The sequence below is a fragment of the Amycolatopsis orientalis DSM 40040 = KCTC 9412 genome (assembly GCF_000478275.1).
Classification (GTDB): domain Bacteria; phylum Actinomycetota; class Actinomycetes; order Mycobacteriales; family Pseudonocardiaceae; genus Amycolatopsis; species Amycolatopsis orientalis.
In genome coordinates, this window is sequence record NZ_ASJB01000031.1 from 173014 (window position 1) to 228497 (window position 55484).

Sequence of the window (55484 nt, forward strand, 5' to 3'; positions counted from 1 at the left end):
AATGGCGCAGGAAAAGCTCTTCGAGCGTCGGAGCCTGACTCGTCAGGCCGAGCACGCCGATCCGGCCGAGCGCGGCGAGGACGGCGCTCAGCTCGGAATTGTCGACGGTCATCCGGACGGTCTCCCGGTCCTGGCTCAAGTCGTGTACCCCGGGCAGGGTGGCCAGGCCGTCCGGTGGTCCGGTCAGCCGCGCGGTGAGCGAGGTCCTGGTCAGGTGCCGGAGTTCGGCGAGGCTCCCGGTGTCGACCACACGACCGCCCCGGATGATGCTGACCCGGTCGGACAGGGCCTCCGCTTCGGCGAGGATGTGGCTCGACAGCAGCACGGTCCGGCCACGGTCGCGTTCCTCCCGGATACAGCCGCGGAAGGCGTCCTCCATCAACGGATCGAGCCCGGCCGTCGGCTCGTCGAGCAGGAGCAGTTCGACGTCGGAGGCGAGCGCCGCCACGACGGCCACCTTCTGGCGGTTGCCCTTGGAGTACGCGCGCCCCTTGCGGGTCGGGTCCAGGTCGAACAGCTCCAGGTAGCGGTCCCGACGGCGCGGGTCGATGCCACCGCGGAGCCTGCCGAGCAGGTCGATCACCTCACCGCCGGTGAGCGTGGGCCACAGCGACACCTCACCGGGCACGTAGGCGAGCCGCCGGTGGAGCGACACCGCGTCACGCCACGGATCTCCACCCAGGAGCCGCATCTCCCCCGCGTCGGCCCGCAGCAGTCCGAGCAGGAGCCGCAAGGTCGTCGTCTTGCCCGCGCCGTTCGGGCCGAGGAATCCATGGACCTCCCCCGTCCGGACGGTCAGGTCGAGGCCGTCCAACGCCACCGTCCGGCCGAAACTCTTGCGCACGCCGCGGAGTTCGATCGCGTTCACCGGGCACCGTCCAGCAGGATCCGGCGCTCGGCGGCCGCGATGGCGCGCCGGGAGACGTCGATCACGTCGGGGTTGACGGAGATCGACGTGATCCCGAACCGCACGAGGTGTTCCGCGAAACCCGGCTTCGCCGAGGGCGCCTGCCCGCACAGCGAGGACGTGATCCCGAGACGGCGTGCGGTACCGACGATGCGCTCGATGGTGTCGAGCACGGCGGGATCGGCTTCGTCGAACAGCTCCGCGCAGACCGCCGAATCCCGGTCCACCCCGAGCACCAGCTGGGTGAGGTCGTTGCTGCCGATGGACACGCCGTCGATGCCCATCCCGGCGTACTCCGGGAGCCAGTGCACCACGGACGGGACTTCGGCCATGATCCAGCGATGCAGGCCGCGCTGCCGTCCGAGCGGGCTCGCGTCGATCAGCTCGAGGCAGGCCTCCAGTTCCCACTTCGTGCGGACGAACGGGATCATCAGATGCAGGTTCGGTGTCTGCTCGCGGACCCGCGCGAGGGTCCGGAGTTCGAGATCGAACAGGTCCTTCTCCCGCACGTAGCGGAAACAGCCCCGGTACCCGATCATCGGATTGCTCTCGACGGCTTCGTAGGCTTCGCCCCCGGCGAGCCCGCGGAACTCGTTGCTGCGCAGATCGGTCGCCCGGTAGATCACCGGACGGGACCCGAACGGACGCGTGATCCGCAGCAGCGACTCGGCCATCGAGTCCACAAAGGATTCTTCTTCGCCCTTCGCGATGAGGTCGCGGGGATGGCGACCGCCGAGCGCTTCGGTGAGCAGGAATTCCGCCCGCAGCAACCCGACCCCGTCGACTTGGCGCGCGGCGACCTCCTCGGCGTGTTCGGGCATCGCGAGGTTGACGTACAGCCTGGTGCCGATCGCCTCCGGCACGGCGGCCGCCACGACCGGTTCGGTCCGGGCGGGAGGCTGGACGAACCCGGAACGCACCTCGCCCACGGTGCCGTCCACGGTGACGGGCCCCCGCCCCGCGAGTACCCGCGTCGCGTCACCGGTGCCGACGACACAGGGGACGCCCAGCTCCCGTGCGACGACCGCGGCGTGGCAGGTCATCCCGCCGCCGTCGGTCACCAGCGCCGAGGCCCGCCGGATGGCGGGGACCCAGTCGGGGTTGGTCATCGGCGCGACCAGTACCTCGCCGTTCCGCAGCTGTCCGCCTTCGGCCGGGTCGCGCAGGACCCGCACCGTTCCGCCGCCGATCCCCGGCGACGCGGCCAGCCCGGTGACGAGAACGTCCGGAGCCTGCTCTCGATCGGGCGGGAGGGTGGTGACCGGCCGGGACTGCACCACCCAGATGTCCTTGCCCGTCAAGGCGAACTCGATGTCCTGCGGCGTCCCGTAATGGTCTTCGATCCTGGTACCCAGCCGCGCGAGTTCGAGGACGATCGCGTCGTCGAGGACACGGCGGCCCGCCGCCTGGGTGGAGAGGGCGACCTTGACGTCTCCCCCGCCCACTTCGGCGATGATCTTGTGCGACTTGCTGCCGACCCGCGCGGAGATGACTCGCAGATCCTCCTTCGCCACCAGGTAGGTGTCCGGTTCGACGGCCCCGGAGACGATCGCCTCGCCCTGGCCGAACACCGCCTCGATCACCAGCCGGTCGCGATCGCCGGAACGCGGGTCCGCGGTGAAGAGCACCCCGGACCGCTCGGCGGGGATCATCTTCTGTACCACCACGGCGATCGCGGGCTCGCCGGTGAAACCTCGGCTCGCCCGGTACCCGATCACCCGGGGCGAGAACAGGGACGCCCAGCAGTCGATGATCCGCTCGCGGACGGCGTTGTCCCCCCACACGTTCGTGTAGCTGGCGTTCATCCCGGCGAACGAGGCCTCCGCGCCGTCCTCCCCGGTCGCGGACGAGCGGACCGCGATGGGTGTCGACTGCCCGATCCCGTGATAGGCGGCGGTCGCTTCCGCCAGGATTTCGCCGGTCATCCCGGCCCGGTGGACGAGAGCGGCCAGCTCGTCGCACAGGGCGGAAAGCTGCTCCGGCGCGTCAGCGGACGCGATCGCCTTTTCGTGCAGTGCCGCGATTTCGGCCCGCACGCCGGCTTCGTCCAGTGACGCCAGGTATGCCTCGCGGAGCACGACGAACCCCGGCGGTACGGAGAAGCCCGCGCCGATCAGCTCACCGAGGTTGGCGCCCTTGCCTCCCGCCGATTCGGCGTCGGCGAGGCTGACCGTCGACAAATCGCGTACGTAGCTCATCGCTTTCCTTCCGGACGTTGGCTTCCACGGGACAATGCTCACCGGAGACCCGGGTGTCGCTCTGCTGCCCAAGGTCCCGGCGCCGCGGGACTTCGTCCCCACGCCGGTCGAACCGGGGTCGTCCCGGCTCGGCGGACGTCCCTCCGATCGGGGCTCTTCGGCCCTAGGCGCCCGTCCGCGCCCCGAGAATCGTTGAACGGATCCGTTCCGTGAAACGCCGGTCGACGACGCCCGGAGAAGGGGAAGCCGATGTTCCGCACCGCTGTCCCGCTCGGCCGGTGGGCCGGAGTCCTCGTGCGAGCCCACTGGTCGGTGCTCGTCGTGCTCTTCCTGATCACCGATCTCCTGGCATCGGGTGTGCTGCCACAGGCGGCTCCCGGCGCGAGTCCGGGGTGGTACTGGGTCACCGGTGTTCTCACCGCTCTGGGATTCCTCGCTTCGCTGCTCCTTCACGAGCTTTCCCACGCCGCCGTCGCCCGGCGGCACGGTGTGGGAGTCAGGCGGATCACGCTGTGGATGCTCGGCGGCGCCGCGGAACTCGAAGGCGAACCGCCGACCCCGAAAGCCGATCTGCGGATCGCCGCGGCGGGCCCGGTCACCAGCCTGCTCATCGGTGGTATCGGGCTCGGGACGGCCGTCCTGGCGGCCGGTGCGCTGCCGCCGCTGCCGGTCTGCGCGCTGGCCTGGCTGGGGGGCGGCAACCTTCTGCTCGCGGTGTTCAATCTGCTGCCGGGCGCGCCGCTGGACGGGGGCCGGATCCTGCGGGCGGTCATCTGGTGGCGACGGGGCGACCGTGCCCTGGCGGGAAAGATCGCCGACAGATCCGGTCAGGTGCTGGGAGCCGCCTTGTGCGTGGCGGGGTTCGCGGAGTTGCTCTTCCTGGGCCGGTTCACCGGTCTGTGGCTCGTCCTGCTCGGCTGGTTCCTGATCTTCGCGGCGCAGGCCGAGTTCACCACGGGCTCGTTGCGCGAACGGCTCGAAGGGATCCGGGTGGGCGACATCATGAACGCCTCCCCGGTGATCGCGCCGGGCTGGTGGACGGTGGAGGCGTTCGCCGGCTACGCCGCCGACGCGGGTCATGAGCGTGTCTTCCCGGTGCTGTCGTTCGAGGGCGTACCCGTCGGGGTCGTCAGCTTGGCCGATCTGATCCGGGTCCCCGCCGACGCCCGGCCCTCGACGAGGGTCGCCGACGTCGCGCGGAAGGATCGCGCGGTCACGGTCGTCGGCGTCAACGCCCAGGTGGCCGATTTGATGGAGCAAGGGTTTCCCCGGGCAGGGCGTGACCTGATCCTGGTCACCCGATCCGGCGCGCTGGCCGGGGTGGTCGGCGCCGGCGATCTGGCACGGGCCCTCGAACTGGCCGCGCTGGACCAGCGTCCGCGGACCGCGGACGACCCGAGCGGAAGTCCTTCCCTCAAAGCGTGAAGTAGGCCTCTTCCTCCTGCGCGAAATGGAGGGTGAGAATCGCGTCGAGGCCGTAGAGAGTCGCTCTGAGATCGTCGACCTGGTCCGTTTCGATGCCATCCGGCGCCTCGTCCAGGTGACGGCGCAGACGGCGGACCAACCGCTCGATCTCGGTGTGCTCCCGGCTCATCGTGACCGTGCCCTCCGGTCCTCCCAGTACCTCCGCGAGCGCTGGGTACAGCTGCTTCTCCTCGGCCTGTTCGTGGGGCAGCAGCCGCTCGGTGAGCAGCCGGCAAGCGTGCCGGACCGCGTCGTCGGCCCGCTGTCCCGCGCCCTCCGCCAGTGCGTCGGCGGCCAGGCGGACCGCGGACCGGACCGAAAGCAGGGTTTCGTGTTCTCCGGCGAATCGCCGGACCAACTCGTCCGGTGCGCGTCGGCGGGACGATCGTGGCGAGAACACTGCCCGGAGCGAGTTCCCGATGACGGCGACATCGATTCCCTCTTGCACCAGCGCCCCCAGCACCGGTGCCAGCCAGCCGCCCGCCGCCGCGAGCATGGCGAGCACGGACAAACCGGTGCCGATCCCGGCGCTCTGCAGCGCGAGCCGGTGGGCTCGGCGGGCGATCTCCACGGCGTCGGCCAGCCGGTCGATGCGGTCGTCGAGGATGACCGCGTCAGCGGCTTGGGCGGCGGCCGTCGAACCACGGGAACCCAGCGCGACGCCGACCGCGGCGGCCGCGAGGGCCGGAGCGTCGTTGACGCCGTCCCCGACCATGGCGGTGACCGTCTTCTCGTTCTCCCCGCGCACGAAGGCGATCTTGTCGGCCGGGGTGCATTCGGCGTGCAGGCCGTCGAGACCGAGCATCGTCGCCACCTCCTCGGCGTTTCCGACTCGATCGCCGGTGAGCAGGACGATCCGCGTCAATCCCGCCGCACGCAGACGGCGGAGGGTCCGCGCCGCGTCCGGCCTGAGCCGGTCACGCACCAGCAATGCGCCGACCGGCCTTCCGTCCTCCTCCACCCAGATCACGGAGGCCAGATCGAGCCTTCCCCGTCGTTCCACGCCACGCGCCCAGCCGGGAAGCTCCCCTTCCGATCGCCTGCCCACGCGGATCTTCCTGCCGTTCACCAGCCCCTCGGGTCCACGACCCGGTGTCTCGGACACGGCCTCGGCCCGCGGCCGCTCGGCTCCCACGGACTTCGCCGCGCGCAGAACGCATTCGGCGAGTACATGCGGGGAGAATTCCTCGACCGCCGCGGCGAGCCCGAGCACGCGGTCGGCCGAGTCCTCCGGGGCGCACACCACGGCGATGACCTCCGGGCGGCCGGCCGTCACCGTCCCGGTCTTGTCCATCGCGAGGGTGCGTACCCTGCCGAGCAGTTCCAGCGCGGCGCCGTCCTTGACGACCACCCCTGACCGGGCCATCCGCGACATCCCTCCGGTCACGGCGACCGGTACGGCGAGCAGCAGCGGACAAGGCGTCGCGGTGACGAGTACCGCGACCGCGCGTTCCGGGTCGGCGGTGAACACCCACGCCAGTGCGGCGATGGCGAGTGCGACCGGAATGAACCAGACCGCGACACGGTCCGCCAGCCGCGCGATCGGGGCGGTGGCCGACGCGGCCTGTTCGGCCAGCCGCACGACCCCCGCGTAGGTACTCGCTTCGGCGGTCACGGTGGCCAGCACTTCGACGACCGCACCCGCGTTGACGACACCGCTGCGAACCGCGTCATCCGTGTGGTCGACGGGCTCCGCCTCCCCCGTCAAGGCGGACTCGTCGAACGTCCCTTCACCACGGACCGTCCCGTCCACCGGAACGACTTCACCGGGCAGTACCACCACCACATCGCCCGGGAGCACGGAAGCGGCCGGAACCTTCTCGACAAGGTCACCCCGGCGTACACGGGCCGAGGTCGGCGCCCTCGCCAGCAGCGCGGAGAGGTCACGTCCGGCGCGGCGCCGTGCGGCCGCTTCGAGCACACGGCCGGTGGCGACCATCGCCGCGATGATCGCCCCGGCGAGGTATTCGCCGACCGCGACGGTGCCGCCGAGCGCGAGCACCGCGAGCACGTCCGCTCCCCACCGGCCCGCCCGCAGGTCGGCGAGCACCCAGAGCGTCGCCGGTACGAACACCACCGCGGTGGCTCCGGCCCAGAGCGACGACGCCACCGCCGGGCTCACGAAGTGGGCGAACCCGCCCGCGGTGACCATCGTCAGCACTCCGGCCAGCAGAAGGATCTCCAGGGAAGGAATCCATCGGGGTCTCGTCATCCAGCCGTCCCGTTCGTCTCGTCGTCCCACGAGAACCCGACCTGGTCGACGACGGCGACCACGCCGGTGATCCGGCGCACCAGCGCCTGTAGGAGTTCCGCCTGGCTACGGCGTTCGACTTCACCTCGCAAGGTCACGACCCCGTCTTCGACGTCCGCCTCGACGCCGCCCCGCGAGGGACGCCGGACCAGCCGTGAGATGTCCCGGGCGACCTCTTCCCGGATTTCCGTGTCCGTACGGACGAAGGCGCGGACGAGATCCGCCCGGCTGACGATCCCGGTCAGTTTGCCCTGGCTGTCGACCACCGGAAGTCGCTTGATCCGGTGGCCCACCATCAACCGGGCCGCCTCCACCACCGGAAGCCCGGCTTCGACGGTGACCGCCGGGGCGCTCATCACGGTCTCCGCCGTGCGTCCGTCCGATGTGGACCGGATGCCCGGCACCCTCGCCCTCGGCGCCGTGGCCGCCTCGACCTGTTTGAGCAGCAGGTCGGCTTCGGAGACGACACCCACGACATCGCGATCGCCGTCCACGACGGGAACGGCGCTGATCCCCCGGCCGGCGAGGATCCGCACGATGTCCGCGATCGGTGTGCTCTTCCGCACCGAACAGACCTCCCGGGTCATGACGTCGCGGACGGCCGCCCCGGTCATGACGGACGCTCTTCGTCCTCTTCGGACGGTTCGTCACGCTTCTTCGCGCGATAGGACTCCGCGGCGAAGTACCTCCTCATGGCGGTCTCCGCCAACTCGGCCGACGAACGGGACGAGCCCGATCCGGCCGCGACCGCCTCCCGGGCTTCCTTCGCCGCACGTGCCTTTTCGACGTCATTCATGTTCTTTCTCCTTCCGGGGATCAGGGATTCACTTCCTGGTGTCCGAGTGGACGACGGCGACCGGACACGGAGCCCGGCGGGTCAGACCTTGGCTCACCGAGCCGAGCAGCATCCCGGCGAGAGCACTCCGGCCGTGGGTCCCGACCACGATCAGCCCCGCCCGTTCGCCGTATTCCCGCAGCGCCCTGCCCGCTCGTCCGCGAACGACAAGACAACCGAAGGGGACGTCCGGATACTCGCTCGCCACCGAAGACACCTCGGCGGCCAGAGCACGCCGCTCGGAGTCGTGGACGACCTTCGATCCGCCGAGACGCCGCGCTTCCCGCCGGCCGGGGCCCAGTTCGCTCCACGTCCTGAGCGCGGTCACCGAGGTTTTCAGCTCCGACGCCTCCTGGAAGGCGAACCGCACCGCGGCCGCGGACGACGGCCAGCCGTCGACTCCGACGAGTACCGGACCCGGACGCGCGTCGCCCTCCCGGACGATCACGAACGGGCACTGTCCGTGGGCCGCCAGCGCGAGTCCCGAAGAACCGAGCAGGACCTGGCCCACCTTTCCGAGCCCACGGGAACCGAGGACCACGAGGGCGGCCCGGCGCGATTCCTCGACGAGCACCGCCCTCGGGTCTCCCTCCACCATCTCCGTCGTGACGTCCAGCCCCGGAACAGCCCGCGCCGCGGCCCGCCCGGCGGCGTCCAGCCGCCGGATCCCGGTCTCCCGCATGGCTTCACGGACCTCCGCCGCCGTGACCTCCAGACTGGGGTAGTCACGTCCGGCCGGCGCGTACGCGTGCACCAGCCGCAACGGAAGACCGCGACGACGGGCTTCGGTCGCGGCCCACCGAGCCGCCTCCACCGCCGACCGCGAGCCGTCGATCCCGGCCACCACCGGGTCCGGCCGTCCGTCATCGAACCTTTCCGCCATCTCGACCGCCTTCCACCGATCACTACGGCCAAGCCTGCCCCGGCCGCGACGGGCGGGTCAGAGCCTCGCGCCCCGGAGTGCCGGGTCGTTGGCCCGCCCGGCGCGGGACGTTCTGCCCTGTCGAGGGGTAAGGCGAATGTGGTGTGATCGACTCGCTGCTGTGAAAGGCCCCTTACCCACCCTCCGGGTAGCGAAGGAGGCCCATCGGTGCGGCTGACGTCGTGTGTGGAGGATTGGGGACGGTGAACGTCCTGAATCCTCCACGCTCGGTCTCGTTGACGAGGAATGCGGGCACGATCCGCGCGACGATGCGGGAATCTGGACACTCAACGTCCCGATTCCCGCATCGTCAAGCCCCGCGGCCCCGAAACCACCACCTCGCGAAACCACGCGAAGGACCTCAAGTCGGAGACCTCTCTTCGGGTTGGGGAGAACCTTGTCTTCTCCGGAGAGGAGAACTCGCCATGCCCATCACCGGAGCGCGATCGCCGTCCGCGGACCTGCCCGCCGAGCGGTTCGGAGGCACAGCGGGCACGGGCCACGGCTCCGCCGCGGAGCCCTCTCTGCTCGACGTCTTCGCGCCGCGTCCGGCCTTCGTACTCGCCGAGACCTCGCCGGTCGACGCGCCGGCCGCCGCGGTGTACCGGGCCATCGGCGAGCTCCGATCCGCAGACGTGCCTTCGCGGGTGGTTCGCACGCTCGTCCGCGTACGAGGACTTCCCGAGACTCTCCGCAGGCATGGGCACGCCCCGGATCTCGGTGAGATCGTGCTCGGCGAACGAGGCACCTTCCTCGGCGAGCGGCCAGGGCATGAGATGGTCCTGGGCGCGGCGGGCCGGTTCTGGACCCCCGTACCCGAATGGTACGAGGTCACACCGGAATCGTTCCGCGAGTTCGACCATGCCCGCAGCGGCACGATCGCCATGGCATTCTCCGTCGAGCCGGGTACGGGGACCGGCAGCCGGTTGACCGTCGAGACCAGGATCACCGTCACCGACCCGTCCGCGCGGCACGCGATATCGCTTTACTGGCACGCGATCCGGCCCGCCGCCAGGTTCACCACCCGGGCGCTGCTCGACACCATCGCCGCGCACGCCGCCACGCTCACCGATTCGTGAGCGCGGCGGCGTCGGTCACCGCCTCCGCCAGCGCGGCGACCAGACGTCCGGGGTCGGGGACGAGCGACCGATCGGTCCCGAAACCGAACCGGACGAAGCCCGCGTAGCTGAACACGCAGACCGTGACGGCCTGCTTTCCGCTGCACGGCGCCCACCCCACGATCCCTTCGACCCGGGCGCCGGCGAGTTCACTCGGCCGGCGCGGGCCCGGGACGTTGGTCAGCACTCCCACGGTCTTGGCCGCGAAGAACCGGGTCAGCGGTTCCGAGATCACCGCGGGCGCCCGGCCCGCCAGCCACTGGACGCCGAAGGTGAACATCGGCTCCAACGACTCGCGGATACCCGAGACACGACGATGGACGGCATCCAGTCGTTCACGGAAGTTCCTGTGGTTCAGCGGAAAACCAGCCAGGATCAGGGCGAAGTCGTTGCCCAGCTCAGGCGGCAGTGTGTCGTCGAAGCTCGTACGGCTCACCGGGATGAGCCAATTCATCTCCTGGCGCTCTTCTCCTTGGGCTTCTTCACGGGCGTACCGCTCGAAGGCGGCCATGACCAGGGCGACACAGACGTCGTTCACACTCGTTCCGGTGGCATGGCCCACGGCGGCGAGAAGAGCCAAGGGCACGGCCTCTCCCCAGGCCGCCGTCTTCTCCGGACCGGGATCACCCGACCAGAGCGCGCCGGAGGCGGCGGGCGCCAGCAGTCTGAGCACTCCGTCGGCGGTGTTGCGGACGGTGAATCCCTGCGACATCAGCCATCTGAGCACGGTGCCGGGCCGTGACGGCAGGGCGGAGGACACGACCTCGGCGACGGCACCGGTGACCCCGGCCGCCGCGGTCAGGCCGAGCAGCGGCCAGCCGAGCGTCAGGCGCGCGACAGGACCGTCCAGCCGTTCGCCGAAACCGTTGAGCGCCTTCACCATTTTCGCCGCGACCCTCGTTGGCGCGCGGGAGGAATCGGGTCCCCGTGGCCCCACCCCACCGACCCGCGCCGGTCCGCCGTCGTCCCCGTCCGCCGGGTCGAACAAGCCGAACAGCACCTGGACCAGGCGGATGCCATCCGCCATGGCATGGTGCGAGCACAGGACGACGGCGCTGCCGGAGCCATACCCGTGGAGAAGCTCCATGGTCCACAAAGGATGGTCCGGGTCGAGGAGCCGCCCTCGGCGCGCGGCGACGAGGTCCTGCAGCACCTCCGTGGTACCCGGCGCGGGCAGCTCGCCCACCGTCAGGTGCCTGTCCAGGCTGAACTCGAGGTCGTCCTCCCAGTACCAGGCATCACCCTCGCGGACCGGCCGCCGGGTGAACACCGGATACCGGCCGATCAACCGGTCGGCGACCACACGTCTCAGCCGGTCCTCGTCCACTTCGCTCGCCGTCCACAGCACGGCGGTGATGAGCATCGGATTGTCGGGCGCGTCCAGCTTCAACCACAAGCGGTCCTGGGCGTTGATCGGACGGCGCGACCGGCCCGCCCCGGTCACGACCGGTGCCGCGTGGCGATGGCCTCCTGCACGGCCGCGAGCCGGGCGCGTTCCGCCTCGTCCGCGGCGTTGTGCTCGGCCTCGGAGACGATCACGGCGTCGGAGCCGGGAAACACCGTGGACACATGGTCGTCCTGCGGCCAGCGCACGACATAGGGTGGCGCTCCGTCCGGGGAGCGGACTTCGATGATCAGCCCGCACTGGTCCGGTTTCCCGACGGCCGGGCCCTTGATGACGAGCCAGTCACCGCGCTGCGCACGCATGGTGCCGCCTTTCCGCCCCGCCACCTGGCGTGACAGGTCATTTGACTGTTGCCAGTGAGGATTCCTGGTGCTTCTCGGAGTTTCGCTGCCGACAAAGGAGTTCAACGCACGGAAGCTGTCCATCAGCTGCGCGGGGAACACGATCGTCGAATTGCGTTCGATCGCGATCTCCGAGAGGACCCGCGGATTCCGCGACTGCAACGCGACCGGGTGGGCGGCGATGACGTCCGCCGCTTCGGCGAGTTCGTCCGCGGACAACGCCTCTCCCGCCGCGGCGATGATCTTGCCGCGCTTTCCCGTTCCGCCTCGGCCTCGCGTACCATCCCCCGCTGCATCGACTCGTTCAGCGCCTCGGTCGTGATCACCCGCTGGGACCGAAAGGGCATGGTGACCGCGCAGGCTGACCTTTCGCATCCTGTCCGCCAGCGGGATCAGGAAACGGATCCCCGGCTCACGGACCGGACGGAGCCTGCCGAACCGGAACACCACTCCCCGCCCGTACTGGCGCACGATGGCGAGGCCGAGGTTGCTCATTCTCCATCCCTTCCCCGCGGTTCACCGATCCCGTCGTTCACGGTCCCCTTCCCGCCGGCCGCGGTGGAGGGCCGAAGGTCCCGTCGTCGCCCGGCGCGAGTCCGTCTTGCCCCGAAGAGCAACAGGAACGGGAGAGTGCACAGCAGCGGTCCGAGCACCGCGATCGGCCGTTCCAGCCACCAGATGACGTCCGGGGGCCGGTCATCGGAGACGCCGCTGCCGAACACGAAGTAGACACACGCCTTCGCCAGTGCCATCCCGGTGGTGTGGAAGAGGAACAACGGCAGGGCATAGGTGCTCAGCATGCCGATGAACCGCTGCCAGCGCCGTTTCCCCAGTCGCCGCTCGAAGAACGGCCGGGTCACCTCGGCGAAGCCTGCCTGGAACGTCAGCAGCGCGACGATCACGAACGTCGGGGGTGCCATATTCGACAACCGGTCCCCCGGGACGCCGACCATCGAACCGGGATACAACCCGGAGAACACCAAGCCGGCGAGGCCGAACAGACCGGCCCAGAGCAGCGCGTGACCCCACCGCCGCGGCGCGTCCACGACCCGGTGATAGAAGAACCCGGCCTGGTGGGCGAGCCCCCATACCGCGATCATGTTCACCCAGCCCGCCCGGTCGAGGCCGTAGCGGAATCGCAGGACGTCGGCGCCCAGCGCGACGCCGCCAAGCCAGACCAGGACCACGACGTCGAACTTCCGGTGCAGCCACAGGCTCACGGGCAGAAGCGCCAGCAGACCGACGTACACCGTGAGGAACCACAACGGGCTGATGATCAACAGCACCGCACCGCGAATCCAGCGTAGATTGAACAGCGAAGCCGCCGTCGCGCCGAGCACGGCCCAGGTCAGCACCAGCACTCCGGCGGGCACGACGAGATGCGTGATCTGGTGCCGGACATACGACGCGAGTGAATCGCCCCGCTCCCTCGCCCGCCGCCAGGACACCAGATGCACGTATCCACCGACGTAGAAGAACATCGGCATCACCTGCAGCAGCCAGGTGAAGATCCACAAGCCGGAGAAGAAGCCGAGGGGACTCGTGGGCATCGGCCCGTCCGGCGTCCACCTCAGGATGGTGAACGCCCAATGCCAGACCACCACCACGATCAAGCTGACCGAGCGCAGCCAGTCGACATACGGCTCCCTCGCCGGGTGCTCGCCGTCACCGTCTCGGTGCTGCTGCTCGCCGCCGCCACGGTGCTCGCGAACCGGGTGCTGCCCGGATGGGCGTATCCCGTGTGCGGGGTCGTGACGGCGGCCGCGCTGATCGCCGTCGCCAGATTCTCCGGCCTCCGGCTCGCGTCGATAGGGCTCGGCAGGCACACCCTCGTCCGCGCCGCCGTCATCGGCCTCGCGGGCGCCGGGCTGGTCGGCCTCGTGTTCGCGGTGGCACTGGCCGTGCCCGGGCTCCGGACCTTCTTCGAGGACGGCAGAGTCGGGACGCCGGGGGCCGGGCAGCTGCTGTGGCTCGCCCTGCTCCGCATCCCGCTCGGCACCGTCCTCCTCGAGGAAGTGGCCTTCCGAGGCGTTCTCCCGGCGCTGCTCGGGGCCGGTGAGCGCTGGCGCTGGGCACCGGTTCTCGGCGCCGCCGCCCTGTTCGGTCTGTGGCATCTGCTGCCCTCGCTCGCCTTGCTCCGCAACGCCGCGGTCGGCGCCACCCTCGGCGGTCTCCCGCTCCCGGTGGTATCCGGGCTGGCGATGGTCGCCGCGGCGGGCGCCGGGATCTTCCTGTACTGGTGGCGGCACTGGGGAAAAGGCGTCCTGGCACCCGCGCTCCTGCACTGCGCGACCAATTCGGGCGGCCTCGTCATCGCCTGGTGGGTGCTTTCGCATCCCTGAGGATCATCCGGCCGCGGTCTCCAGAAGGCGGGCGGCGAGCAGGGCTCCCCATGCCTCGGCGCGTTCTTGTTCCCCCTCGCACAGGATCGTGGCGTTCTTGCCGACGTCCACGAAGAAGCTCTCCGGCGGTGCCAGCGGAATACCACGGCGCTTCAGCAACAGCTTCCGTGCGCCGACAGCGGCGGAACCGGTGAGCCACCGGGCCTTCCGGATCCTCGTGTCGAACGTCGCGACCAGGACACGCCGCTCCGCCTTCGGCAAGGCGCTCAACCATTCCCGTATGCCGGTCGCGGAGCGGACCCCGCCCTCGACCTGCTGCCACGCGCCCTTCCTGGTGCCGGAACGGGACATCCCGTGCGCATGGGTGGGGCCGCCGGCGACGAGCAGGCCGAGGCCGTCCCAGTGGGCCGGGGCGTCGTCCACGTTCACGACGTCGACCTCGCAGGAGGCGGCCAGGCCCTTGCCGATCGCCCGCGCCACGATTTCGGTGTTGCCGAACATCGACTCGAACACCACGAGTACCTGCATCACGATTCTCCTTGAGGGATCGGCGAAAGGTCTTTCGAGGCACGGTTGACGGCAGTAGCGGCCAGTGCCACACCCGCGGCGAGCAGCAGCGCGCCCGAGCCCAGCAGGCTCCAGGACAGCCACCCGAGTACCGGAACGGTCGCGCCCGCCTCCGCACGCACGTCCACCCCGGCCGAGCCATCCGTGTTCATCACCACGAGGGTCCAGTCACCGGCCTGATCGGGCCAGGTGATCGTCTGCGTTCCCCTGCCCGCCGCCGAAACCGTCCAGATGTCCGTCTCTCGCGGGAGCATCGGCAACCTCGACGAGCGGTGCACGGTGAGCTCACCGGAGGCGAGATCGGTCACCGTCGCGTACTCGGTCCCACCGAGGAATCGCTCCACCGCCGAAGCCGGTGCGACACCGACGAAAACGTCACCCCCGCCGAGGTCCGTCACGCGTACGCGGACATCACCCAGCGCACGCGTGGCGGGCACGTCGGCGGCGGCCGTGGCGACGAAGCGAACACGCTCGCTCGCCAAGGCGTAGGTATCGGTGTCGTAGGTCCCCGACACCGTCAGGTACCCGGCGTCGTCACGCCCGGCCCGATCCAGCCAGAGCGAGGCGGCACCTCCGGTGATCAAGCCGGTGGACAGGACGACGAGCACCACCCCGGCCACGACCGAGACGATCCGGCCGGGGGTCCACCCCGCGCCTCCCGGGCGGCGCCGCGGCGGCTCCGGCGTGCCGGTGGTGGCCGGGTCGGGCTCCTCCCCACCCGCGTCCAGGCGGAAGGGCGGGTACGCGTCGGTCATGAGGGCGGCGTACGCGCCCACCCGGATCACCCAGCGGTCCATGCCGAGCACGAAGTCGAAGATCGGTCTGGGATATTCGCCGCGCACGAGCAGGATGACCCCGGCGATGAGCACCAGGATCCCGATGAGCCCGCCCGCTCCCCACCGGTAACCGTCGTCCGAGGTGTTCCACAGCCACAGCCCGCCGCCTGCGAAGAGGCCGACGACGAGATAGTGCGGGATCGCGAGCAGCCACCACTTCACCAGCACCAGACCGCGGGACAGGCGCTCCGGGTAGTCGATCTCGAGCCGGGCGGGATAGCCGGGGTCGTCGGCGAGGGTGAACGGCGGATAGCGGTCGGTGCCCAGCGCGGCGTAGGCGTAGTAGTGCACCCGCCATGCCCAGCGGAGCACCCCGACGTTGAATTCGAAGATCGCCCGCGGATAGTGCCCGGTGAACAGGATGGCGAAGAACGCCACCGCCGTCAGCGGGACGAACGCGAGCCACAGTACCGCGAGCACGAGGTAGTGCGGGATCGCGAGCAGCCATTTCACCAGCCACAGCCAGCGGGACAGATCGGGATCGAGCGAAGCCTCGACGCGGACGGGCGATTTCATGGGACGCCTCCTTGCGGGGAGCGGACCCTTCGACGATCCTGCGCGGCCGCACGGGAAAACAGGAACGAACGGCCCGGGCGGCAGGGCCCTCCGGCCCTCCACGGCATCCGCGGACCGGGGAACCATGAACCTCAAGCCCTTCACCCCGACCCGAGGCAGGTTTCCCGATGGACCACGGACTTCCCGACGACTACACCGTCGACACCGCGGTAGCCCTGGCCGTCCGCGCACCGTCGGTACACAATTCCCAGCCCTGGCAATGGCGCAGCGGAGACCGCACCCTCCACCTCTACGCCGACCGCACCCGTCTGCTGCCCGGCACCGACCCCGACGGCCGCGACCTCATCCTCAGCTGCGGCGCCGCCCTGCACCATCTCCGCGTCGGTTTCGCCGCCCTCGGCTGGCGAGCCGAGGTCCACCGGCTGCCGAACCCGGCCGAGCCGGACCACCTCGCCTCGATCGAACTGCACCGGCACGAACCCACCCACCACGACATCGCGCTGGCCGCCGCCATCCCCCGCCGCCGCACCGACCGCCGCAGGCACAGCTCCTGGAGCGTCCCCACCGGGCACCTGGAAACCCTCGCCCGCCACGCCGCCGACGAAGGCACCATCCTCCGCCCCGCCCTCGACGCCGCCCGTTACCACCTCGCCCGCGCCATCACAGCGGCCGCCGAAACGCACGCCGGCGACCCCGCCTACCGCACCGAACTCGCCGCCTGGAGCGGACGCCACACCGCTCCCGACGGCGTCCCGTCGGCGAACGCACCGGCACAGGACGACACCCCCGGCGCCCTGCCCGCCCGTGCGTTCGCCGACCCCCTGCTCCGCCAGCCCGAGCACGCCCCCGGCGACAACGACGACACCGTCCTGCTCGTCCTCTCCACCGCTTCCGACGACACCATGTCCCGGCTCCGCGCCGGTGAAGCGACCAGCGCCGTCCTGCTCACCGCCACCAGCCTCGGACTCGCCACCTCCCCGCTCACCGAACCCCTCGAAATCGCCGACACCAGGGCCAAGGTCCGCGACCTCGTCACCGGCGGCACGTTCCCGCAGATGGTCCTGCGAACGGGCTGGGCACCGGTCAACGCCGACCCGCTCCCCGCCACACCCCGCCGTGCCCTCGCCGACGTCCTCGCACCGCTCGGCACACCACTGAGCGCCGAACCGCGCTACCAGAGCCACTGAAACCCGAAAGGAGCCCGACCATGCCTTACTGGCACAACTCCGACGGCGGCTGGATCGGCATGCTGCTCATGCTCGTCACCGTGGTCATCCTCGTCGGCGGCCTCGTCACCGCCTCGGTGATCGTCCTGCGGCACAGCACCAAAACCCCGGCGGGCAACGACGACGCGCTCAGAATCCTCAACGAACGCTTCGCCCGCGGCGAGATCGACAAGGACGAGTTCGAAGCGCGGCGCACCGCGCTCCGCGGGTGACCGGACCCGCGACCGAAGGGATACGCGATGTCACGGACGGCCAAACCCGGCCCGCCCTCCGACCCGGTACCACCCCCGAGCCCGCCCGAACCCTCCGGGTGGCGCCGATGGGTGGTCCCCGCGGTCTTCCTGGTGATGCTTCTCCTGTTCTTCCTCCCGCATCTGCTGACCACGGAGACTCCTTCGTTCGGTTACACCGAACTTCTATCCAAAGTGGACGCTGGCCAGGTGGACAAGATCACGATCGACGGCGATGGCGCCGTCAAGGGGAACCTCCGTGACGGCACCGCGTTCAGGACGCAGCTCCCCGTCGCGCTCAAAGACGATCAGCTGCTGCCGAAGCTGAGGGACAAAGGGGTCCAAGTCACCGGGGAACCCGCCGGCACCTCGGGTGTGCTCTCGGCACTGGGAAGCCTGCTCCCCTTGCTCCTCCTGGTGGGCTTCATGGTCTGGATGGGCAGAGGAGCACAGCGGTCCCTCGCCGGGGCCGGGGGTTTCGGTCGTTCGAAGGCGAAGATCATCGAGGCTCAGCGGCCCACCACCCGCTTCGCCGACGTCGCGGGCTACGAGGGGGTCAAGCAGGAGGTCAGTGAGGTCGTCGACTTCCTGCGCGATCCCGAACGCTACGCGGCGGCGGGGGCGAAGGGCCCGCGCGGTGTCATCATGGTCGGGCCGCCGGGTACCGGGAAGACGCTGCTGGCCCGCGCCGTGGCCGGTGAGGCCAGCGTGCCGTTCCTGTCGGTCACCGGTTCCGAGTTCGTGGAGATGTTCGTCGGTGTCGGTGCGTCGCGAGTCCGCGATCTGTTCACCGAGGCCAGGAACCGGGCACCGTCCATCATCTTCATCGACGAGATCGACGCGGTCGGGAGCCGCCGGGGTATCGGCGGGACGGGCGGGCACGACGAACGCGAACAGACCCTGAACCAGCTTCTGGCGGAGATGGACGGTTTCGACCAGAGCAGCGGGATCGTCGTGCTCGCCGCGACCAACCGGCCGGAATCGCTCGACCGCGCGCTGCTGCGGCCCGGCCGGTTCGACCGGCAGGTCACCGTACCGCTGCCGAACCAGGACGAACGCGCGGCCATTCTCGCCGTCCACGTGACCGGCAAGCATCTCGGACCCGACGTGGACCTGCGGCGTATCGCCCGCGGTACCCCCGGTTTCTCCGGCGCGGATCTCGCGAACCTCGTCAACGAAGGAGCGATCAACGCCGTCCGTGCCGGGCGGACGACCATCACGGCGGCCGATCTGGACTCCGCCCGCGACCGGGTCCTGCTGGGCCGTCGCGAAACGTCCAACGCCCTGCTGCCCGAAGAACGCCACGCCGTGGCCGTGCACGAATCGGGTCACGCGCTGATGGCCGCGCTGTGCGAGCACGCCGACCCGGTCGCGAAGGTCACCATCCTTCCGGCGGGGATGGCACTGGGCGCCACCGAGCAACTCCCCGAAGCCGAACGGCACCTTTACAGCGAGGCTTTCCTCACCGATCTGCTGACCGTCAGGCTCGGCGGACGCGCCGCGGAACTGGTGGTGTTCAAGCAGGGTTCCACCGGTGCCGCCGACGATCTCGCCGGCGCGACCGAGCTGGCGGTGAAGATGGTGACCGAGTTCGGCCTGTCGAGCGTCCTCGGCCCGGTCGCCTATCCGGCCGTCCGCGCGCGCTTCCTCACCGAAGACCCGGCCATCACCGGACGTGGTGGCTTCTCCGAGAAGACGCAACAGGTGATCGACGACGAGGTCTCGCGCCTGCTGCGGGCGGCCGAAGACCGCGCGGTCCGTGCCCTGCGACGGCACCGCAAGGCGCTCGATCTCCTCGCCACCGAACTGCTGAGCGACGAGACCGTCGACGGAAGCGTCGTCCTCGAGGCGCTCCGGAGCGAAACCGAATTCCGCGATCTCGCGTCCTGACCTCCCCGGGAGACATCGATGGATCATCTGAGCCCGCTCGACGCGGCGTTCTTGGAAATCGAAGACGGGGATCCCAACGCCTCCCTCTCCATCGGCTCGGTGGCGGTGCTCGAAGGTCCACCGCCGCCCTACCCCGACTTCGTCCGGTCGATCACCGCCCGGCTGCCGCTGAACCCCCGCTACCGGCAGAAGATCCATCGCGTGCCGCTCGATCTGGGGCCACCGGCATGGGTCGACGACGACCGGTTCGACGCGGCCCGGCACTTCCACCGCGTCGCCGTTCCGGCCCCCGGCGGGGAGAACGAGCTGTGCGACCTGGTCGCGCTGCTGATGGCGGAACGGCTCGACCGGGATCATCCGTTGTGGGAATTCTGGTTCATCGAAGGACTTCCCGGTGGTCGCTGGGCGGTGCTGTCGAAGCTGCATCACTGCGTCGCGGACGGTGTCATCGGTAACGAGCTGCTGAAAGTCCTCTTCACGAACGAGCCCCCGGGTATCGCGGCGGCCGAGGCGGTGCCCGACCCCGGTACCGTGAACCTCCTCAAGGACGCCGCCCGCCGTCTCCTGGCCGCCCCCGGCGAGCAGCTTCGCTCGGTGGTACGACTGGCACTGTCGCCCGCCCGCGCGGTGCGCGGGGTCGCGGATGCCGTCTCGGGCCTGACCGCGTTCGCCTCCGCGCTCATCCCCGCCGCGCGGTCGTCGCTCTCCGGTCCGATCGGCCCGGACCGGCGTTACGAGGTGGCGCACGCCTCCCTCGACACCGTGCACGAGATCTGCCGCGCCTTCGAGGTCACCGTGAACGACGTCGCTCTCGCGGCCGTCACGAGCGCGTTCCGCGCCCTTTTGCTGCGGCGAGGCGAAAAGCCGGTCCCGGACGCGATGCGCGCTCTCGTGCCCGTCTCCGTCCGCGGGGACCGTGACACCGTCGACAACCAGGTTTCGCTGATGCTGCCCCTGCTCCCCGTCGACGTTCCCGATCCCGTGGGAAGACTCGTCGCCGTTCATCGGCGTTCGGCCGCCTTGAAGGCGGGCAAGGAACCGGAAGCGGGAGCCGCCCTGACCGGCGCGGCGGGGTTCGCCCCCTTCGCACCGGTCGCCTGGGCCGTCCGCCTCGCCGCCGGGATCCCCCAGCACAACGTGGTCTCGGTCGTCACGAACGTCCCCGGCCCGCGAACGCCGCTGCAGGTGCTCGGCCGCGAGGTGGTGGATCTCTTCCCCTATGTCCCGGTCGCCTTGCGCCTGCGGACCGGCGTGGCCGTGCTCTCTTACCGCGACAAGCTCACCTTCGGGATCACGCTGGACTTCGGGAGCGCGCCGGACCCCGGTTTCCTCGCCGAGGCCATCGAAAACGACCTTTCTGCCTTGGCCGGGATCGCGCGTCGCTCACGGCCGGCCGATCCGGCGTGATCGGCTCGCTGCCGTGAAGGGCACTCCAGTGCACAGCTGACGTCCGGTCCAGGACCACGCCGGCTTCAGGACGCCATGTTCGCCTTGTCTCTCCATTTCAGTCCACAGTGGAGGGTTTCTCCGGCGACGGGGACGACAGCCGCACCACCGCGTCCGCGATCCCGTCCGCGATCACCTGTCGCGCCCCGGCGAGGTCGAGCAGGTCGGCGACCGCCCTGTTGTCCGCGAGATAGGTGGCGGTGAATTCACGGAAGCCGTGCCGCGACGCCGCCTCAGCCAGCTTCGTGACCAAGGCCGATGCCAAGCCCACCTGCCGCCAGCCCGGCTTCACGACGACGGCGATCTCCGCGACGCCGGGCTCGGACGTCGCCTCGTATCGCGCGATCGCCACCCCCTCCCCCGCCTCGTCACGGGCGACCAGCGCGTAACGGCGGTCGAAGTCGAGTTCGGTCAGATGGGCCAGCAATCCCGGCGTCACCTTCGGCGGCGGCCCGCAGAACCGGCGATACAGCGTTTCCCGGTCCGAGTCGAGGAGCGCCTGGCCGAGTTCACCGGCGTCGGCGGGGCGCAGGCGGGTCACGACGACGACCCGGCCATCGCGCAAGCACACCGGCTCTCCGTCCATCGCACCAGCGTAAGAAGGCGGCGAGCCCACCGCCGAGGCCGAACAGGCCAGGCATCCGGGGACCTACGTCCTTCGTCTTTCCCCGGCCGCCGACCATGCTCAGCCCTCAGATGAGCACCCGCTCGCGATCGCGGGGAACGACGGCTTGCCAGTCGTGTTCGGTCCGGAGCCGTTCGGCGACCGCCTCCGATCCTTCGGGCTCACCGTGCACCAGGTACGTCGTCGACGGCGGCGGGCCCGCGGTGGCCCATCGCACCAGTTCGTCCGCGTCGGCATGGGCGCTGAAAGCGTCGAGCTGGACCACGTCGGCGCGGACCGTGGTGTACCGGCCGTGGATCTTGAGCTGCCTCGCTCCGTTCGCCAGAGCGCGGGCCCGGGTGCCGGCCGCCGCGTAGCCCACGATGAGCACCGTGTGCCGGTGGTCGGGCAGCATGTGTTCCAGGTGGTGCACCACGCGGCCACCGCTCGCCATCCCGGACGCGGAGATGATGATCGAAGGCATCCTCGGCGCGTTGACCCGCATGGATTCCTCCACGGTCCGCAATTCCGTCAGGGAACGCGGGGTCAGCGGATCGTGGCCGGCGAGTTCCGGCCGGATCTCCGGCCAGTGGTCACGGAACGCCTCGCGGTACACCCGCAGCGCTGCCAAGGCCATCGGGCTGTCGACGTACACCGGCAGGTCGGGGATGGCGTGCGACCGCATCAGTTTCGCGAGCGCGGCCAGGACCACCTCGGTGCGGTCGACGGCGAACGCCGGGATGAGGACGCTGCCACCGCGCTTGGCGGTCCGCCTGACGACTTCGGCGAGCTGGTCCATGGCGCCGGTGTCGTGGTGGGCGCGGCACCCGTAGGTCGATTCGAGCACCAGGGCGTCACAGCGGGGCCTCGGTGCCGGCGGACGCAGAAGACTGTGTTCCGGACGGCCGAGGTCGCCGCTGAACACGACGTCGCGGCCCTCGGACCGCAACCGCGCCCACGCGGATCCGAGGATGTGACCGGCCTGCCCGAAGTCCAGGGTGAAGCCTTTGCCCACCGCCGTCTCGACGCCGTACTCGGTCTCCTCGAGGAGTCCGATCGCCTTCTGCGCGTCACCGGCGTCGTAGAGCGGCAACGCGGGCCGGTGTTTCGACCAGCCGTACTTGTTGGCGTGCGCGGCCTCCTCGGCCATGAGGTGGGCGCTGTCCTGAAGCACGATCGGGACCAGGGCGGCGGTGCCCGGCGTCGCGTACACCGGTCCGCGCCAGCCGGACCGCACCAGAACGGGCAGGTAGCCGCAGTGGTCCAGATGCGCGTGGGTGATCACCACGGCGTCGACATCGGTCAGGGCACGCGGCAGCGGCGCCCAGTTCCGGCGCCGCAGATCGGCGAGGCCCTGGAAGAGCCCGCAGTCGACCAGAACGCGGGACTCGGGGGTCTCCAGCAGGTACTTGCTGCCGGTGACGGTTCCGGCCCCGCCATGGAAGGTCAGCGCGACGGTCACGATCGCACCTTTCTCGTGAAGGTCAGCCGTCACTCGGCTTCCTCCACAATCGACCGGCCCGGCGGGAAGAGGCAGGTACCGAGGGCTCCGATCGGCGGGACCAAATACCCGGCGTCGCCTCACCGGACCGGCGGGCGGGCCGGGTCCGCCCCTCTCCGCCGGAACGCCTCCACCACACTGGGCAGCGTCGGATAGAGCGAGCCGGAACCGATGAGCGTGAGCAGGCCGGCCGCCTCGAGGTCCTCGCGCAGCTCCTGTTTCACCCTGGCGAGCGCGAAGGTGATCCCGCGGCGCCGCAACTCCTCGCAGATCCCGCGCAAGGCGTCGGCCGCGGTGATGTCGAGTTCGACGTTGGCCTCGGCGTTGAGGACGAACCACTCGACCGCCTCCCCGCCGTCCAGGGCGGCGAGGGCCCGTCGGCGGAAGTCGTCGGCGTTGGCGAAGCAGAGCGGCGCGTCATACCGGTAAATGACCAGCCCCGGAACGGTCGTCGCCTCGGGATAGTCGTCGATGTCGTGCATACCGGGCAGGCCGGGCACGAAACCGAGCACGGCGCCATGCGGCCGCGCCAGCCTGCGCAGGAGATCCAAAATGGACAAGCCGACGGCGGCGAGCACGCCGTAGAGGACGCCCAAGCCGACGACGGCGAGCAAGGTCGACACCGTCAGGATGAACTCGCTGCGCCGGAACCGGGCGATCCGCCGGAAATCCCGGGGATCGATCAGCTTCAACGCCGCGTAGACCACGATCGCCGCCAGCGCCGCCTTGGGGAAGACGGCCAGCAAGGGACCCGCGAAGAGCACGGTCAGCACGACCGTCGCGAGTGCCGTGAGCGAGTACAGCTGGGTACGGGCACCCATCGCCGACGCCAAGGCGGTCCGGCTGCCGCTCGAACTGACCGGGAACCCATGCAGGAGCCCGGCGGCGAGATTCGACGCGGCCAGCGCGCGCAGTTCGCGGTCGGCGTCGATCCGATCGCCGTGCTTGCCCGCGAACGCGCGGGCGGTCAAGACGTTGTCGGAGAATCCGACGAGGGCGATCCCCACCGCGGGGAGCAGCAGGTTCGCCAGCTCGGCGCCGTCCACCCCCGGGACACCAGGTACCGGCAGCGAACCCGGGACCGGCCCGATCACCCGGATTCCCTTCTCGGTCAAGGAGAAACCGGTGACGACCGCGGCGGCCGCCAGCATGACGGCCAGCGGACCGGGAAAGCGTGGGAGCCAGCGCTGAAAAGCCAATAGGCAAGCCAGCACGAGGCCACCGAGGACGAGGGTCGGCCAGTGCAGACGCCCGACGTTCGCGAAGAACGAGCCGAGTTCCGCGAACATCCCGTCGCCCGTGACGGGGACACCGGTCAGTTTGCCCAGCTGGCTCACCATCATCAGGACGGCGATCCCGGCCATGTAGCCGGTCAGCACCGGTTTCGACAACAGATCCGCCAGCACCCCGAGGCGGGCGAGGCCCGCCAGCAGGCACAGGCCCCCGACCAAGAGCGCGAGCAGGGCCGCGAGCGTCCCGTAGCGGACGGGATCCCCCGCGGCGAGCGGACCGAGCGCGATGGCCGTCATCAACGCCGTCGTCGACTCCGGGCCCACCGAAAGCAGCTTCGACGAACCCAGCATCGCGTAGACCCCCAGCGGCCCGATCACCGCCCAGAGGCCGACCTCCGGGGGCAGCCCCGCGACCTCCGCGTACGCCATCACCTGCGGAACCAGATACGCGGCGACGGTCACCCCGGCCAGCAGGTCGCCCCGGAGCCAGGAGCGCCGGTAGCGCGCGAAGACCTTCATCGAGTGCTCCCTGCCACCGCGACCTCCGTCGTCGATGGGATCGTCATCGATCGAGTGCACAGCTCCCCGCGGCCGCGCACCAGTGACCAGAGGCTCGTCCGTGGTCCCGCGAATCCGGGACCAACGGCACCGGTCCGCGTGCCTGCCGCGCGCACCCGCCGCGGTACATGACGATGGCCTCGCCTACCCGGGCCTTTCGGCCCCAGAGCCGCATCCCGCGACGGAACAGACTCGACCCGACCACGAAAGCCGAACAAGGAGGATTCCATGGCCACCACCGCAAGCGGGCACCGGCACAACGTTCCCGTCCCGCACCCGGAAGGCCACAATGGACGCTTGGCCGCCGTCCAGAGCCTCGCCGTGCTCCGCGTCGCCACCGGCCTGCTGTTCCTGTGGGCGTTCGTCGACAAGACCTTCGGCCTCGGCTACGCCACCGCGGCCAAGAACGCCTGGATCGACGGCGGCTCGCCGACCAAGGGCTTCTTGAGCCACGTCGACGTCGGCCCGTTCGCGGAAACCCTGCGGTCCTGGGGCGGGACCTGGTGGGCGGACTGGCTGTTCATGGCGGGACTGCTCGGCATCGGCCTCGCCGTCACCCTCGGCGTGGGACTGCGGATCTCCGCCATCACCGGCACCGTGATGATGCTGCTGATGTGGGTCGCGGAATGGCCGCTCGCCCGCACGAACGCCGCCGGTGAGCCCACCATGTCGACCAATCCGATCATCGACTACCACCTGATCTACGCCCTCGTGCTCATCGCGCTCGCCGCGACCGCCGCCGGGAACACCTGGGGCCTGGGAGAACGCTGGGCGCGTCTGTCCATCGTGGACCGCAACCGCTGGCTCCGGTGACCACCGGGGCACGCGAACCCGGCACCGTTCCCGGTGCCGGGTTCGTCCTCGCTCACAGGCGGCGAAGGTAAGGATCGGTCCATGGCCGCCGCCGGACGAGTACCCGGACCGCGCCCGCGGCGGCCCCTTCCGCGGACACGAGGACCGGATCGAGGTCCAGGTCGACGACCTCCGGCACCAGTTCCATGATCCGGTCCGACCGCAGGATCAGCTCCGAGAGCGCGGACCGGTCGAGCGGGCCGGCCCCGCCGAACAACGCCTTGCCCGCGCGCAAACCGTCGATGAGCGCCTCGGCACCGTCGGTGGTGAGCGGCCCCAGGACCGTGGACCTGTCGTGGAGCAGGCCGCCGTCGACACCACCGAGCCCCAGGACGACCACCGGACCGAACACGTCGTCGGACTGGACCCGGAGTATCAGCTCGCGATCGCCGAATCGGCGCAGGGTCACCCGGATCCCGAAGCAGTCGAGCAGATCTTCACTGTCCTTTCGGGACAGCCAGCCACCGTCCGGATGCGCGGACAGGTACTCGCCCACCAGGCGGGTCGCCGTCGCGAGATCGATACCGGGAAAGCCGGGCCGCACGCCCTCGCCCGCGCCGAGCCAGCGGGCTCGCTCGGACAGCTTCGCCATGACGGCCGCCGCCTCCTCGACGTCGCCATAGCAGGGAATGCCGCCGAGCGCGGCGACGGACGACGTCTGCCCCAGCCGGACGGCGAGTACGGTCTTGTTCGCCGGAAGCCCGCCCAGACCGGCCAGACCGGCCAGTGGATCACCGATCCCGGTGGGCACGCCGGCGGCGATCACCGCGTCGACACCGTCGTCCGCCAGGACCTCGGTCAAGCACGCGGTGAAGGTCTCGGCCGTGACCGCGGCGCTCGTGTCGAGCGGATTCCCCACGCTCGCGTACCCGGGCAGCAGCCGCCGGAGCGCGTCCCGCGTCTTCCGGCCCAGTTCGGGAAGGAGCAGACCGTTCCTGACGCAGGCCTCCGCGCCCAGGACCGCCGCGCCGCCGGCATTGCTCACGACGGCCACCCGTTCCCCGGACGGCAACGGCTGCCACGACAGGGCGGCGAGCAGACCGAGGACCTCGGTGACGGTGTCGACGACGAGGACGCCCGCCTGCCCGAACAACGCGAGCTTGGTCGCTGCCGGGACAGCTCGCGCGGAGGTGTGCGCCGCCGCGGCCCGCTGTGCCGCCGTCGTGGCCGCCCCTCGGATGGCCACGACCGGCTTCTCCCTGGCGAGAGCGCGTGCGAGCCTGCTGAACTTCCTCGGGTTGCCGAAGGATTCCAGGTACAGCACGGCGATGTCGGTGTCCCCGTCCCCGTGCCACCAGCGCAGGAGGTCATTGCCGCTCACGTCGTACTTGTCCCCCGTGGAGACCAAAGTGGACAGTCCGAGGCCCAGCCCGGCGAGGGCGTCCATCAGCGCGATCCCGAATCCGCCGGACTGCGTCACCACGCCGATCCGGCCTCTCCGGGCGACACGATGGGCGAAGGTCGCGTCGAGGCGGGTCGCCGGAGCCGTGTTGACCACGCCGAAACAGTTGGGGCCGACCAGCCGGATGCCGTGGCGGGCGACGAGTTCGCGGACACGGTCCTCCATCGGCGTCCCGGTCAGGCCCGCCGTGACGAGCACAATCGAGCGCACCCCGGCCTTCCCGCAGTCTTCGACGACGCCGGGAACGGCCCGCGCGGGCACACAGATCACCACCTGGTCCACTGGGGCGTCCAAAGAGGACACCGAGGGTGCGCAGGGAACACCGAGGATCTCCTCCGCGTTCGGGTTCACCGCGTGCAGGACGCCGGTGTAGCCGGCGCCGACGAGGTTGCGCAGGATCGCCCTGCCCACCGAGCCGGCACGCCTGCCCGCCCCCACGACGGCCACCGAGGCCGGGGCGAGCACCGTACGAAGACTCGCCACATCGGCGAGCCGTTCCCGTTCCTCGATCCGCTCGAGATAGCGGCCGGGCTCGCCGAGATCGATCTCGACGTCGAGCTCCGGGCCGTCCCTGCCGATGACGCACGGCAGTCCGAGATCGGAGAACACCTTGATCATCCGGGTGTTCTCCGCGAGCACGAGCGCGACGAACCGGCGGATCCCCTGTGCCAGGGCCAAGGACACGAGATGTTCGAGCAGCAGGGTGCCGACCCCGTGTGCCTGGACCGCGCTGTCGACGACCAGGGCGACTTCGGCCGCGTCGTCCGTGCTCCACGGGCGGTAGTGCGCGATCCCGACGAGGTCGTCCCCGCGGAAGGCCCCGATCCCCGGTCCCCCGATCGCCAGCCGGCTCAGCAGGTCCAGCCTCCCCGGATGGGCGGTGAAGAAGCGCAGATAACGGTCGCGTTCGTTCAGCCGCTGATGCAGGGCCAGGACGGCGTCGAAGTCCTCCGCACGCAAGCGGCGGACGGTGACCATGTCGCCGTCCGCCAGCAGGGCGCTCGTCCCGGCCGTCACGTCGCCGCCGGGTTCCGGGTGGTCAGTACGACGGTGACCACACCCGGCACCGTCCTGGCGAGCGCGTCGAGCACCCTCCGTTCGGCTTCGTCCCGGAACTCGCCGTCGATGCTCACGTAGCCTCCGTCGACCTTCACGGTCCACTTCGGACGATGTCCGGCGTAGTCACTGATCAGGCCGTGCACCTGCGCGGCGATCGCGTCGTCGGGCCGGACGAGCGGGCGGAGCAGGTCGCGCCTGCTGACCACGCCCACCAGGACGCCCTCCTCGACGACCGGCACACAGCGCAGCCGGTCGGCCAGCATCCGCCTGCCGATCTCCACGACGTCGGTCGACGGCGAGACCACCTCGACCGGCGTGGACATCAACGCACCGACCGTGAACCCGTCACCACCGGCGCGGATTCCCCGCAGGGCGTCGAATTCGGTGAAGGTCCCCAAAACCCGGCCTTCGTCGTCGACGACCGGCAGGCCGGCGAATCCCTTCTCGGTCAGCACGGCCACCGCCTCGCGAAGAGATGTCGTGGGAGTGGTCGCCACCGCCGGGCTGGTCATGATCTCCGAAGCACGCATCGGAACCTCCTCGTGTTCGTACTCGGTCAGGCGTGACTGCGCAGGAATCCCCTGCACGCGTCGAAGAGTTCTTCCGGCGGGCAAGCCGTGACGCGGTGTTCGAAGCCCGGGGGAACGCAGGGGGCGCCCGTGCCGGACGCGGCGGTCATCACGACCGGGACTCTCGCCCGGAGCGCGCACACCACACCGAATTCACGGGAGGTCAGCCCGGACTCGGCGGCACGGACGTCGACGGCGAGATCCGGCCGGTCCGCCTCGTCCAGCGGACAGGTCCCGCCGGGCGCGAGCGCTCGGCACACTCCCGAGCGGACATGGCACGGACTGACCCGGCAGCCCAGGTTCCGCAACGCGGTCGCGACGGCACCGGACTCGTCGAACGTGGCCTCCGTCAGCAGGATTCTCATCGTCGTCTCCTCTCGGGGCCCAGGTATGGCCCAACGCGCCTCGGAATCGATCAGAGGATCGGGCCCGGTTCGTAGGAAACGGACGCCAGCAGCCGGCCGAACCTGCCTTCCGGGGCCGCCGCGACCGGTGGGATCACCGCGACCGGGCAGGTCGCGTGGCGCAGTGCGGTCTTGCAGACCGAGCCGACCAGCAGTTCACGGAGCTTGCCGTTGCCGTGGCTGCCCAGTACGAGCAGCGCGGCGCCCTTCGACCGTTCGACCAGCGTTTCGCCGGGATCACCCTGGGGGACGTCATAGGTGATCTTGATGCCTTCGTGGGCATCGAGGACTTTGGCGGTCGCGGCTTCCAATGCCTTCAAATGGACGTCTCTCGCCTCTTCCACCGTCCGGTTCGCCGACGCGTCGTCCAGCATCGAGTCGTGCACCCACACGTTGACCACCTGCAGCGTGGCGCCCTGCCTGATCGCTTGGTCGGCTGCCCAGCGCACCGCCGCCGCGGACCCCGCCGAACCGTCCATCCCGACCACGATCCGCTCTTCCGTCGCACTGTCCGTCATGACGTCCTTCCCTTCTGTGCCGGTGTTTCCAGAGGTTCTTCGACCACGACCACCGCCTGCGGGAAACCGGGGACGCCGTCGATTCCGGCGAGCGTCCCGCGGACCGCCGGGGCGTCGAAAGGCTCGGTGAACACGGTTCCCACCAGGCCGTATTCGGTGGAGGCGAGCAGCAACCGCTGCGCGACCGCGCCGGCGCGGAGGAGCTGTCCCCGCGCCTCCGTCGTGGTGCCGATGAGGAACGCGGCCCAGGACCCGGCCGAGGCCGCCTTCCGGCTGATCTGCCCGCCGACTTTGGGCAGTGCGCCGACGTGCGGCGGGGTGAGCACCCGGACCCCGACGCCCTCGGCCTCCCCCACCTCGGCGATCTCCCGCCCCCACGCCGCCACCGAGGACGGGGTCGCCTTGGTCCGCCGCCCGGACAGGGCCGCGAACCGGGCGAAGTCGACCGCGGTGGGCCGGGCCCGGTGCGAGGCCTTGAGCCGGGCGACCCGGTCGAGGGCGGTGACGTCGGACGTCAGGTCCAGGAGCGGCGCCCAGCCCAGCACGCGGATCGCGCAGTCGAGATTGGCCAGTACCGCGCCGCAGGCGATCAGCCGCGCGCGCCCGCCGCGATCCCGCAGCCAATGCTTGTTGGCCATCCGTTCGTACAGGTCGAGCGAGTCGTCGTGGAACGACAGCGTCCACGGGTCCTCGATCCACCGCTTCGGCGCCTGGCGCGCGGCCGCCACGAGGATCCGTTTCTCCTCCGTCGACCAGACGTGCGCGGTGAGTGCGGTAAGGGAAGTCGTCATCACCGCCGCACCTCTCGCCGGTCGCGGGTGACCGCCTCGATCGGGCGGCGTGGCGTCTTCACGCCCGGATAGCCGTAGCCGAGCCTGAACACGGTCTGGGGGTGCTCGGTGCCACCGAGCAGGTCACGCAGTTCGGCGCGGACGGGGGCGATCTCGATCGGCTGGGAGTAGAACGAAGCGCTCAACCCGGCGTCGGTCGCGGTGAGCAGGACCCGCTGCATCGCGCATCCGGCCCGGAGCTGCGACATCGGCGCGTCGTTCGGCATGGTCAGCACCGCGACCAAGGGATCCTGCTCGAAGACGCGGGGAGCGCCACTCTCCCTGACGTACCGCCCCGGGAGTAGCCCGCCCGCGGAACGTGGGCCGCCCGCGAAGGCCGGGACACCGTCGTCCTCGGCCTCCTGCCGGGTCCACGCCCGGAGTTCTTCCTGGAAGTCGTCGTCGAGCCCTTGGAGGTGGTCGGCCCGGCGGACGAGTCGCGCTGTCGCCTCCAGCGAACCGGCTTCGGCCGGCAAGATCAGCCGTGCCCCTTCCGCACGGGCTGCCTCGCTTACGGCGGTCCGCACGCCACGTGGCACCGGCTGCTCCGAGAAGGGACGGCGGTTGCTGTACCGCCGGGGGATCGCGGCGGCGAGACGTCGTTCGGTCATGGTGGGCCGGTGCCGGGGGCCGATTGTCACCCGCGCCAGCAAGGAAGGCCGCTCCCGTTCAGGGAGGAACTCGGTATCGGTGACCCGGCCGGCCGCGGCGATCGCGAGCCGCAGGTTCAACAGCGCCGCGCCACAGGCCAGCCGCGCCTCGCGCCCTTCCGGATCGCAGGCACCGAGTACCCGGCTTTCGTCGAGCACGACGTCGATCGTGTCCGGCGCCAGCTCGAAGATCCACGGCTGGGTGTTGTGCGGTGACGGCGCACGCACCGCGGCCTCCAACGCCGCCGTGACGACCGATGACCGGGTGAGAACCATCGCGGTATACCTGCCTTTCGAGGATTCCAGCGTCTCGCGTGCGGCGGGGACGCGGCAGTGGCGGTGGGCCCGGTGTGGCAGGACCTTCGGCACCGTCACTGGGCCGCGAACTCACGCCATTCCTCTTGCCAGCGCGCCGATCGGGCCCGGTCGAGCAGGACCCGGACGACCCGGTACCCGGCCAGCACGAACACGAGGAAACCGAGCCACAGGCCCACGCCGGTCCCGATTCCGACGAGGCGGGCGTCGAGGACGGTGAACGGGGCGGCGACCGGGTTCCCGGACTCGTCCAGCCAGGCAGGGACTTTCGCGCCCGCCTTCGTCCCCCTCGTCGCCTGGACCTCCCCGGCCCGTTTGTCCCCCTCACGCGTCACCCAGGTGGCGGCGACCGGAGAGGTCTCGTCGACGATCCCCGCCCGGCCCCCGATGGCGATGGGCGCGCCGTCTTCGAGCAGGGTCGCTTCCACGCGGTACCTGGTGGCCTGCTCGGCGGCGGCCTGCTCGGCGCGGGCCGCGAAGACGCCGGAAGCCAGCGCCGCGGCGACCGGTAGGGCGACGATCACGAGGATGATCGCGAGAAGCACCGTGAACGCCTCGATGCGATCTTCGCGGCGAGCGAGCGGGTTGCGACCGGGATGGACCGTATGCCAGGCCCGCGACCAGCGAGACGACATGTTCATGACCGTGACCTCCGTTGCGGCTCGCCGGGAACGTGGTTTCAGCATCGTCCGGCGAGCCGCCCGGGAAGAGGGGCGACGGTCCCGCCCTGGCGGGACCTCCAGCCGTATTCCGGCCCGCCCGCCGGATCGAGACTGGTCTTCATGCGAGTACGTGATGTCATGACCACCCCGGTCGTCGCGGTGACGCCCGCGGCCACGATCGGCGAGGCGATCGCCGTGCTGACCGGCAAAGGGATCACGTCGCTGCCGGTCGTGGGCGGCGACGGCGAGCTGCTCGGCCTGCTGGCCGAGGAAGACCTGCTCCGGGCCCGTTACCTTCCCGACGGCGACCCGGACAGCGGGGTCATGCTCAACGGGCACACCAGGGTGAGCGCGCTGATGCGACGACCGGTGGCCGGCGCCCATCCCGACGCCGACCTGGGCGAACTGGCGGAGAAGATGCTGGAGCGAAGGCTCCGGTCCGTCCCGGTCCTCGAACACGACCGCGTGATCGGTGTCATCACCTGGCAGGACCTTCTCCGTGCCGGGTCATGGTGACGCCTCGTGAGTGGTAATGACGGTTCTATTGAGAGGTAAGGCAAACGTGGCGTGATCGACTCGATGCCGTGAAAGTCCCCTTCCCTACCCTCAAGGTAGCGAAGGAGGCCTTCACTACTTAGCAACCTACGTGAGGCCTCCCTCACGAGACCGGGGCCTATCCACAAAGGACAGTTTTCGGCGACTCGGCGTCCGGTTGATGCCTGAATGCACGTTCCTGAACGGGGTCGTGAGTGGCAAAGAGCGTTCTAACGCTCCTTGCCACTCACGACCACCTCGCAAAACCGCACAAACAACCCAAGCCGGACAATTATCTTCAAAAGAGTGTCTCTCGGAGCCACGGCCCGGCTTCCGCCAGCCAGTCCGGACGCTCGCCAGGGCACGACATCCTTGCCTTACCCCTCAATAACCGTCATTACCACTCACGACCAGCTGTCCCACGGCGAGGACCGCTTCGGCGTCCCGAGCGAGTTCGACGTCCTCACCTGTTCCCATGGCGAAAACGGTCACCGGCGCGCCGTCCGGGCTGAGCACCCGGTCCCCGTCACCGAGACATCGGGCCGGATCGACCGAGATCCCGAAAACGCCCAGCCCTCGGGCCAGTCGCGCGATCAACTCCGGCTGGTGCTCGGTGACCCCGCCGGTGAACACCACGGCGTCGATACGCTCGAGGCTCGCCGCCATCGCGCCGATCTCACGGCGGATCCGGTGCAGGTAAACGGCCATAGCCGAAACCGCGTCCGGATTCCCGGCCGCTTCCCTGGCCAGCACGGCGCGCAGGTCGCCGTTCGTGCCGCTCATCCCGGCGAGACCGGAGCGGCGGTACAGCGCGTCTTCCATGTCTTCGATCGACATCGGCGCCGTACGCAGGACGTGCAGCAGCAGCCCTGGATCCACCGAACCGGACCTGGTCGCCATCGCCGGCCCTTCCAGCGGGGTGAAGCCCATACTCGTGTCGACGCTCCGGCCGCCGCGGATCGCGGTCACCGAGACACCGGCGCCGAGGTGGCAGCACAGGATCTCGGGCGCCTCGGCGTCGAGCAGCGCCGCCACCCGCCGTGCCGCGTGACGGCACGAAAGACCGTGGAAACCGTAGCGCCGCAAACGTCCCTGGCTGGTCCATTCCCGCGGCAGCGCGTACCTCGACGCCTCCTCGGGAAGACCGGAGTGGAAAGCCGTGTCGAACGACGCGATCACCGGCAGGCCAGGACGCAGCCGGAACACCTCCCGTGCCAGGCGGACCGCCTGCGGCTGGTGGAGCGGCGCGAACGGACTGAGCTTTTCGAGCGCGTCCACGACCTCCGAGGTGAGCCGGACCGGGCCGGTCCGGGAGCCCCCGTGCACGAACCTGATGGCCACGGCGTCCACTGTGGACCATCGATCGAGAGCCTGTCCGGCGGCGGCGTGCGCGTCGTCCAGGCTCATCGCGGCCCATCCGACCGGTGTGCCGTCGACGATCAAGGACGACTTCAGGCTCGAAGAGCCGGGGTTCAACGTCAGGACACGCATGAAGACTCCTTCGAGCGCATAGGGGCCGGGCGGACGCGCCCTGGGGGTCGGCTCGTCCGCCCGGCCTCAGCCGGTCAGCCCTTGCCGACCTCGATCTTGACCTGCTTCTCCTGCGGCTTGTCCTCGACCGGCATCGAGACTTCGAGGATGCCGTCCTTGTAGGCCGCGGTGATCTTCGCCGTCTTCGCACCGGACGGCAGGGACACGGTCCTGCTGAACTTGCCGTAGTAGAACTCACTGCGGCCGTGCTCCGCGGTCCTGGCCTCGCGCTCGGCGGTGATCGTCAGCAGCCCTTCGTGCGCGGTGACCGAGATGTTCTTCTCCGGGTCGAAACCGGGAAGCTCGGCCCGGACGAGGTACTTGCCGTCCTCGACGGACTCTTCGATCCGCACCGGGTTGTGTTCGGCGAACGGCCACGGGTTCTCCAGCCAGGCCGCGATGCTCGGAAGGGTCATGCGGGAACCGGGTACGAGAGATGTCATATCCGTCTTTCCTTTCCTGGTTCGGCGAACTGCACAACATCAGCAAACTCGGGTACCGCGACGACCGAAGCGGCCGGACTTCCTTCCCGGCCAGGTCGAAAGTCCCTTTTCCGCTGGGCAGCACGTTTCGGGGCCCGGCCGCGGCGGGCTTGCCGGTGTCGGCCACCGTCGGGCTTTCGCACGAGACGTTCCCCTGAGCTCAGCGTGTGGGAGCACGGCGGACGGTCACGCCTGCGGCGAGCGCGACCAGGAGCCACGGCGCGAAGTGAACAAGACGGATTTGCGGCGCGGCGATTTTCCTCACTGCCCGGACGCCGATGAGATCGACATGAACTACGCCGGAGGCAGGTTCATGAGCCGTCGTCGCTACCCGCGGTCGTCCGGAGAAGCGAGCAATGCCTGCGCGCCGAGCTCTCCTTCGATCACGGAAGCGGCCACGACACTCAACTTCAGGCCGCGTCCGCTCGCGTAGCCACGCAGCGCGGTGAACGCCGTCGCCATGTCGACGGCGAGACGTTCGGCGACGAACCCTTTGGCTTGCTCGACGACCACACGGCTCTGAAGTGCCGCCTGAAGCTGCTCGGTCACGAACTCGTAATGACGGACAGGGCGCTGCTGGAACAGGCCGATCGTCGCGACGTCCGCCAGCGCCTGGGCGGTCTGCAAGTACCGTTCGCCGAAGTCTCCGCGATTCCGGCGGAAGATGTTGAGGGCCCCGATGGTCTCGCCGCGCTGTCGCATGGGAATCGCTGTCACGGCGTCGAAACCGGCGCCGATGGACGCGAGGGCGAACCTCGGCCACCGGGTCCGCGCGGCGTGCAGATCCGGCTCAGCGACCCGCACACCGGACCGGAAAGCCTCCAGTGAAGGGCCTTCTTCAGTCTGCAGTTGGAACAACTCCGTCAACCGTGTCCGCTCTTCCGAAGCCGCGACAAGTTGCAGCGGCCCGTGCTGCGTGGTCAGCAGCACTCCCGCCGCATCCGCCTCCAGGAGCTCGGTGCAGCGCTCGACCAGCAGATGCAGGAAGTCGATGACGTCGAAGTCGTCCAGCAGCGTGTCAGCCAGCTCCGCCAGCGCATCGACGAGACGGTCTTCGATCATCGGAGCGTCCTTGTCATCTGGTTCGTAAGAGGACCTTGAGGAACGTGCGAGACGGTCAAGACGGCTCCTTGAAGGGAGCGAAACGCACTTCACGAGCCACGACCGCGGCGGCCAGTGAGTTGAGCGTTCTCTGTTCCGCGAAGGCACGTGCTCTCAGTGTGGCCAGCGCGTCGCGCATACTGATCCCGAGTTGAGCGGAGACCATCCCGGTCGCCTGGTGCACCTGCACGCTTTGCAAAGGCAAAGCGTCGAGACGAGGGGGTCCTCCCGGGCCGGGCAGGTCGGCATGTTCGTCCAGCAGCATCCGCAGTGCCAACTGGGCGAACGCCAGCGCGTCGATCAGGGACGAGGGGGACAAGGGGCGGGTCTCGACCCGATGCAACGAGAGTCCCCCGAGCACGATCGAGCCGACCCGTAACGGTAAGGCGAACACCGCGCGAGCACCCGCCTCCACCGCCAGGGGCGTGAACAAGGGCCAGCGGTTCTGGAGGTCCGGAGTGTCGAGGTCGGCGGCCAGAACGGCGGTGCCCTCCTTTCGCGCATCCACCAAAGGCCCCTCCTCGACAGTGCTGTGCAATGCGGCCAGTTGCTCCGCGAGCCGATTCGTCGCGCAGCGGGTATCGGACATCCCCTGCGGCAGGTCGATCGTCAAAGCCACACCGTCCACCTTGAGACGTCCGACCGCCGTCTCGCACAGCGTAGTGGTCGAAAGTGGGCGTCCGAGTGAAGCGGCATGTTCGACGGCCCAAAGCATTACCTGTGGCAGCCGCCCGCCGTTGTCGCCGGTCATCGTCACCGCCTCGTTTCGCTGTCGAGGAAACCGCTCGCCACGCCTGACCGGTTATTGAAGCAGACCCCAGTGGATTTACCGGGCATGTGAGCACCAAAGCAAATCGCCCCGCATCCCGACGCGGTCATTCGCCTGTTCGAGGGAGGACCTTCGTCTCTACGGATCACCTCGGCCCCGAGCAGATCATCAGTGGACCGGAGGACGACAAAGGGAGACGATCATGACGGTACGGCTCGGGATCAACGGCTTCGGCAGGATCGGGCGGGACATCCTCCGCTGTGTACTGGAGTCGCCGGAGAGCCCGATCGAAGTGGTGGCGGTCAACGACATCACCTCGCCCGAGATGCTGGCCCATCTCCTGGTCCACGATTCCACGTACGGCAGGCTGCGGACGCCGGTCGAGATCGTCGACGGTGCGGCTCTCCGCGTCGGGGATCACCTCATCGGGGTCACGGCCGAGGCCGATCCGGCCCGGCTGCCGTGGAGCGAGTACGGCGTCGACGTCGTCGTCGAGTCCACCGGCAAGTTCAGGACCCGCGAGGCCGCGGGCGCGCACCTGGCCGCCGGTGCGCGGAAGGTCGTGATCTCCGCGCCGGGCAAGGGGGTCGACGCGACGATCGTGCTGGGCGTCAACGAAGGCGACTATGACGCCGAGCGCCATCACGTCATCTCCAACGCGTCGTGCACGACCAACTGCGTCGCGCCGATGGTGAAGGTCCTGCACTCGGCCTTCGGCATCCGCCGTGGTCTGCTCACCACCATCCACAGCTACACCGGCGACCAGGCCCTGCTGGACCGCCCGCACAAGGATCCGCGCCGCGCCCGGTCGGCGGCGGTCAACGTGGTGCCCACCAGCACCGGCGCCGCCAAGGCGATCGGGCTGGTGATCCCGGAGCTGGCGGGCCGGCTCGACGGGGTCGCGGTGCGCGTGCCGGTCGAGGACGGCTCGCTGACCGACCTCACCGTCGAGCTCGAGCGCCCGGTGACCGCCGAACAGGTCAACCACGTGTTCGCCGAGGCCGCGGACGGCTCACTCAAAGGGATCCTGCGCTACACGGAAGCGCCTGTCGTGTCACGCGACATCATCGGCGATCCGGCGTCGTGCGTGTTCGACGCCCCGCTGACCAAGGCCGACTCGCATCTGGCGAAGGTCTTCGGCTGGTATGACAACGAATGGGGCTACGCCAGCCGCACGGTGGAACTGGTGGAACTGATCGCGCGCACGCTGCCTGCGAGGTGAGGAGGGTTCGCCGTCGTGGGCTCCGCCGGCCCACGCGGCGTCAGCCCACCCACAGCACGCTGGTGATCCCGGCGATGTCCACCGGCTCCCTTCAATCACCCGGCCGAGGCCATCTGCCCCGGCCGGGTTCGTCACGATCGGTCTCCGCCGGTCAGGCGGCTGGAGAGATCAAGCCGTAGTGACCGTCATAACGGTGATACAGCACGCAGCCACGACCACGATCCGCGTCCAGGAAGAACAGGAACGGCCTGCCGAGCAGGTTCAGCCGGTCCACGGCCTCGATCGTGGTGAGCAGCGGCGCTCGCCGGGAGCTGATGGTGACCGGAACCTCGAACGGGCTGAGCATGTCCGGTCCGGGCGGCGTCACCTGCGCGATCCGGTGCAGCGTCGGCCCCGCGTGGTACACCACGGTGTCTTCACCGGTACCCGTTTCGGTGAACAGGTGGAAGTCGTAATCCAGCAGGTGCATCTCGGCCACCGCTTCGTCCACGGTGGAGCGGTTCAGCGTGTACGCCTTGTGCCGGAGGATCTCGCGCTCCTCGGACGGCCGCGGGAAGAACTCGTCACGGACGGTGGGCATCGACTCGTGCCGCCATTCGCGCGGATCCGCCAAGGGCCTTCGGCCGCGGCGCGCTTCCCAGTGCCGGGCCGCGCGTTCCAGCCCGGTACGGAGCCTGGCTTCGAGTGCGTCGACGGCTTCGGAGGCGGTCGGAGCCGCGACCTGAGCCCGTACGACCCTGCCGTTCACGTCGACGTTCCCCTGCACGACCACGGGACGGGCGACCGCCGGGTCGTGGTGAACCGTGAACCTGACCCGTGCGGCGAGGACCGGCTCGCTCGCGAGCCGGAGGAGCTTGCCGATCTTCTCCGCGGCGTAGGCCTGCGCCTCCGGCGACAACCTGCCCCGCACGGCCACCTCGACCTCGGCGTTCGCCGTCGCGATCCGTTCCCGCATCTGGATCCGTCGTCCTTTCCCACGTCTAGTCCGTACGTGTCCCCGGGCCGTCACCGGACGCCCCCTTCGGTGTTCTCGCCGGGGTATTTGGCGAGAATCTCCCGAAGCGCCGCCACGAAACGCAGTGATTCGTCATGGCCGCGCTGCCACACGTTGCGGCCGAAGATCAGCCCCGTGGCCCCGGCTTCCATGGACTCGCGCGCCTTCTCCAACATCGCGTCGTCGCCCGCCTTCGTTCCTCCGGAGACGAGGACGAGCGTGCGGTTCGCCGACCGGACCACCGCGTCGATGGCCTGCTGCGAAGTGAAGTCCTGCTCGTAGGGTGCGGGGACGGCGGTGCGCTTCTCCGGATGGGGGAAGTTCACCTTGACCACGTCGGCGCCGAGTTCGGACGCGGTCCGTGCCGCGTAGTCGACGGCATAGTAGGAATCCTTGCCACCCTTGGCCTCGATGGCCGCGCCGCGCGGGTAGGCCCAGACGATCAGCGGCATGCCGAGCCGGTGTGCGTCGTCGCGGACCCGGCGGTACTGCTCGAAGTCGGCCTCCTGCGCCGGCGTTCCGACGTACAGCGTGTACCCGACGGCGTCGGCACCCAGCCGGACCGCGTCCTCGACGGTGGCGTTGACCGGCGAGAGCGCCCGCTCGTCGGACGGGATATCGGTCTTGCCGTTGAGCTTCAGCACCAGCGGAACCTCACCCGCGTAGTCCCAGTAGAACTTCTCGGCGAGGCCGATCTGCGTGACGATCCCGTTGAACCCGCCCTCCAAGGCCAGTTTGACGATGTACCGCGGATCTCTCGCCGCGGGATTCGCGAAGAAGTCGCGCGGCCCGTGTTCGAGGCCCTGGTCGTACGGCAGGAAGAACGCGGTCCCGTTGCCCAGCCCGTGCCGGTACAGGATGCGGTTCAACCTCGCCTTCTTTCCGGTGTTCAGACCGAGTTCCCTGAGCTTGGGACGGATCGTCACAGCGCACCTCCGGTTTCGCTACTGACGACCAAGTTAGGAAGCGACGGCGACCCACCGCTCCCGTCGTTCGTCCCGTGCGGAAGGGACCTTCGCCACGAGCTGTACAGCGAGACCGTCCGCCGTCTTCCCGGCGGGCCGCACCGGGGCCGAACAGTCCCGGCAGGAGGGACCTCCGGCCCTCGTCACCCCGCTTACGGGTCGGCGACGCTCGAGGTGCCAAGCAACGACCTGACTGGGAGAACGCGATGAAGCAGCCCCGGCTCGGCAACGACCGCAAACCTCCGCCGGGCCTGCTCGGCTTCCTGACCGGCGTGCAGCTCACCCTCGCCGCGGTCGCCTGGACGGACCTCGCGATCCGGCCGGCCATCGAGATCCGCGGCACGAAACGGGCGTGGGCCCTGATCATCGCGATCAACTTCGTCGGGCCGATCGCCTACCTGACCTACGGCAGGCGGCCGATCGACCCCGGCGCGGCCGCGCGGGCGTGAGGGGCGGGATCATGCGGTGGAAGCCGATAACGAAGACGGTGGTGGCCAGAGAGGCGGCCAATCTCAAGGACTACGAACGCACTCGCCGCGAGTTCACCTGGACCGAGGCGCGGAAGGCGATCTCCGGACTGCCCGGAGGACGAGGCCTCAACATCGCTTACGAGGCCGTCGACCGGCATGCCGCCGGTTCACGGGCGGGCCGGACCGCGATCCGCTGGGTCGGCAAGGACGACCGGGTCCACGACATCAGCTACCGCGAACTGGCCGAACGGACCAACCGGTTCGCCAACCTCTTGGCGGAACTCGGCGTGCGCCCCGGTGAACGGGTCTTCACCCTTCTGGGCCGGGTACCGGAGCTGTACGTCGCCGTGCTCGGCGCGCTCAAGGCGGGCTGCGTCGTGTCCCCCCTGTTCTCCGCGTTCGGCCCCGAGCCCATCAGACAGCGGATCCAGCTCGGCGAAGGCGCCGTGCTGGTGACGAACCCGGCTCTGTATCGCCGGAAGGTCCGTGCGCTCCGCGCGGATCTGCCGTCGTTGCGGCAGGTGGTGGTCACCGGGGACGAAGACGAGCCCGGCGCACTGGCGTGGGGTCCGGCCATGAAGGCGATGGACGCCACCTACGACATCGCCGCTACCGGCCCGGGAGATCCCGCGCTGCTGCATTTCACCAGCGGGACCACCGGGACGCCGAAAGGCGCCCTGCACGTCCACGAAGCGGTGCTCGCACACCACGTCACCGCTCACTACGCCTTGGACCTGCATGAGGACGACGTCTTCTGGTGTACCGCGGATCCCGGCTGGGTCACCGGGATGTCCTACGGCGTGATCGCCCCGCTGACGCACGGCGCGACCCTCGTCAGCGACGAGGGCGAGTTCGATGCCAGACGCTGGTACCGGGTTCTCGCTTCGCAACGGGTCAGCGTCTGGTACACCGCGCCGACGGCGTTGCGGATGCTGATGCGCGAGCGCGACGACCTCGCGTCGGGGTTCGATCTGTCCGCGCTGCGGTTCGTGGCGAGTGTCGGCGAACCGCTCAACCCGGAAGCCGTGGTCTGGGGGCAGGAAACCCTCGGCCTGCCCGTGCACGACAACTGGTGGCAGACCGAAACCGGCGCGATCATGATCGGCAACTTCGCCGGGGAGGAGGTCCGGCCAGGTTCGATGGGCAGGCCGCTCCCCGGGATCGAAGCGGCGTTGGCGGCCCGAGGCGACGACGGCCGGGCCGAGGTGATCGACGGCCGCCTCCGGCTGATCACCGATCCGGGCGTCGACGGCGAGCTCGTGCTCCGGGCCGGCTGGCCGTCCATGTTCCGCGGCTACTGGGGCGATCCTGAGCGCTACTCGCACGCCTTCGCCGACGGCTGGTACCTCAGCGGTGACGTGGCGAACCGGGACACGGACGGCTACTACCGCTTCGTCGGCAGAGCCGACGACGTCATCAAGTCGGCCGGGCATCTCGTCGGCCCGTTCGAGGTGGAGAGTGCGCTGCTGGCTCATCCCGCGGTGGCCGAGGCCGGGGTGATCGGCACCCCGGATCCGGTGGCGGGCGAACTGGTCAAGGCCTATGTGTCGCTCAAGAACGGGCACGAGCCGACCGACGAACTCCGCCTGGAGCTGCTCGCGTTCGGCCGTCGCGCGCTGGGCGCGGTGGCCCCGAAGGAGATCGTGTTCGACCAGCACCTTCCGCACACTCGCAGCGGCAAGGTGATGCGACGGCTGCTGAAGGCCAGGGAGCTGGGCTTACCGGAGGGCGATGTGTCCACTTTGGAGGGTGTCGGATGAGCGGGCGGCGAGCGGCGCGAACCCCCAGGGCCAAGCAGCGCACCGAGCTGCTCCGCCAGATGGTGCGGATCAGGCGGTTCGAGGAACGCTGCGTAGAGTTGTACAGCGCGGCCGCGATCCGCGGCTTCATGCACCTCTACATCGGCGAGGAGGCCGTGGCCGCCGGGATCATGCAGGCCATCGGCCCCGAGGACCCCGTGGTGTCCACCTACCGCGACCACGGTCACGCGCTGGCGAGAGGCCTCCCGATGGAAGCCGTGCTCGCCGAGATGTACGGGCGCACCACCGGCAGCAGCCGGGGTCGTGGTGGCTCGATGCACCTGTTCGACGCGGAGCGCCGATTCTACGGTGGAAACGCGATCGTGGGTGGCGGGCTTCCGATCGCCGTCGGTCTCGCGCTGGCCGACCGGATGCGCGGGAGGCCGCTCGCCACCGTCTGCCTCTTCGGGGACGGCGCGGTGGCCGAGGGCGAGTTCCACGAATGTCTCAACCTCGCCGCGCTTTGGCGGCTGCCGGTGCTCTTCTGCTGCGAGAACAACCTCTACGCGATGGGTACCGCGATCGAACGCGCCCAGGCCGAAACCGACCTCGCGGTCAGGGCCGCGTCCTACGGCATGCCGGCGTGGCCGGTCGACGGGATGGACGCCGTGGCCGTGGCGGAGGCGGCCGAACGGGCACTGGAAGGCATTCGCGGCGGCTCCGGCCCCTGTTTCCTGGAGTTGCGTACCTACCGGTTCCGGGCGCATTCGATGTACGACCCCGATCGGTACCGCGACAAGGCCGAGGTGGAGCGCTGGAAGGAGCGCGACCCGATCGTCTCGATGATCGCCCTGATGCGGGCCGACGGCGAGCTGACGGACCCGGGGCTCGAGGCGTTGGAGTCCGAAGTGGACGAAGAGATCGCCGCCGCGGTGAAGGCGGCCGAGGCGGGCCCGCTGGAGCCGGTCGAAGACCTGACCAAGTTCGTCTATTCGGAGCGATCATGACCGACACGATCACTTACCGGGAGGCACTCCGCGAGGGCCTCCGCGACGCGCTGAAAAGCGACGGACGCGTCTTCATGATGGGCGAGGACATCGGCCGGTACGGCGGCTGTTTCGGGGTGAGCCTCGGCCTCCTGGAGGAGTTCGGCCCGGACCGGATCCGCGACACCCCGCTCTCGGAGTCCGCGTTCGTCGGAGCGGGGATCGGCGCCGCGCTGGGCGGGCTGCGGCCGATCGTCGAGATCATGACGGTCAACTTCAGCCTGCTCGCGCTCGACCAGATCCTCAACAACGCGGCGACGCTCCTGCACATGTCCGGGGGCAGGCTCAACGTCCCGCTGGTGATCCGGATGACCACCGGTGCCGGACGGCAGCTCGCGGCGCAGCATTCCCACAGCCTCGAAGGGTGGTACGCGCACATCCCCGGGCTCAAGGTGCTCGCCCCCGCGACCATCGAAGACGCGCGCGGGATGCTCCAGACCGCCTTGCTGGATCCCGATCCGGTGCTGCTGTTCGAACATGGGGCGCTGTACAACGTCTCGGGTGAGCTGGATCCGGCGGCGGGCGCGGTGGACATCGACCGTGCCGCGGTCCGCCGGAGCGGCACGGACGTCACGATCACCGCGTACGGCGGGACGCTGCGCACCGCGCTCGCCGCGGCGGCCGAACTCGCCACCGAGGGCATCGACGCCGAGGTGATCGATCTGCGCACCCTCCGGCCGCTCGACGAAGCCACGATTCTCGGGTCGGTCACGCGGACCCACCGGCTCGTCGTGGTCGACGAGGGCTGGCGCAGCGGCAGCCTCTCCGCCGAGATCGCCGCCAGGGTCGCGGAGAAGGCACTCACCGAACTGGACGCCCCGATCGAACGGGTGTGCACCGCGGAGGTGCCGATCCCCTACGCCAAACAACTCGAGGAAGCCGCACTCCCCCAGGTCTCCGACATCACGGCGGCGGTCACCCGGGCGGTGGGCTGAGATGACCGACTTCGTGATGCCCTCGCTGGGTGCCGACATGGACGAGGGAACCGTCATCGAATGGCTGGTCAAGCCGGGCGATGTGGTCGAGCGCGGTGACCTCGTCGCGGTGGTCGACACGGCCAAGGCCGCCATCGAGGTCGAATGCTTCACCGCCGGAAAGGTCCGGGAACTCCTGGTGCCGGCCGGCACGAAGGTTCCGGTCGGCACGGCGTTGGCCACGATCGACACCGGCGAGGAGGCGCTCGAGCCGCCGGAACGGAAAGAGCCCGCACCGGCGACCGGGCCGCCACCGGCACCTGCCCACACCACGGAGATCGACCTGGCCAGCCCGCCTGCCAGGGTCTTCGCGGCGAGGACAGGCGTCGATCTGAAGACGGTGCACGGAACCGGCCGCGACGGCCGGGTGACCCATGGCGACATCGAACGGGCCCTGCCGAAACCGGCCGCGCACGGGCGGACCCCGATCTCGCCCTACGCCCGGCGGCTCGCCCGCGAGCTCGGCGTCGACCCGGTCACCCTGGCGCCGACGGCACCGGACGGCATCATCCGCGCCAAGGACGTCCGGGCCGCTCACCCGGCGCCCTCCCTGCCGCGGCCTTCGCGGCACACTCTGGACCCCGATGCCCTGAGGCAGGCTGTCGCCGCCCTGATGTCGCGGTCGAAACGGGAGATCCCGCATTACTACCTGACCTCGACCATCGACCTGTTCGCCGCGACCGAGTGGTTGCGGGAGCACAACCTCCGGGTGCCGGTGACCGAACGGCTCGTCCCCGCCGCGTTGCTGCTCAAGGCGACCGCGCTCGCCGCCGCGGCGGTACCCGAACTCAACGGCCACTGGACCGACGACGGGTTCCGGCCGGGAGAGTCGGTGAAACTCGGTGTCGCGGTGGCGCTCCGGGGCGGCGGGCTGGTGACACCGGCCATCTCCGGGGCGGACCGCCTCACCCTTCCCGAGACCATGGCGAGCCTGCGGGACCTGGTGAGCCGCGTCCGGACCGGGACGCTGCGCGCGGGCGAGCTCACGGCGGGCACGATCACGGTGACCGACCTCGGCGACAACGGGGTCGAATCGGTGCACGGCGTGATCTACCCGCCACAGGTCGCCCTCGTCGGATTCGGCGCGATCTCCCGGCGTCCGTGGGCGGTGGACGGCCTGCTGGGCGTCCGGCCGCTCGTGACGGCGACCCTCGCCGGCGACCACCGTGCCACCGACGGCGCGACCGGCGCCCGGTTCCTCAAGACCGTGAACACCCTGTTGCAGAGTCCGGAGGAGTTATGACCGATTCACTGACCCGGGAGCGGGCGGGCACCGCGATCCGTACCGCGTTGCGGGGATTCGCCACCGACGCCGAAGTGGCCGCCTTGAAATCCGACGAGAACATCCGCGAGGCCTTCGAACTGGATTCCCTGGACTTCCTGACCTTCGTCGAGCGCCTTTCCACGGACCTCGGCGTGCGGATCGACGAGGACGACTACCGCGCACTGTCCACGATGGACTCGACGGTCGCCTTCCTGACGGCTCGGGGGTAGCCGTGCTCCAGACGGTGGATGTCGGCGAACTGTCCGTCTCCGCGTACCGGGCGGTCGTTCCCGACCAGATCATGGAACCGCTCGCGGCGGTCGCCCGGGACCTGCGCGGCGCGCGGGTGCTGCACCTGAGCGCGACCCCGTACGGCGGTGGCGTCTCGGAACTGCTGCGCTCGGCGGTGCCGCTGTACAACGACCTCGGCATCGAAACCACGTGGAAGATCATCAGCGGGCAGCCGCCGTTCTTCACCTTCACGAAGAAACTGCACAACGCGTTGCAGGGCGCGGGCGACGAGCCGATCACCGCGGCCGATCGGGCGCTCTACGAGCGGACAGCGGCCGAGAACGCCGCGGAGCTCACCGCCGATCCGCAGTTCTCCGGGTTCGATTTCGTCTTCGTCCACGATCCGCAGCCCTCGGCCGTCCTGTCCTTTGTGGATCGTGGTGCCGCGTCGTGGATCTGGCGCTGCCATATCGACACCTCGTCCCCCGCGCCCGCGGCCTGGGACTACCTCCGCCCGTTCCTCACGCCGTACGACGCGACGGTGTTCACCATGGCCCAGTTCGTCCCGCCGGACCTCGATCGCGCCCGGGTCGACATCATCCCGCCCGCGATCGATCCCCTGAGCCCGAAGAACATGTCGCTCGACGACCGCACGACGCGCGCGGTCCTCAACTGGATCGGTATCGAACCGGACCGCCCGCTGATCACCCAGGTGTCCCGGTTCGACCCGTGGAAGGACCCGCTGGGCGTGATCGAGGCGTTCAGGATCGTGCGGCGCACCGTCCCCGACATCCAGCTGGCGCTGGTCGGTTCGATGGCGCTCGACGATCCGGAGGCGTGGGAGGTGTACCGCGCGATCAGCGCGGAAAGCGAAGGCGATCCGGACATCCACTTGTTCACCAATCTCACCGGTGTCGGCAACATCGAGGTCAACGCCTTCCAGCGGCGTTCGACGGTGATGGTGCAGAAGTCGATCCGCGAAGGGTTCGGTCTCGTGGTCTCCGAGGCGCTGTGGAAGGGCACGCCCATCGTGGCGGGCGCGGCGGGCGGGATCCCGCTGCAGGTCGCGGACGACGCGGGCGGAGTGCTGGTCGGATCCGTGGAGCAGTGCGCCGACGCGCTGGGGGCCTTGCTCACCGATCCGGCGAGGGCGGCGGCGCTGGGGGCGGCCGGACATGAACGCGTCCGGCGGCATTTCCTCCTGCCCCGCCTGCTGCTCGACGAGCTGACCCTCATCGCCGGGATCGGCGCCGGACGCGTCCCCGCCGAACTCACGACCACCGGAGACCATCGCGACCCGGTCTGCGGAATGACCACCTACACCGCCGAATCCGGGCACTCGACGGAACTGGCCGGCCGGACCTACCGGTTCTGTTCCCGTCGCTGCCAGGAGATCTTCGCCCGAACCCCGATGGGAGTCCCGCGATGACAACCCGACGGTGGCACGGCGGGGAGCTGCGCCGCGACCGGCTCACCGGCGAATGGTCCGTGCTCGCCCCCGGCCGGGCCGCCCGCCCGCACGCCCCGGACGGTGACTGCCCGTTCTGCCCAGGCCCCGGTGAGGACACCCCGCCCGAGTCGTGGCGATTGCCCTCGGCCGACGGGCGGTCCTGGCGGGTCCGCACGGTGCCCAACCGCTACGCCCTGTCCGACCGGCACGAGGTGGTGATCGAGTCCCCGCACCACGACTGGGACCTCGCGGCCGGGACCGACGCCGAGGTGGCCGACGTCCTGTACGGGTGGCAGCAACGGCACATCGCCTTGCGTGAGACGGCGGCGCAAGTGGTGATCTTCCGCAACCACGGCCCGGCGGCCGGGACATCGCTGCCGCATCCGCATTCCCAGATCGCCGGTCTCCCGGTGCTGTCACCGGGGATCCGGCACCGGCTCGACCGGTACCGCGAACATCACGGCCGCCGCGGCCGGACGTTCGCCGCGGATCTCCTCGCCGAAGAACTGCGGGCGAAAACCCGGATCGTCCACGCCGGAGAGCATGCCGTCGTCTTCGCGCCGTTCGCGCCGGCCGCCTCGTACGAACTGCGCGTGCTCCCCCGCCGCATCCGCGCCGATTTCGCCACCGTCCCCGCGGACGAACTCGGCGGTGTCGCGCGCGTACTGCGCATCGCGCTCCGAGCGCTCCGCGACGAACTCGCCGATCCCGCGTACAACCTGATCGTCGACACCGCGCCGTCCGGCTGGGAGCAGGCCCCTTTCCTGGCCTGGTCGCTCCGGATCCTGCCCAGGGCCGACGTCGCCGCCGGACTCGAACTGGCGACCGGGATCCCCGTGGTGACGACGACACCGGAACAGGCGGCGGCCGCGTTGCGCTCGAAGATCGCCGATCCGGTACCGGCTACCTGACCGGCGGCGGAACGACCGCGACGGGACAGGAGGCGAGGTCCAGGAGCGCGTGAGAGGTGATGCCCAGGATCGGCTTGGACCGCAGCCGCGCACGGTGCGAACCGACCACGATCAGCCGCGCCCCACCAGCCTCGGCCAGCATCCCCCGTGCCCGGTGGCGATCGCGGACCAGCCGCGGCCGGACCACGACGTCCGGCCACACCGGCGTCCGGTCGGCGAGACATCCGGTCAGCATCAAGGCGTCGGCCTTCTCCTGTTCATGGTCGTACCACACGCGGACAGGGACGAGCGGGCACTCGCGGGCCGCGGCGGCCGAGAAGGCGAAGTCCAGTGCCGCGCGCCCGTCCGGTGAGTCGTCGACACCGACGATCACCGGACCGGAAGCGGGCACCCGCTCGCGCACCACGACCACCGGCGAGGCCGCCCTCGCCGCCACCGCGCGCGCCACCGCCCCGAGGAACGACGCGCCGGTGCGCCCGAAACCCCAGGCGCCGACCGCGACGACCGCCGCCGATCCGGATCGTTCGATGAGCTGCTCCGCCGGGTCGCCGGGTTCGAGCGCACAGCGGAACGGCAGCCCGGGCACGGCGTCCCGCACGGCCGACTCCGCCTCGCGCAGGCACCGCGCCCCGAACCCTTGCGCGGGATCGTGGCCTGGCATCGGCGTGAAGGCGTGGAAGAGTTCGAGCGGCACCTTCCGGGCAGCGGCTTCCTCCGCCGCCCAGCGGGCCGCCTCGACACCCTGGGGTGAGCCGTCCACCCCGGCCAGTACGGGCAGGGTTTTCGAGATTTCGTGATTCGCCATGTCCCGTTCCATTTCTCCCGATCTCGTGAGACCACCAGCACCGGCCGGAGCCGAAGGGAACTTTCCCCGCATGCGATGCGGGGAAAGCGCCCTTCGCCGCGTGAGACGAGGGGAAAGTCCCCTTCACCCCGGACCGTCGCTCGATCCCAGCTCCGCCAGCACGACCCGCACGATCTCCGGCAGCGCCGCGGAGACCGGGCCGGACAGGCCGGTGCCGAGGTCGAGGTCGGCCGCCTCGACCGCCAGCACGACCAGCCGGTCCGGCATCTTCTCGAGGGCGGCGCCCAGCCGTACCGCGTCGGGGATGCCCAGCGCGTGCGAACTCGACGCCCGCACCGACGGCGGCAGCCCGTCCACTGTGGACCGCCAGATCCGCCCGGGCGTGGAGGGTTCGCAGTACACCGCGTCCACGACGATGGCGAGCCCGGCGCCGCTCCAGGCGTCGAGCAGGCCCGCGGGCTCGCCGTCGGAGAGCACCAGGCGGGTACCCGGCGGCACCTTCCCCGGCAGCTCCGCCAGCACCGCGACGCCCACACCGTCGTCACGGCGGTACTCGTTGCCGACGCCGATCACCACCGCGTCCCCGGAGCTCATCGATGTTCCACGGTGAGGTCGAGGAAATGCGCCGAACACGAGATGCACGGGTCGTAGTTGCGGATGGTCCGCTCGCACAGGCCGGTCAGTTCGGCGTCATCGAGTCCGAGGTTCGCCCCCGCGACCCGGCGCAGGTCCTCCTCGATCGCCGACTGGTTCTGCGCGGTCGGCGGGATGATGGTGGCGGACCGGATCACTCCCCCGCCGTCCAGTTCGTAACGGTGGTACAGGGTTCCGCGCGGTGCCTCGCTGACCCCGTGCCCCACCGCCGCGCGTGCCGGGACTTCGACGGCCGGCCTCGGCGGGCGCTCGTAGCCCTCGATCAGGCGAAGCGCCTCGTCGACGGCGTAGACGAGTTCGACGCCGCGCACCAGGATGCTGCGGAACGGGTTCCGGCACTGGGCGCCGAGCCCGGCTTCCGCCGCGGCCTGCCGCGCCGTGACCGACAGCAGCCCGGAGCCGAGGGCGTAGCGGGCGAGCGGGCCGGTGAGGTAGCGGTGACCGTCCAGGGTGGCCTGCAGCGCCGTCGAACGCGGGACCTGCTTCTCGCTGACATGGGTGAGGAAGTCCTTCGCCGGGAACGAAAGGCCACCGCTCGACCGGAGGCTCCCGCGCGCGATCGCGTACCGGCCGGGTTCGGTGACGGCGAGGAACTCGTGCTCGAGTTCGTACTCGGGGTAGTCGAATCCGGCCGCCCACCGGACGGTGTCGAGCGCGTCGTCCAGCGCACGCCTCAGCTGTTCCGCCACCGGGGCCAACTCGGCACGGGCCGGCAGCGCGTAGAAACCGCCGACCCGGACGTTGACCGGATGGATCGCCCGGCCGCCGATCAGGTCCATCAGCGCGTTCCCCGCCTTCTTCAAGGCGAGCCCCCGTTCGACGACGGAACGGTGGTCCCCGGCCATGGCTATCGCGTCCGGGTAGCCGAGGAAATCCGGCGCGTGCAGCAGGTAGATGTGGAGCGCGTGGCTCGAGATCCACTCCCCGCAGTACAGCAGCCTCCGCAGGTCGGCGAGCGGTTCGTCCAGTTCGACACCGCAGGCCTGCTCGATGGCGTTGCAGGCACTCGTCTGGTAGGCCACCGGGCAGATCCCGCAGATCCGCGCGGTGATGTCCGGTGGTTCGGTGTACGCCCGGCCGCGCAAAAGAGCCTCGAAGAACCTGGGCGGCTCGTAGATGTTCAGCTCCGCCCGTTCGACCCGGCCGTCCTCGACGACCACCCGCAACGCGCCTTCGCCCTCCACCCTGGCCAGGGAGCTGACCTTGAGCTGCCTGCTGCGATGACTCATCGGGCACCACCCGCCCAGGTTTCCGGAGCCCCGGTCGTGAACGTGCGGAACACCTTGTCCGTGGCGTCACCGGTGAGACCGTGCACCTCCAGCAGCGGGATGAACGCCTTGGTGTTCGGCGCCGCCGATGGGCCGAAGCAACCGAAGCAGCCCCGGCGGAAGGCAGGACACAACGCGCCGCAACCCGCCCGGGTGACCGGGCCGAGGCAGGGCGTTCCGTCGGCGACCATCACGCAGGTCAGGCCCCGCCGTTTGCAGTCCTCACAGACAGTGCCGCGGGGAAGGTCCGGTTCGCGACCCGCCAGCAGCGCGGTGATCGTCCCGAGCAGCTGGCCTCGGTCGATCGGGCAGCCGTGCAGCTCGTAGTCCACCTCGACGTGCGCCGAAATCGGCGTCGACGTCGCCAGCGTGTCGATGTACTGAGGACTCGCGTAGACCACCGACGTGAACTCACGGACGTCGGCGAAGTTGCGCAACGCCTGGATACCGCCCGCCGTCGCGCACGCGCCGATCGAGACCAGTACCTTCGACCGCTCACGGACCTGCTTGATCCGGCGCACCTCGTCCGGGGTGGTGATGGACCCCTCCACCAGCGAGATGTCGTACGGCCCGGGGAGGACCTCGCTCGACGCCTCCAGGAACTGCGCGATGCTGACTTCCCCCGCGAGCGTCAGGAGTTCGTCCGTGCAGTCGAGCAGCGTCAGCTGGCACCCGTCGCAGGAGGTGAACTTCCAGACCGCGAGTGTCGGTTTTCCCATCACAGCTCCCATACCCGCAGTAGCGGACCGGCCACCGCGTAGTCGACGACCGGCCCGTCCCGGCACAGCAGGAGCGGGCCGAGCTGGCAATGCCCGCACAGTCCGGCTCCACATTTCATGTTGCGTTCCAACGAAACCCTGATCGAGGCAGGCGCGATCCCTTTGCCGGCGAGTACCTCCGCGCAGAACCGCATCATCGGCTCCGGTCCGCAGAGGAACGCCTTGGTGCGGGGAGGATCCAGCTTCAGCCGGGAAAGCGGTTCGGTGACGAAACCGACCGGACCGCTCCAGCCCGGCGCCCGCCGGTCGATCGTCAGTGTCGTCTCCATGTCCTCGCGCGCGGTCCACGAGTCCAGCTCGGCGCGGAACAGGAACTCGTCCGGCGTCCGTGCCCCCGCCACCACGATCACCCGCCGGTAGTCCGTCCGATCCGCCAGCGCGGCGAGCACCACGGGCCTCAGCGGAGCCAGCCCGACGCCGCCCGCGACAATCACCAGATCGTGCCCCGCGGCGGCCCCGGCCTCCCAGCCGGTGCCGAAGGGTCCCCGTACTCCCAGCACGGTCCCCCGTGGTGAGTCGTGCAACGCCCGGCTCACCGCGCCCACGGCACGGACGGTGTGCCCGAGCGAGCCGTCCGAGATCCCGCTCAAGGAGATCGCGACCTCACCGACGCCTCGGGCGTACAGCATCATGAACTGACCCGGTCGGGCGCGCGACAGTGTCCGGCCGAGGGGGTCGAGGCGCAGGGTGACCGAGTCGTGGGTCTCCACCGTCCGCTCGGCCACGCGATACGGCACCGGAAGCATCGGCTCCACCAGGTCGGTCCCCGGTCGCGACCGGGTGTTCATTCCCGGACCGCCGCGAGCTTGGCCGCTTCTTCGGTGATGTCGATCCCCGCCGGGCACCAGGCGACGCACCGTCCGCACCCGACACAGCCGGAAGTGCCGAACTGGTCCTGCCAAGTGCCGAGCTTGTGGCTTATCCATTGCCGGTACCGGCTCTCGGTGCTGGTGCGGACGGTGCCGCCGTGCACGTAGGAGAAGTCCAGCTCGAAACACGACGCCCAGTGCTGCCAGCGTTCCGCGTGGTCGCCGGTCAGGTCGGTGACGTCCTCGGTCGTCGTGCAGAAACAGGTCGGGCAGACCATGGTGCAGTTGGCGCAGCTCAGACACCGCGAGGCGACGTCTTCCCAGTGCGGCGATTCCCGCGATTCCCTCATCAGCTCCCGCAGATCGCCGGACGGCATCGCGCGGCCCATCCGGTTCGCGGCCTCCGCGACCTCCGAACGCGCCGCGGCGACGTCGTCCGGATCGGCCGCGCCGCCACCGGCCAGCGCCAGTACCCGCGCGCCTTCCTCGCTGCCGATGTCGACGACGAACCGGTGCCCGGCCTCGTCGATCCGCTCGGTGAGGCCGAGGTCGTACCCGGGTCCCGCGGCGGGGCCGGTGCCCATCGACGCGCAGAAGCACAGCTCGCCCGGTTCCGTGCAGTTGGCCGCGATCACCAGCAGCCGCCGTCGCCGCCGGGCGTAGGAGCCGTCCGGATGCGCCTCCGCCAGGAGAACCTTGTCCAGTATCTTGATCGCCGCGAGGTCGCAGGCGCGAACGCCCAGGAAGGCATACCTCGGGGCGTCCTCGGGCTCGGCATGGAACTCGCCGTCCGGACCGGCGGAGAAAAGCTTGCGCCGCGGCGGGTGCAGGAACTGCTTCCAGGACTGCGGTCCGGCCGAATGCCCGAAGACCGCCGCGTCCCGGCGCCGCCGCAGCCGGTACCGTCCAGGCCCGGTCTCGACGCCCCAGCCCGCCGGAAGGGCGGCCGCGGAATCCAGTTCGCCGAGCACGATCGCGCCGTCCCGCACGGTCGGTCCCACGACGACATAGCCCTCGCCGATCAGGACCTCGACCAGCCGGTCCAGTCGCGACCGGTCCAGTACGGCGGTGTCTTCGGTCACCACGGCGACCACCTCCGTCCTCCACTGAACCGAGCGGCGCGAACGGGACCTAGGGCCGAAGGGCACCGGCCGGGCCGGTCCGACGTCCCTCGTGGGGATCACCGGGACCAAAGTCTCCGCCGCGTGGGCCCTTCCAGCACTGTCTCCCGCGGCCGGCAGGGAGCGAAGGTGGCTAGGAGCACTCCAGGGGGCGAGGATGGACATCGAGGCGGAGCCGGGCCGGAGAAGTGCCCGGATCGAGGTGCACGGCACCGTGCAGGGCGTGGGGTTCCGGCCGTTCGTGCACCGGCTCGCCGTCCGCCTCGGCCTCGACGGCGATGTCCGCAACGACGCCGGCACGGTGGTCATCCACGCCGCCGGTCCCGGCGGTCCCCTGCGCGAGTTCGTCGAGCTGCTGCGGACTTCGGCACCCCCCTCGGCGAAGGTCGGCCGGATCGAGGTCGACGAGTCGCCCGCGGATCTCCCCGCGCTGCGGGGTTTCCATGTCCGGGAGAGCGTGACCGGGCGGCCGTCCGCCCCCGAGGTACCACCGGACCAGGCGACCTGCGCGGACTGCCTGCGCGAGCTGTTCGATCCCGCGGACCGCCGGTACCGGTACCCGTTCCTCAACTGCACCGCCTGTGGCCCCCGGGCGACGATCATCGAAAACCTGCCGTACGACCGGGAGCGCACCGCGATGCGCGGGTTCCCGCTCTGCCCGGACTGCGAGGCCGAGTACCGCGATCCCGCCGACCGGCGCTTCCACGCCGAACCGATCGCCTGTCCGGCGTGCGGTCCCCGGCTGGCCTGGCACAGCGGGCATACGCTCCGCCATGGTGACGCGGCCCTGGCCGCGGCCTGTGCCGTCATCGCCGGTGGCGGGATCGTCGCGCTGAAGGGCATCGGCGGCTATCAGCTCGTCTGCGACGCGACGGACACGGCGGTGGTGGACCGGCTGCGCCTGGTCAAACCCCGCCCGTCGAAGCCCTTGGCGGTCATGGTCCCCGACCTGCGCACCGCCCGGCTCGTGTCCGTTGTGGACGATCGCGCGGCCGAGCTGCTCGGCTCCCCCGCCGCACCGATCGTCCTGCTCCCGAAGTCCGCCGGGACGCCGTTGGCCGCGTCGGTCTCCCCCGGTCTCACCGAGGTGGGCGTCTTCCTGCCCTGCACGCCACTGCACCACCTCCTGCTCGCCGAACTCGCCCGTCCACTCGTGGTGACCAGTGGGAACCGCGCGGGAACCCCGATCATCACCGACGACGCCACCGCACGCGCCGAATTGGACCCGATCACCGACGGCCGCCTCGACCACGACCGGCCGATCTGGTCCCGTTACGACGACTCGGTCGTCCGCGTCCTCGGAGACCGGACGATCACCTTGCGCCGTGCCCGCGGATACGCGCCCGAACCACTGCCGTTGCCGGTTCCCGCGCCGGAGCCGGTTCTGGCGCTGGGCGCCCAGCTGAAACACACCAGCACCCTCGCGCTCGGCGCCGCGGCGATCACCGGACCGCACACCGGCGACCTGGAGGACAGCGGAACCTTCGGCGCGTTCGAACTCGCCGCCGAAGACCTCTGCCGGCTGCACGGGGCCCGGCCGCGGTTCTGCGCGCACGACCTGCATCCCGGCTACCTGTCGACGCGGTTCGCGCGGCGCTGGCCGGTCTCCCGGCGGATCGCGGTTCAGCACCATCACGCCCATGTCGTCGCGACCGCGGCGGAACACGGCGTCCGGGAACCGTTCGTCGGCGTCGCCCTCGACGGGCTCGGACTCGGTGACGACGGGACGTTCTGGGGCGCGGAGATCCTTCTCGCGACCTACACCGGCTATCGCCGGGTCGGCCGGTTCGCCACGGCGCCGCTGCCCGGCGGTGCCGCCGCGGTCCGCCGTCCGGCGCGGATGGCGCTGGGCTATCTCTTCGGTGCCGAGCCGTGCACCCAGGACCCGGTACCCGAAGACCTGGCAAAAGACCTGCTCGGCCGGATGAGCGGCCGAGAGGTCGCGGTCATCCGGGCGATGATCCGGAAGGGGCTCAACTCTCCCCGGGCGTCCAGCGCCGGCCGGTTGTTCGACGCGGTGAGCGCCCTGCTGGGGCTCTGCGACGACAACGGTTACGAAGGCGAAGCGGCCACCAGGCTCGAAGCGGCCGCGACCGGTTTCACCGGGGTGCCTCCCCTGCGCTGGAAGCTGCGAGAACGCGACGGGCTCTGGGTCTACGACCCGAATCCGACCCTGCGCGATGCTCTTGAGTCCGCTTTGGACAGTCCGGTCGGCGAGGTCGCGGCCCGCTTCCACCGGACCGTCTCCGAGGTCGTGGTCGCGTTGGCCGTGAGGGCGGCGGAGTCCGGCGGCACCGACGTCGTCTGCCTCGGCGGAGGGGTCTTCCAGAACGCCCTCCTGACGGCCGGGGTGCTCGACGGTCTGGCGGAGGCGGGATTGCGTGCCTTCGCCGGCGAACGGATCCCGATGAACGACGGCGGGATCAGCTACGGCCAGGCGGCGATCGCCGCCGCCACGATGAGCGAGAGGTGAACCGATGTGCCTTGGCATCCCCGGCCGCGTCGTCGCCGTCTCCGAGGACGAGCGCGGGCCGCTGACCGGGACCGTCGACTTCGACGGGATACGGCGGACGGTGTGCCTGGCCTACACCCCGGAGGCCGGGATCGGTGACTACGTGATCGTGCACGTCGGCTTCGCCATCAGCCAGGTCGACGAGGCCGAAGCGGCGAAGACACTCGCCGTGCTCCGCGCGATCCCCGACGCCCTCGCCACCGA

The 55484-nt window shown here is 70.2% G+C and carries 54 protein-coding genes and 1 pseudogene (2 of these 55 only partly in view); 21 read left to right on the forward strand and 34 right to left on the reverse strand.

The window, feature by feature from the left end; translation table 11 throughout:
- Positions 1–868 carry the 5' portion of an ABC transporter ATP-binding protein gene (locus L324_RS09835; protein WP_037305824.1) on the reverse strand. The gene continues 35 nt to the left of window position 1, outside the view, so only the first 868 of its 903 coding nucleotides appear in the window; its start codon is at positions 866–868; its stop codon lies beyond the left edge, outside the window.
- A complete protein-coding gene (ppsA, locus tag L324_RS09840) occupies positions 865–3105 on the reverse strand; it encodes a phosphoenolpyruvate synthase (protein ID WP_037305825.1) in 2241 nt (746 codons plus the stop codon). The genes L324_RS09835 and ppsA overlap by 4 nt, the downstream gene beginning before the upstream one ends.
- Before the next feature lie 249 nt (positions 3106–3354).
- Here ppsA and L324_RS09845 point away from each other — a divergent pair, with 249 nt between their 5' ends.
- Positions 3355–4530 carry a site-2 protease family protein gene (locus L324_RS09845; RefSeq protein WP_037305826.1) on the forward strand — a complete coding sequence of 392 codons (1176 nt, stop codon included), beginning with the start codon at positions 3355–3357 and terminating at the stop codon, positions 4528–4530.
- Here the strand turns inward: L324_RS09845 and L324_RS09850 are convergent.
- From L324_RS09850 to L324_RS09865, 4 genes are read right to left on the reverse strand one after another with little or no spacing between them, the layout of a single operon-like run.
- Entirely contained in the window at positions 4520–6781 is a 2262-nt protein-coding gene (locus L324_RS09850) for a heavy metal translocating P-type ATPase (protein WP_037305827.1), read from the reverse strand. The genes L324_RS09845 and L324_RS09850 overlap by 11 nt on opposite strands.
- On the reverse strand, positions 6778–7434 hold the full coding sequence (locus tag L324_RS09855; protein ID WP_037305828.1) for a CBS domain-containing protein: 657 nt from the start codon (positions 7432–7434) through the stop codon (positions 6778–6780). Before L324_RS09855 ends, L324_RS09850 begins: the two co-directional genes overlap by 4 nt.
- Complete coding sequence (locus L324_RS09860; protein WP_037305829.1) at positions 7431–7616, reverse strand: hypothetical protein; 186 nt, start codon at positions 7614–7616, stop codon at positions 7431–7433. Before L324_RS09860 ends, L324_RS09855 begins: the two co-directional genes overlap by 4 nt.
- Before the next feature lie 28 nt (positions 7617–7644).
- Positions 7645–8538: a universal stress protein gene (locus L324_RS09865; protein WP_051173814.1), complete on the reverse strand. Its 894-nt coding sequence runs from the start codon at positions 8536–8538 to the stop codon at positions 7645–7647.
- A 464-nt stretch (positions 8539–9002) separates the two neighbouring features.
- Here L324_RS09865 and L324_RS40895 point away from each other — a divergent pair, with 464 nt between their 5' ends.
- Positions 9003–9656, forward strand: coding sequence for a hypothetical protein (locus L324_RS40895; protein WP_051173815.1), 654 nt, complete (start codon positions 9003–9005; stop codon positions 9654–9656).
- Here L324_RS40895 and L324_RS09875 read toward each other — a convergent pair.
- The 4 genes and pseudogenes from L324_RS09875 to L324_RS09885 form a co-directional block, all read right to left on the reverse strand.
- Positions 9643–11139: a WS/DGAT domain-containing protein gene (locus tag L324_RS09875; protein WP_037305830.1), complete on the reverse strand. Its 1497-nt coding sequence runs from the start codon at positions 11137–11139 to the stop codon at positions 9643–9645. The two genes, L324_RS40895 and L324_RS09875, sit on opposite strands and share 14 nt — an antisense overlap.
- Positions 11136–11402 (reverse strand): DUF1918 domain-containing protein, encoded by a 267-nt coding sequence (locus tag L324_RS44255; protein WP_037305952.1) that lies wholly within the window; start codon positions 11400–11402, stop codon positions 11136–11138. Before L324_RS44255 ends, L324_RS09875 begins: the two co-directional genes overlap by 4 nt.
- A 378-nt stretch (positions 11403–11780) precedes the next feature.
- Positions 11781–11936: pseudogene (locus L324_RS44415) on the reverse strand (SPFH domain-containing protein); the annotation flags it as partial.
- Positions 11933–13048: an acyltransferase family protein gene (locus tag L324_RS09885; protein WP_235783480.1), complete on the reverse strand. Its 1116-nt coding sequence runs from the start codon at positions 13046–13048 to the stop codon at positions 11933–11935. The gene L324_RS09885 and the pseudogene L324_RS44415, both read right to left, overlap by 4 nt.
- 69 nt (positions 13049–13117) lie before the next feature.
- On the opposite strand from L324_RS09885, the gene L324_RS09890 reads away from it, so the two are divergent.
- Positions 13118–13783, forward strand: coding sequence for a CPBP family intramembrane glutamic endopeptidase (locus L324_RS09890; protein ID WP_152546782.1), 666 nt, complete (start codon positions 13118–13120; stop codon positions 13781–13783).
- 3 nt (positions 13784–13786) lie between these two features.
- Here the strand turns inward: L324_RS09890 and L324_RS09895 are convergent, their stop codons facing one another.
- Both L324_RS09895 and L324_RS09900 read right to left on the reverse strand, forming a co-directional pair.
- Complete coding sequence (locus L324_RS09895; RefSeq protein ID WP_037305832.1) at positions 13787–14311, reverse strand: flavodoxin family protein; 525 nt, start codon at positions 14309–14311, stop codon at positions 13787–13789.
- Complete coding sequence (locus tag L324_RS09900; protein ID WP_037305835.1) at positions 14311–15702, reverse strand: DUF4389 domain-containing protein; 1392 nt, start codon at positions 15700–15702, stop codon at positions 14311–14313. The genes L324_RS09895 and L324_RS09900 overlap by 1 nt, the downstream gene beginning before the upstream one ends.
- Before the next feature lie 167 nt (positions 15703–15869).
- On the opposite strand from L324_RS09900, the gene L324_RS09905 reads away from it, so the two are divergent.
- The 4 genes from L324_RS09905 to L324_RS09920 are packed head-to-tail and all read left to right on the forward strand — an operon-like array spanning position 15870 to position 20455.
- A complete protein-coding gene (locus tag L324_RS09905; protein ID WP_037305836.1) occupies positions 15870–16889 on the forward strand; it encodes an Acg family FMN-binding oxidoreductase in 1020 nt (339 codons plus the stop codon).
- Positions 16890–16909: 20 nt separating this feature from the next.
- A complete protein-coding gene (locus tag L324_RS09910; RefSeq protein WP_037305838.1) occupies positions 16910–17140 on the forward strand; it encodes an SHOCT domain-containing protein in 231 nt (76 codons plus the stop codon).
- A 27-nt stretch (positions 17141–17167) separates the two neighbouring features.
- Positions 17168–19048, forward strand: a complete 1881-nt coding sequence (gene ftsH / locus L324_RS09915) for an ATP-dependent zinc metalloprotease FtsH (RefSeq protein ID WP_081736273.1) — start codon at positions 17168–17170, stop codon at positions 19046–19048.
- 18 nt (positions 19049–19066) lie between these two features.
- Positions 19067–20455: a WS/DGAT/MGAT family O-acyltransferase gene (locus L324_RS09920; RefSeq protein ID WP_037305840.1), complete on the forward strand. Its 1389-nt coding sequence runs from the start codon at positions 19067–19069 to the stop codon at positions 20453–20455.
- A gap of 97 nt (positions 20456–20552) precedes the next feature.
- On the opposite strand, the gene L324_RS09925 is transcribed toward L324_RS09920, so the two are convergent.
- From L324_RS09925 to L324_RS09935, 3 genes are all read right to left on the reverse strand, one after another.
- Positions 20553–21080, reverse strand: coding sequence for a GNAT family N-acetyltransferase (locus L324_RS09925; RefSeq protein WP_037305842.1), 528 nt, complete (start codon positions 21078–21080; stop codon positions 20553–20555).
- Positions 21081–21186: 106 nt separating this feature from the next.
- The gene (locus tag L324_RS09930; protein WP_037305956.1) at positions 21187–22560 is read right to left on the reverse strand and encodes an MBL fold metallo-hydrolase RNA specificity domain-containing protein; all 1374 of its coding nucleotides are present in this window, start codon (positions 22558–22560) and stop codon (positions 21187–21189) included.
- A 119-nt stretch (positions 22561–22679) separates the two neighbouring features.
- The gene (locus tag L324_RS09935) at positions 22680–24350 is read right to left on the reverse strand and encodes a SulP family inorganic anion transporter (RefSeq protein ID WP_037305957.1); all 1671 of its coding nucleotides are present in this window, start codon (positions 24348–24350) and stop codon (positions 22680–22682) included.
- A 267-nt stretch (positions 24351–24617) separates the two neighbouring features.
- On the opposite strand from L324_RS09935, the gene L324_RS09940 reads away from it, so the two are divergent.
- On the forward strand, positions 24618–25202 hold the full coding sequence (locus tag L324_RS09940) for a DoxX family membrane protein (RefSeq protein WP_037305844.1): 585 nt from the start codon (positions 24618–24620) through the stop codon (positions 25200–25202).
- Between the two features lie 52 nt (positions 25203–25254).
- Here the strand turns inward: L324_RS09940 and L324_RS09945 are convergent, their stop codons facing one another.
- The 7 genes from L324_RS09945 to L324_RS09975 form a co-directional block, all read right to left on the reverse strand.
- Positions 25255–27660, reverse strand: a complete 2406-nt coding sequence (locus L324_RS09945) for a bifunctional acetate--CoA ligase family protein/GNAT family N-acetyltransferase (protein WP_037305846.1) — start codon at positions 27658–27660, stop codon at positions 25255–25257.
- Positions 27657–28232 (reverse strand): CBS domain-containing protein, encoded by a 576-nt coding sequence (locus tag L324_RS09950; RefSeq protein ID WP_037305848.1) that lies wholly within the window; start codon positions 28230–28232, stop codon positions 27657–27659. Before L324_RS09950 ends, L324_RS09945 begins: the two co-directional genes overlap by 4 nt.
- Before the next feature lie 26 nt (positions 28233–28258).
- Positions 28259–28636, reverse strand: coding sequence for a hypothetical protein (locus tag L324_RS09955; protein WP_037305850.1), 378 nt, complete (start codon positions 28634–28636; stop codon positions 28259–28261).
- Between the two features lie 50 nt (positions 28637–28686).
- The gene (locus L324_RS09960) at positions 28687–29193 is read right to left on the reverse strand and encodes a universal stress protein (protein WP_037305852.1); all 507 of its coding nucleotides are present in this window, start codon (positions 29191–29193) and stop codon (positions 28687–28689) included.
- Positions 29190–29984 (reverse strand): hypothetical protein, encoded by a 795-nt coding sequence (locus L324_RS09965; protein WP_037305856.1) that lies wholly within the window; start codon positions 29982–29984, stop codon positions 29190–29192. The genes L324_RS09960 and L324_RS09965 overlap by 4 nt, the downstream gene beginning before the upstream one ends.
- Positions 29984–30949: an Acg family FMN-binding oxidoreductase gene (locus L324_RS09970; protein WP_037305958.1), complete on the reverse strand. Its 966-nt coding sequence runs from the start codon at positions 30947–30949 to the stop codon at positions 29984–29986. Before L324_RS09970 ends, L324_RS09965 begins: the two co-directional genes overlap by 1 nt.
- A gap of 95 nt (positions 30950–31044) precedes the next feature.
- Positions 31045–31629 carry an Rv1733c family protein gene (locus L324_RS09975; protein WP_037305857.1) on the reverse strand — a complete coding sequence of 195 codons (585 nt, stop codon included), beginning with the start codon at positions 31627–31629 and terminating at the stop codon, positions 31045–31047.
- Between the two features lie 141 nt (positions 31630–31770).
- Between L324_RS09975 and L324_RS09980 the strand changes: the two genes are divergently transcribed.
- A complete protein-coding gene (locus L324_RS09980) occupies positions 31771–32166 on the forward strand; it encodes a CBS domain-containing protein (RefSeq protein WP_037305858.1) in 396 nt (131 codons plus the stop codon).
- A gap of 402 nt (positions 32167–32568) precedes the next feature.
- Here the strand turns inward: L324_RS09980 and L324_RS09985 are convergent, their stop codons facing one another.
- Entirely contained in the window at positions 32569–33675 is a 1107-nt protein-coding gene (locus tag L324_RS09985; protein ID WP_037305860.1) for an acetate/propionate family kinase, read from the reverse strand.
- Positions 33676–33749: 74 nt separating this feature from the next.
- A complete protein-coding gene (locus tag L324_RS09990) occupies positions 33750–34157 on the reverse strand; it encodes an Hsp20/alpha crystallin family protein (protein WP_037305861.1) in 408 nt (135 codons plus the stop codon).
- Between L324_RS09990 and L324_RS09995 the strand changes: the two genes are divergently transcribed.
- Positions 34151–34354 (forward strand): hypothetical protein, encoded by a 204-nt coding sequence (locus L324_RS09995; RefSeq protein ID WP_037305862.1) that lies wholly within the window; start codon positions 34151–34153, stop codon positions 34352–34354. The two genes, L324_RS09990 and L324_RS09995, sit on opposite strands and share 7 nt — an antisense overlap.
- Before the next feature lie 169 nt (positions 34355–34523).
- Here L324_RS09995 and L324_RS10000 read toward each other — a convergent pair whose 3' ends face one another.
- Together L324_RS10000 and L324_RS10005 are read right to left on the reverse strand one after the other, a co-directional pair.
- Entirely contained in the window at positions 34524–35258 is a 735-nt protein-coding gene (locus L324_RS10000) for a GAF and ANTAR domain-containing protein (protein WP_037305863.1), read from the reverse strand.
- A gap of 55 nt (positions 35259–35313) precedes the next feature.
- Positions 35314–36048, reverse strand: a complete 735-nt coding sequence (locus tag L324_RS10005; RefSeq protein ID WP_051173817.1) for an ANTAR domain-containing protein — start codon at positions 36046–36048, stop codon at positions 35314–35316.
- Positions 36049–36268: 220 nt separating this feature from the next.
- Here L324_RS10005 and gap point away from each other — a divergent pair, with 220 nt between their 5' ends.
- Positions 36269–37288, forward strand: coding sequence for a type I glyceraldehyde-3-phosphate dehydrogenase (gap, locus tag L324_RS10010; protein ID WP_037305864.1), 1020 nt, complete (start codon positions 36269–36271; stop codon positions 37286–37288).
- Positions 37289–37439: 151 nt separating this feature from the next.
- Here the strand turns inward: gap and L324_RS10015 are convergent, their stop codons facing one another.
- Both L324_RS10015 and L324_RS10020 read right to left on the reverse strand, forming a co-directional pair.
- Complete coding sequence (locus L324_RS10015) at positions 37440–38243, reverse strand: ribosome hibernation promotion factor (RefSeq protein WP_037305865.1); 804 nt, start codon at positions 38241–38243, stop codon at positions 37440–37442.
- 50 nt (positions 38244–38293) lie between these two features.
- Positions 38294–39208 carry a class I fructose-bisphosphate aldolase gene (locus L324_RS10020; RefSeq protein WP_037305866.1) on the reverse strand — a complete coding sequence of 305 codons (915 nt, stop codon included), beginning with the start codon at positions 39206–39208 and terminating at the stop codon, positions 38294–38296.
- 245 nt (positions 39209–39453) lie between these two features.
- Between L324_RS10020 and L324_RS10025 the strand changes: the two genes are divergently transcribed.
- Genes L324_RS10025 through L324_RS10060 form a run of 8 tightly spaced genes read left to right on the forward strand, consistent with a single transcriptional unit; the run spans position 39454 to position 47332 of the window.
- The gene (locus L324_RS10025; RefSeq protein WP_037305869.1) at positions 39454–39696 is read left to right on the forward strand and encodes a PLDc N-terminal domain-containing protein; all 243 of its coding nucleotides are present in this window, start codon (positions 39454–39456) and stop codon (positions 39694–39696) included.
- Between the two features lie 11 nt (positions 39697–39707).
- A complete protein-coding gene (acsA, locus tag L324_RS10030) occupies positions 39708–41477 on the forward strand; it encodes an acetate--CoA ligase (RefSeq protein ID WP_037305870.1) in 1770 nt (589 codons plus the stop codon).
- Positions 41474–42463, forward strand: a complete 990-nt coding sequence (gene pdhA, locus L324_RS10035; protein ID WP_173426365.1) for a pyruvate dehydrogenase (acetyl-transferring) E1 component subunit alpha — start codon at positions 41474–41476, stop codon at positions 42461–42463. The genes acsA and pdhA overlap by 4 nt, the downstream gene beginning before the upstream one ends.
- On the forward strand, positions 42460–43437 hold the full coding sequence (locus tag L324_RS10040; RefSeq protein WP_037305871.1) for an alpha-ketoacid dehydrogenase subunit beta: 978 nt from the start codon (positions 42460–42462) through the stop codon (positions 43435–43437). Before pdhA ends, L324_RS10040 begins: the two co-directional genes overlap by 4 nt.
- A 1-nt stretch (position 43438) precedes the next feature.
- Positions 43439–44719: a dihydrolipoamide acetyltransferase family protein gene (locus L324_RS10045; protein ID WP_037305872.1), complete on the forward strand. Its 1281-nt coding sequence runs from the start codon at positions 43439–43441 to the stop codon at positions 44717–44719.
- Entirely contained in the window at positions 44716–44970 is a 255-nt protein-coding gene (locus L324_RS10050; protein WP_037305873.1) for a phosphopantetheine-binding protein, read from the forward strand. Before L324_RS10045 ends, L324_RS10050 begins: the two co-directional genes overlap by 4 nt.
- A 2-nt stretch (positions 44971–44972) precedes the next feature.
- A complete protein-coding gene (locus tag L324_RS10055) occupies positions 44973–46400 on the forward strand; it encodes a glycosyltransferase (RefSeq protein WP_037305874.1) in 1428 nt (475 codons plus the stop codon).
- Positions 46397–47332 (forward strand): galactose-1-phosphate uridylyltransferase, encoded by a 936-nt coding sequence (locus L324_RS10060; protein ID WP_037305875.1) that lies wholly within the window; start codon positions 46397–46399, stop codon positions 47330–47332. The genes L324_RS10055 and L324_RS10060 overlap by 4 nt, the downstream gene beginning before the upstream one ends.
- Here the strand turns inward: L324_RS10060 and L324_RS10065 are convergent.
- From L324_RS10065 to L324_RS10090, 6 genes are all read right to left on the reverse strand, one after another.
- Complete coding sequence (locus L324_RS10065) at positions 47325–48137, reverse strand: universal stress protein (RefSeq protein ID WP_063624586.1); 813 nt, start codon at positions 48135–48137, stop codon at positions 47325–47327. The two genes, L324_RS10060 and L324_RS10065, sit on opposite strands and share 8 nt — an antisense overlap.
- 123 nt (positions 48138–48260) lie before the next feature.
- Positions 48261–48731, reverse strand: coding sequence for a hydrogenase maturation protease (locus L324_RS10070; protein ID WP_037305876.1), 471 nt, complete (start codon positions 48729–48731; stop codon positions 48261–48263).
- The gene (locus L324_RS10075) at positions 48728–50020 is read right to left on the reverse strand and encodes a Ni/Fe hydrogenase subunit alpha (protein WP_037305877.1); all 1293 of its coding nucleotides are present in this window, start codon (positions 50018–50020) and stop codon (positions 48728–48730) included. Before L324_RS10075 ends, L324_RS10070 begins: the two co-directional genes overlap by 4 nt.
- Complete coding sequence (locus L324_RS10080) at positions 50017–50778, reverse strand: NADH-quinone oxidoreductase subunit B family protein (protein ID WP_037305879.1); 762 nt, start codon at positions 50776–50778, stop codon at positions 50017–50019. Before L324_RS10080 ends, L324_RS10075 begins: the two co-directional genes overlap by 4 nt.
- A complete protein-coding gene (locus L324_RS10085) occupies positions 50778–51626 on the reverse strand; it encodes an FAD/NAD(P)-binding protein (RefSeq protein WP_051173819.1) in 849 nt (282 codons plus the stop codon). Before L324_RS10085 ends, L324_RS10080 begins: the two co-directional genes overlap by 1 nt.
- The gene (locus L324_RS10090; protein WP_235783477.1) at positions 51623–52732 is read right to left on the reverse strand and encodes a 4Fe-4S dicluster domain-containing protein; all 1110 of its coding nucleotides are present in this window, start codon (positions 52730–52732) and stop codon (positions 51623–51625) included. The genes L324_RS10085 and L324_RS10090 overlap by 4 nt, the downstream gene beginning before the upstream one ends.
- Positions 52733–52925: 193 nt before the next feature.
- On the opposite strand from L324_RS10090, the gene hypF reads away from it, so the two are divergent.
- Complete coding sequence (gene hypF / locus L324_RS10095) at positions 52926–55241, forward strand: carbamoyltransferase HypF (RefSeq protein ID WP_037305882.1); 2316 nt, start codon at positions 52926–52928, stop codon at positions 55239–55241.
- 4 nt (positions 55242–55245) lie between these two features.
- A protein-coding gene (locus tag L324_RS10100) for a HypC/HybG/HupF family hydrogenase formation chaperone (RefSeq protein ID WP_037305883.1) crosses the window boundary here: on the forward strand, positions 55246–55484 show its 5' portion. 31 nt of this gene lie beyond the right edge of the window; only the first 239 of its 270 coding nucleotides appear in the window; its start codon is at positions 55246–55248; the stop codon falls past the right edge of the window.

What these genes read in the sequence shown, in the direction of transcription:
- L324_RS09920 (WP_037305840.1), top strand. Translation starts at nt 19,067, where the DNA reads ATGGATCATCTGAGCCCGCTCGACGCGGCGTTCTTGGAAATCGAAGAC.
- L324_RS10085 (WP_051173819.1), bottom strand. Translation starts at nt 51,626, where the DNA reads ATGAACACCCGGTCGCGACCGGGGACCGACCTGGTGGAGCCGATGCTT.
- L324_RS09960 (WP_037305852.1), bottom strand. Translation starts at nt 29,193, where the DNA reads ATGACGGACAGTGCGACGGAAGAGCGGATCGTGGTCGGGATGGACGGT.
- L324_RS10000 (WP_037305863.1), bottom strand. Translation starts at nt 35,258, where the DNA reads ATGATCGAAGACCGTCTCGTCGATGCGCTGGCGGAGCTGGCTGACACG.
- L324_RS10070 (WP_037305876.1), bottom strand. Translation starts at nt 48,731, where the DNA reads ATGAGCTCCGGGGACGCGGTGGTGATCGGCGTCGGCAACGAGTACCGC.
- ftsH (WP_081736273.1), top strand. Translation starts at nt 17,168, where the DNA reads ATGTCACGGACGGCCAAACCCGGCCCGCCCTCCGACCCGGTACCACCC.
- L324_RS09955 (WP_037305850.1), bottom strand. Translation starts at nt 28,636, where the DNA reads ATGAGAATCCTGCTGACGGAGGCCACGTTCGACGAGTCCGGTGCCGTC.
- L324_RS09950 (WP_037305848.1), bottom strand. Translation starts at nt 28,232, where the DNA reads ATGCGTGCTTCGGAGATCATGACCAGCCCGGCGGTGGCGACCACTCCC.
- L324_RS09900 (WP_037305835.1), bottom strand. Translation starts at nt 15,702, where the DNA reads ATGAAATCGCCCGTCCGCGTCGAGGCTTCGCTCGATCCCGATCTGTCC.
- L324_RS10045 (WP_037305872.1), top strand. Translation starts at nt 43,439, where the DNA reads ATGACCGACTTCGTGATGCCCTCGCTGGGTGCCGACATGGACGAGGGA.
- L324_RS09845 (WP_037305826.1), top strand. Translation starts at nt 3,355, where the DNA reads ATGTTCCGCACCGCTGTCCCGCTCGGCCGGTGGGCCGGAGTCCTCGTG.
- L324_RS09905 (WP_037305836.1), top strand. Translation starts at nt 15,870, where the DNA reads ATGGACCACGGACTTCCCGACGACTACACCGTCGACACCGCGGTAGCC.
- L324_RS10065 (WP_063624586.1), bottom strand. Translation starts at nt 48,137, where the DNA reads ATGGCGAATCACGAAATCTCGAAAACCCTGCCCGTACTGGCCGGGGTG.
- L324_RS09850 (WP_037305827.1), bottom strand. Translation starts at nt 6,781, where the DNA reads ATGACGAGACCCCGATGGATTCCTTCCCTGGAGATCCTTCTGCTGGCC.
- pdhA (WP_173426365.1), top strand. Translation starts at nt 41,474, where the DNA reads ATGAGCGGGCGGCGAGCGGCGCGAACCCCCAGGGCCAAGCAGCGCACC.
- L324_RS09865 (WP_051173814.1), bottom strand. Translation starts at nt 8,538, where the DNA reads ATGGCGGAAAGGTTCGATGACGGACGGCCGGACCCGGTGGTGGCCGGG.
- L324_RS10050 (WP_037305873.1), top strand. Translation starts at nt 44,716, where the DNA reads ATGACCGATTCACTGACCCGGGAGCGGGCGGGCACCGCGATCCGTACC.
- hypF (WP_037305882.1), top strand. Translation starts at nt 52,926, where the DNA reads ATGGACATCGAGGCGGAGCCGGGCCGGAGAAGTGCCCGGATCGAGGTG.
- L324_RS09985 (WP_037305860.1), bottom strand. Translation starts at nt 33,675, where the DNA reads ATGCGTGTCCTGACGTTGAACCCCGGCTCTTCGAGCCTGAAGTCGTCC.
- L324_RS10080 (WP_037305879.1), bottom strand. Translation starts at nt 50,778, where the DNA reads ATGGGAAAACCGACACTCGCGGTCTGGAAGTTCACCTCCTGCGACGGG.
- gap (WP_037305864.1), top strand. Translation starts at nt 36,269, where the DNA reads ATGACGGTACGGCTCGGGATCAACGGCTTCGGCAGGATCGGGCGGGAC.
- L324_RS09940 (WP_037305844.1), top strand. Translation starts at nt 24,618, where the DNA reads ATGGCCACCACCGCAAGCGGGCACCGGCACAACGTTCCCGTCCCGCAC.
- L324_RS09855 (WP_037305828.1), bottom strand. Translation starts at nt 7,434, where the DNA reads ATGACCGGGGCGGCCGTCCGCGACGTCATGACCCGGGAGGTCTGTTCG.
- L324_RS10025 (WP_037305869.1), top strand. Translation starts at nt 39,454, where the DNA reads ATGAAGCAGCCCCGGCTCGGCAACGACCGCAAACCTCCGCCGGGCCTG.
- L324_RS44255 (WP_037305952.1), bottom strand. Translation starts at nt 11,402, where the DNA reads ATGCGTGCGCAGCGCGGTGACTGGCTCGTCATCAAGGGCCCGGCCGTC.
- L324_RS40895 (WP_051173815.1), top strand. Translation starts at nt 9,003, where the DNA reads ATGCCCATCACCGGAGCGCGATCGCCGTCCGCGGACCTGCCCGCCGAG.
- L324_RS10005 (WP_051173817.1), bottom strand. Translation starts at nt 36,048, where the DNA reads ATGACCGGCGACAACGGCGGGCGGCTGCCACAGGTAATGCTTTGGGCC.
- ppsA (WP_037305825.1), bottom strand. Translation starts at nt 3,105, where the DNA reads ATGAGCTACGTACGCGATTTGTCGACGGTCAGCCTCGCCGACGCCGAA.
- L324_RS09995 (WP_037305862.1), top strand. Translation starts at nt 34,151, where the DNA reads ATGTCATATCCGTCTTTCCTTTCCTGGTTCGGCGAACTGCACAACATC.
- acsA (WP_037305870.1), top strand. Translation starts at nt 39,708, where the DNA reads ATGCGGTGGAAGCCGATAACGAAGACGGTGGTGGCCAGAGAGGCGGCC.
- L324_RS10015 (WP_037305865.1), bottom strand. Translation starts at nt 38,243, where the DNA reads ATGCGGGAACGGATCGCGACGGCGAACGCCGAGGTCGAGGTGGCCGTG.
- L324_RS09965 (WP_037305856.1), bottom strand. Translation starts at nt 29,984, where the DNA reads ATGACGACTTCCCTTACCGCACTCACCGCGCACGTCTGGTCGACGGAG.
- L324_RS09970 (WP_037305958.1), bottom strand. Translation starts at nt 30,949, where the DNA reads ATGGTTCTCACCCGGTCATCGGTCGTCACGGCGGCGTTGGAGGCCGCG.
- L324_RS10060 (WP_037305875.1), top strand. Translation starts at nt 46,397, where the DNA reads ATGACAACCCGACGGTGGCACGGCGGGGAGCTGCGCCGCGACCGGCTC.
- L324_RS10075 (WP_037305877.1), bottom strand. Translation starts at nt 50,020, where the DNA reads ATGAGTCATCGCAGCAGGCAGCTCAAGGTCAGCTCCCTGGCCAGGGTG.
- L324_RS09990 (WP_037305861.1), bottom strand. Translation starts at nt 34,157, where the DNA reads ATGACATCTCTCGTACCCGGTTCCCGCATGACCCTTCCGAGCATCGCG.
- L324_RS09975 (WP_037305857.1), bottom strand. Translation starts at nt 31,629, where the DNA reads ATGAACATGTCGTCTCGCTGGTCGCGGGCCTGGCATACGGTCCATCCC.
- L324_RS09895 (WP_037305832.1), bottom strand. Translation starts at nt 14,311, where the DNA reads ATGCAGGTACTCGTGGTGTTCGAGTCGATGTTCGGCAACACCGAAATC.
- L324_RS09925 (WP_037305842.1), bottom strand. Translation starts at nt 21,080, where the DNA reads ATGGACGGAGAGCCGGTGTGCTTGCGCGATGGCCGGGTCGTCGTCGTG.
- L324_RS09980 (WP_037305858.1), top strand. Translation starts at nt 31,771, where the DNA reads ATGCGAGTACGTGATGTCATGACCACCCCGGTCGTCGCGGTGACGCCC.
- L324_RS09935 (WP_037305957.1), bottom strand. Translation starts at nt 24,350, where the DNA reads ATGAAGGTCTTCGCGCGCTACCGGCGCTCCTGGCTCCGGGGCGACCTG.
- L324_RS10040 (WP_037305871.1), top strand. Translation starts at nt 42,460, where the DNA reads ATGACCGACACGATCACTTACCGGGAGGCACTCCGCGAGGGCCTCCGC.
- L324_RS09910 (WP_037305838.1), top strand. Translation starts at nt 16,910, where the DNA reads ATGCCTTACTGGCACAACTCCGACGGCGGCTGGATCGGCATGCTGCTC.
- L324_RS09860 (WP_037305829.1), bottom strand. Translation starts at nt 7,616, where the DNA reads ATGAATGACGTCGAAAAGGCACGTGCGGCGAAGGAAGCCCGGGAGGCG.